Genomic DNA, 57,671 nt, shown 5'->3' with positions numbered 1-57,671 from the left:
CAGTTAAACCTATCATAAAAATAGGGGAGAGAGGCGAACTTTTTTCAAAAATTGTTCAGTCTCCCTCCCTTTTACGCTTGGAATTATGATAAAATAAGTACAATACATATTTTAGAGGAGACTGGTTTGGCACAACTTTATTTTCGCTACGGCACCATGAATTCTGGGAAATCCATTGAGATTCTTAAGGTTGCCTATAATTACGAAGAACAAGGAAAACCAGTAGTATTGTTGACCAGTCGTTTGGATAATCGAGATGGGGTCGGCTATATCTCTAGTCGTATTGGCATGAAGCGGAAGGCCTATCCTATTGGTGATGATACGGATATTTTTGGTTACATTGCTCATATGGATCCACGACCTTACTGTGTTTTAGTTGATGAGGCTCAGTTTTTGACCCGTGCGAATGTCTATGATTTGGCACGAATTGTTGATGAGTTAGATATCCCAGTGATGGCTTTTGGTCTCAAAAATGATTTTCAGAACAATCTCTTTGAAGGTTCTAAATATCTTTTGCTATTGTCTGATAAGATTGATGAAATCAAGACTATTTGTCATTATTGCTCGAGAAAGGCAACCATGGTTCTTCGTATGGAAGATGGTAAGCCAGTTTATGAGGGAGCACAAGTTCAAATTGGAGGACACGAGAGTTATATCTCTGTTTGCCGAAAGCACTGGTTTAATCCACCTCAAGAAAACATAATCCCTTTGAATAAGGCCTAAAAACGACTATTAGTTATATAAGGAGTAAAGATAACAAATGAATATTTATGATCAGTTACAAGCGGTTGAAGACCGTTATGAGGAATTGGGTGAATTGCTTAGTGACCCTGAAGTCGTTTCAGACACTAAACGTTTCATGGAGTTGTCGCGTGAAGAAGCAAATACTCGTGAAACGGTGACAGCTTACCGAGAGTACAAGCAAGTCATCCAAAGTATCTCAGATGCTGAAGAGATGATTAAGGAAGCAAGCGGTGATCCTGACTTGGAAGAAATGGCTAAGGAAGAACTCAAAGAATCTAAAGCCGCTAAAGAAGAGTATGAAGAACGTTTGAAAATTCTTCTCTTGCCAAAAGACCCTAATGATGACAAGAATATTATCCTCGAAATCCGTGGAGCCGCAGGTGGTGATGAAGCTGCCTTGTTTGCAGGTGACCTTTTAGCTATGTACCAAAAATACGCAGAAACACAAGGTTGGCGCTTCGAGGTCATGGAAGCTTCTTACAATGGTGTCGGTGGTATCAAAGAAGTGGTTGCCATGGTTTCAGGACAATCAGTCTACTCTAAACTCAAATATGAATCTGGAGCACACCGTGTGCAACGTGTGCCTGTGACTGAGAGTCAAGGTCGTGTTCATACCTCGACAGCAACTGTTTTGGTCATGCCAGAAGTTGAAGAAGTAGAGTACGAAATTGATCCTAAGGACCTTCGTGTCGATATCTATCACGCTTCTGGTGCCGGTGGTCAGAACGTCAATAAGGTTGCGACTGCGGTTCGTATGGTTCACATTCCTACTGGAATCAAAGTAGAGATGCAAGAAGAACGTACACAACAGAAGAACCGTGATAAAGCCATGAAGATTATCCTTGCGCGTGTTGCGGACCACTTTGCACAGATTGCTCAAGATGAACAAGATGCTGAGCGTAAATCTACTGTTGGTACAGGGGATCGTTCAGAGCGTATCCGTACTTACAACTTCCCACAAAACCGTGTAACGGATCACCGTATTGGTTTGACCCTTCAAAAATTAGATACGATTTTGGCTGGGAAAATGGATGAAGTCATTGATGCTCTTGTTCTTTACGATCAAACTCAAAAATTGGAAGAGCTTAACAAATGATTTTAGCGGATGTTCTGGCTGACTATGAAAAGCAGCTTGAGGCTGTTGGAGAAGAGCCAGAGGCCCTTTCCTTTGTTTATCGTGGTTTGAAGCAATGGGACTTGACTCATTTTGTTCTTCAATTGCGTCAGGAAGTTTCAGAGGAGGATGCTGAGCTATTAGCTCATGCATTTAGCCAACTAAAGAATCACCATCCTGCCCAGTATATCTTGGGCTATGAAGACTTTCATGGTTTACGTTTTCAGGTTGATGAGCGTGTCTTGATTCCACGTCCTGAAACTGAAGAACTAGTGGACTTGATTTTAGCGGAAAATCCAAGCACAGAGCTTAAGGTTCTTGATATCGGAACTGGGAGTGGTGCTATTTCGGTATCCCTGAAAAAGAGTCGCCCCCTTTGGCAAGTAACAGCTAGTGACTTATCAGTGGATGCCTTAGTACTTGCTAAGGAGAATGCCAAGCTAAATCAGGTAGCCATCAGCTTTGTTCAATCAGATGTTTTCGAAAATATTTCTGGTAGTTTTGATATCATTGTGTCAAACCCTCCCTATATTTCTAAAAATGATAAGAACGAAGTTGGGGTCAATGTCTTGGCTAGCGAGCCAAAGATGGCCTTGTTTGCTGATGAAGAAGGGCTTGCCATTTATAGACAGATTATTGAGGAGGCATATAAGTATTTGACTCCTAGTGGAAAGCTCTACTTTGAAATTGGCTATAAGCAGGGAATGGATTTGAAAAAGCTCTTGTCTCTACATTTTCCTGATAAGCGAGTGCGTGTCCTTAAGGACCAATTTGGACAAGATAGAATGGTCGTGATGGATGATGAAAAGTAAGAAAGTATTAAGAGAAATCTTGGCTGACGGTGGTGCAGTCGTTCTTCCTACAGAGACTGTCTATGGTCTATTTGCTAAGGCTATGGATGAGAGTGCTGTAAACCATGTCTATGAGCTGAAAAATCGTCCTAGAGATAAAGCTATGAATTTGAATGTCGCTTCTTATGAAGATATCCTGTCCTACTCAAAAGAGCAACCCAAGTATTTAAAACAATTGTATGATGCTTTTTTGCCTGGACCTCTGACCATCATCTTAAAAGCTAATGATCAAGTACCTAGATGGATTAATTCAGGTTTGGCGACAGTTGGCTTCCGTTTGCCAAATCATCCTGTCACTAGAGAACTGATTCAATCTGAGGGCCCTTTGATTGGTCCATCTGCTAATAAGTCTGGGAAGGCTAGTGGTCGTTATTTTGACCAAATAAGAGCGCAATTTGATTTTCAGGTGACAGGCTATCAAGATGATGATGCCTTGTTAGGTGTAGATTCGACAATATTGGATTTGTCGGTCTCACCTGCTAAGATTCTCAGACAAGGAAAAATTACAAAAGAAGACCTATTGGCGGCTCTACCCGAGTTGACCATAGAATAAATGACTAACAGAGACCTATGGAAGTGTGAGATAATTTCCGATTGTATGTGGGTGAGTTGATTGAACCCCATTAGACCTCAAAGGAGACCTCTATGATTTTTGATAAAGAAGATTACAAAGCATTTGACCCTGAACTATGGAATGCCATCGATGCTGAGGCAGAACGTCAGCAAAACAATATTGAGTTGATTGCCTCTGAGAACGTGGTATCTAAAGCAGTAATGGCTGCTCAAGGAACTCTCTTGACTAACAAGTACGCAGAAGGCTATCCAGGTAAACGTTACTATGGTGGTACAGACGTGATTGATGTAGTTGAGTCTCTTGCTATTGAGCGTGCCAAAGAACTTTTTGGAGCAAAATTTGCCAACGTGCAACCTCACTCAGGTAGTCAAGCCAATGCAGCAGTTTACATGTCTTTGATCCAACCAGGTGATACGGTTATGGGAATGGATTTGTCAGCGGGTGGTCACTTGACACATGGTGCACCAGTTAGCTTCTCTGGTAAGACCTATAACTTTGTGGCTTACAACGTTGATAAAGAAACTGAACTTCTTGATTACGATGCTATTCTGGCTCAAGCTAAAGAAGTACAACCAAAACTCATCGTGGCTGGGGCTTCAGCTTACTCACGTATCATTGATTTTGCTAAATTCCGTGAAATTGCTGATGCTGTAGGTGCTTACCTCATGGTAGATATGGCTCACATTGCTGGTCTTGTAGCCTCTGGTCATCATCCAAGTCCAGTTCCTCATGCACATGTGACCACTACAACAACTCACAAGACACTTCGTGGTCCTCGTGGTGGTTTGATTTTGACTGATGATGAAGATATCGCTAAGAAATTGAATTCTGCGGTCTTCCCTGGTTTGCAAGGTGGTCCATTGGAACACGTTATTGCTGCTAAGGCTGTTGCTCTTAAAGAAGCACTTGACCCTGCCTTTAAGGAATATGGGGAAAATGTTATCAAGAACGCAGCTGCCATGGCTGACGTTTTCAATCAACATCCAGATTTCCGTGTTATCTCAGGTGGAACTAACAATCACCTCTTCTTGGTTGATGTGACTAAGGTTGTTGAAAATGGTAAGGTTGCGCAAAATGTTCTTGAAGAAGTTAATATTACTTTGAACAAGAATGGTATTCCATATGAGCAATTGTCTCCATTCAAGACATCTGGTATCCGTGTTGGTAGTCCAGCTATTACGAGTCGTGGTATGGGTGAAGCTGAGAGCCGTAAAATTGCTGAATTGATGGTTCAAGCTTTGGAAAATCACGATAAACCTGAAGTTTTGGAAGAGATTCGTGGAGAAGTTAAAGCTCTTACAGATGCCTTCCCACTCTATTAAAAACTATGTTAGATTTATATATTAAACGCATTGTCATTCACCAGTTTTCGCCAAATGATACGGAGCTGGTTTTAGCAGAAGGGCCTCTTGAAATAACGCCTCGCTTAGATGAGTATTTTCGAAAGAAACTCACTAAGGTTTTCTCTGATGAGGCTAAACGTGGCTATTTCGATGCGGAAAATGTTTTTATCAGTCATCTAGGAGATGATTTGATGGAAAGTTCTGTTAAAATTTCCCAACTTTGGAAGGAAGAATTTGTCATTTCTGAAGATCAAAAGACCAATGATTTGGTCTTTATTCAGTTTGATAAAGAAGGGCAAGAATATTTTGCTTTCTTGCGTATTGCTCTCAAGGACAGTTTGATTCATTCTTTGGGAGATAGTCAGCATCCTATTCAATTGTCACAAAATAATTTGCCATCTGCGGCCCAGACACCTGATGAAGCTTTGGTAATCAATCGTAGTAGTAAGCAGTATTATTTGATTGAAAAGCGAATCAAGCATAATGGAAGCTTTGCCAATTATTTCTCTGAAAATTTGTTACAGGTTCAGCCTGAACAATCTGTCAAAAAATCGATTAAGATGGTTGAAGATACTGCCCAGAAGATTGCCGAGAATTTTAATCAGGATGACTTTAACTTCCAAGGAAAAATGAAATCTGCTATTTTCAATAATTTGGAAGAAGACCAAGAGTTATCACCTGAAAAATTGGCAGACCAGCTCTTTGATAATAATTTGACAGCTCGTTTGACTTTCGTTGATGAGCTCAAAGAGGCTATACCTGAGCCTATTTCGGTATCAGATATTGACCATTCACGTCAAATTAAGAAATTGGAGAATCAAAAATTATCGTTATCGAACGGAATTGAGTTAATCGTGCCTAATAATGTGTATCAGGATGCTGATAGTGTTGAATTTATTCAAAATCCTGATGGCACCTACTCTATTCTCATCAAAAATATCGAGGATATCATCAATAAATAATATGTTTAAATGGATAAGACGTCTGGCGGTTTTTGTCGTAGTCCTCATCATAGGTATCCAATGTTATCGAATCCATGCCAATATTCAACATGTCTTAACCTATGAATCCATGGTTAAGGAGGTTTTGGCTGAAGACGACATTGATAATACAACCAATGTTGATTTGGTGTTGGCTATGATCTACACAGAAACCAAGGGGAAGACAGATGACGTGATGCAGTCCAGTGAAAGTTCTACAGGGGTGACTAACTCCATCACAGATCGAAAAGAAAGTATTCGTCAAGGGGTGACGGTGCTGTCAGAAAATCTGGAAGAAGCTGCCCACCATAAGGTGGATCCTTGGACAGCAGTACAAGCTTATAATTTTGGTAAGGCCTATATCGATTATGTGGCTGATAATGGTGGAGTTAACACCGTTGAATTAGCAAAAGCTTATTCAAAAAATGTCGTTGCTCCGAGTCTAGGAAATACTAGTGGGGAAACCTATACTTATTATCAACCTGTTGCCATGTATTATGGTGGGGGTAAGCTTTATACAAATGGCGGAAATATTTATTACGCCAAAGAAGTGCAGTTTAACCTCTTTTTGATGCGTATGTTCTCTCGTCTCTAAGAGGATACACTTCATTCTTAAGGAAAGACAAATGAAAGCATTATTAGTTTATTTTAAAGGATATGTCAAAGACAGTATCCTGGGTCCCGTTTTTAAATTAATCGAAGCCAGTTTCGAACTTTTGGTCCCACTAGTCATTGCTGGAATTGTCGACACAACTATTCCAAATAAAGACAAAAATCATCTCTTTTTGATGATTTTTGTCTTGTTTGGACTTGCCGTTATTGGTGTTGTCGTTGCTATTTCAGCACAGTATTTTTCATCAAGAGCAGCAGTTGGTTATGCGCGAGTGTTGACCAATGACCTCTATGCGAAAATCATGCGTTTATCAAAGGAAAAGCGGGATGAGATTGGAACTTCAAGTTTGGTAACACGCTTGACTGGTGATACCTTTCAAATCCAAACGGGGATAAATCAATTTTTGAGGCTCTTTTTGAGGGCACCAATTATTGTGACAGGAGCCATTATTATGGCATTCCGAATCAGTCCACGCTTGACCCTCTGGTTTCTTGGTATGGTCTTGGTATTGACCCTTATTATTGTACTAGCTAGTCGCATCGTCAATCCTTTATATGCCAAGATACGAGTGATTAATGAGTCAATTGTTACTAATACGCGCCAACAACTTGAAGGTATGAGGGTTATTCGTGCCTTTGGTCAGAGTGAGCGTGAATTAGATAACTTCACGACTGTAAATAAAGACCTGAAGAAGTGGCAACTCAAAACAGGCGTGATAGCAAGTCTCATTAGTCCTTTGACTTTCCTAGTTGTTAATATGACTTTGATTGCTGTCCTTTGGCAAGGAAATCTGCAAATTCAAGGTGGGCTCTTGTCTCAAGGGATGCTGATTGCTCTGGTCAATTATCTCTTGCAAATTTTGACGGAGCTTCTTAAATTGGCTATGATGTTGACCAATCTTAACCAGAGCTTTATTTCGGCGAAAAGGGTACAAGCTATTTTTGAACTCCAAGATGAGGATATTGAGGCACCTTTAACACTAAGAAAACCAGATCAGTCGGAAACAGGACTTGCTATTGGCCACATGACCTTTACCTATCCGACTGCTAGTCAACCGTCACTACAAGAGATTGATTTAAAGATTGCTAGAGGTGAGTCACTGGGTATTATTGGTGGTACTGGTTCGGGTAAATCGACCTTGGTAAACTTAATCATGAACTTATATCAACCTCAGATTGGTTCTTTAGCTATTTTCAAGGATCAAAAATCACCAAGAAATCTTAAAGAGTGGCGTTCTTGGGTTGCCTATGTCCCACAAAAAGCTGAGCTATTTAGGGGAACCATTCGTTCAAACTTGTCACTAGGACTTGATCACGAACCAAGTGATAAGGAATTGTGGCATGCTCTTGACATGGCTCAGGCTGCTGACTTTGTAAAAGACAAAGACCTTGGTTTAGATGAGCCAGTTGAGTCGTTTGGCCGTAATTTTTCGGGAGGGCAACGTCAGCGTTTAACCATTGCGCGTGCGCTGATGCGTCCAGCGCCGTTCTTGATTTTGGATGACTCAACCTCAGCCCTAGATTACCTGACTGAAAGTCGCCTACTAGCGGCTATTAGAGATAATCTTAAATCAACTAGTTTGATTATTATTTCGCAAAGAACAAATAGCCTAAAAGCAGTTGATCAAATTTTGGTGCTTGATATGGGGCATCAAGTTGGCTTGGGAAATCATGAAGCGTTGCTTAACACTAATAAACTCTATCAAGACATTCATTATTCTCAACACCAAAAGGAGGTCGCTGATGAAGGCTAGAAATAATAAATCGACGCTTAAACGTTTAAGCAGAGATATCTTAAGCCAGCGTTACCTCTTTGCCTTAGCAACTATTGGGACCATTGTTCAAGTTGCCTTAACGGTTTACTTACCTATCTTAATTGGTGATGCAGTGGATGCTGTTCTTAAGATGAATGCTGTTCTTTTGATGTCGCGTTTAATATGGCAGATGCTTGTAGTTATCATAGCCAATAGTGCAATCCAGTGGCTAAATCCTTTAATTTATAACCGTTTGATTTACTCTTATAGTGAAAGTTTACGAGAGAGAGTCATGGTGAAAATTCATGCCATGCCTCTCAGTTACCTTGACCGTCAAGGAACTGGAGATATGGTTAGCCGTGTGACTACAGATAGTGACCAATTAAATAACGGACTTCTCATGGTCTTTAACCAATTTTTCGTCGGGCTTTTGACTATATTTGTTATTATCATTACCATGGCTCGTTTGGACTGGTTCATGATGCTCTTAGTTCTAGTGATGACACCCCTGTCAATGCTTGTGGCACGTTTTATCGCCAAGAAGAGCTATCAACTCTATCGCAATCAAACTAAATGGCGAGGCATGCAGACTCAGTTGATTGAGGAAAGTTTGACTCAAGAAGCCTTAGTACAGAGTTTAAATGCTCAAGACCAGATGGTTAGGAGTTTTAAAGACGTCAATGGTAAGTATGCTGATTATTCACAGGGAGCCATCTTTTATTCGTCAGCGGTTAACCCAGCTACACGCTTTGTTAATAGTCTGATTTATGCTCTCATTGCAGGTGTTGGAGCCTATCGTATCATGTCAGGTGGCGCATTTACAGTGGGACAATTGACTACCTTCCTAAACTATGTCACCCAGTATACGAAGCCTTTCAATGACATTTCGTCTGTTCTTTCAGAACTTCAAAGTGCCTTGGCTTGTGCCGACCGCCTTTATATAATTTTAGATGAAGATGAAATACCAGAAACAGGCAATGTGGTTTTGGAAGAAGCAGATGTGCAAGGACGTTTTAAATTTGATCATGTTCAATTTGGTTATTTGCCTAATAAACCTCTTATCAAGGATTTGAGCATTGATATACCTGCGGCAAGTACTGTTGCCATTGTTGGCCCTACAGGAGCAGGCAAATCTACCTTGATTAACCTGCTCATGCGTTTCTATGATTTGGACAAGGGTCAAATTTTACTAGACGGTAGACCTATTACAGATTATACCCGTGAGAGTCTTCGCAAGCAGATTGGGATGGTCTTACAGGAAACTTGGCTAGAGGTCGGCACTATCCATGATAATATTGCTTACAGTAATCCAGAAGCCAGTCGTGAAGAAGTTATAGCAGCAGCCAAGGCTGCCAATGCAGATTTCTTTATTCAGCAGTTACCCCAAGGCTATGACACCTACTTGAATGATGCTGGGCAATCCCTTTCTCAGGGACAACGTCAGCTTTTGACCATTGCTCGCATATTTGTCAATGTGCCTAAAATCTTAATCTTAGATGAAGCCACTTCTAGTATCGATACACGTACAGAGCTTCTCATTCAAGACGCCTTCGCTAAATTAATGAAAGGTCGAACAAGTTTCATCATTGCCCATCGATTGTCTACCATCGAAAATGCGGACCTTATTTTGGTCATGAATAATGGGGATATCGTTGAACACGGAACCCATGAACAACTGATGCAAGCTAAGGGAATGTACTATCGTATGCAGACGGCCCAAAAGACACAAAATAGTTAAATCCGACAGAGCTTTTAAGCTCTGTTTTTTTTATGATTTTAGCCAATCATTTATCACGGAAGCTTATTAATGAAAAAGAAATGAAATTTAGTTATTTTTTCTTTTTTATTGGAAAAAATACTGATAAGATGGTAAACTAAAGAGGATATTATATAAAAAAAGGTATCGAAAATTAGAATGTTAAAACATAAAAACGTCCTGGTATTTTTAGGACAAACCTTGCTTTATTTCGCCATTTTTATGGCCCTAATTTATCTCTACAATTACCTAGGACAAGGTCAAGGTAATTTTATCTATAACGAATTTTAGGAAGAATAATGACGAATACAAAAATTAAAGATATGATCGAAACGATTGAGCAGTTTGCCCAATCACAACCTGACTTTCCTGTTTACAATATTTTAGGGGAAGTTCACACTTACGGTGACTTAAAAGCTGACTCGGATAGCCTAGCTGCCAAGATTGATAGTCTTGATATTCCAGAAAAATCACCTGTTGTGGTTTATGGCGGTCAAGAGTATGAAATGTTGGCAACTTTTGTCGCTTTGACTAAATCTGGTCACGCTTATATTCCAATTGATAGTCACTCAGCTCTTGAGCGCGTGACGGCTATCGTTGAAGTAGCAGAGCCTAGTCTGATTATTGCTATCAATGACTTCCCACTTGAGGAAGTCCAAGCTCCAATTCTAACATTGGATCAAGTGACAACAGCTTTTGAAAGCAAGACTAGCTACGAAGTGACTCATCCTGTTAAGGGGGATGATACTTATTACATCATCTTCACATCAGGAACTACAGGTAAGCCTAAAGGGGTACAAATTTCACACAATAATCTCCTTAGTTTCACCAACTGGATGATTACGGATAAGGAATTTGCGACTCCAAAACGTCCACAAATGCTGGCTCAACCGCCTTATTCATTTGACCTATCGGTAATGTACTGGGCACCTACATTGGCACTTGGAGGAACACTCTATGCACTTCCTTCAGCCATTACGCAGGACTTCAAGAAGCTCTTTGAAACGATCTTCTCACTTCCAATTGCTATTTGGACATCGACCCCATCATTTGCAGATATGGCAATGTTGTCTGAAGACTTCAATGCAGAGAAGATGCCGGAAATTACGCATTTCTATTTTGATGGAGAAGAGTTGACTGTCAAGACTGCTCAAAAGCTTCGCCAACGTTTCCCAGAGGCACGTATTATCAATGCTTACGGGCCAACTGAGGCAACAGTAGCCTTATCAGCAGTAGCAGTAACTGATGAGATGCTGGCAAACCTTAAGCGTTTGCCGATTGGTTATACCAAGGAAGATTCACCAACTTATATTATCGATGAGGATGGGAATATCCTTCCAAATGGTCAACAGGGTGAGATCATCGTATCAGGACCAGCAGTGTCCAAAGGCTACATGAATAATCCTGAAAAGACTGCTGAAGCCTTCTTCGAGTTTAATGGCCTTCCTGCTTACCATACTGGTGATGTAGGAACGATGACTGATGAAGGTCTCCTTCTTTACGGTGGCCGTATGGACTTCCAGATTAAGTTTAATGGTTTCCGTATTGAGTTAGAGGATGTTTCACAAAACCTTAATAAGTCTAAGTACATTGATTCAGCAGTAGCTGTACCACGTTACAATAAAGACCATAAGGTTCAGAACCTCTTGGCTTATGTGATTCTTAAGGATGGCGTTCGTGAGCAGTTTGAACGTGATATCGATATTACTAAGGCTATCAAGGCTGACTTAGAAGATATCATGATGTCTTACATGATGCCAACCAAGTTCCTCTATCGTGAGAGTTTGCCTTTGACACCAAATGGGAAGATTGATATCAAGGGCCTTATCAGTGAGGTTAACAACCGATGATAGACTTCTTGAAACAGCTACCTCATTTAGAAGCCTACGGTAATCCCTTCTATTTCATCTACCTTGGATTAGCTCTATTGCCAATCTTTGTGGGTCTCTTCTTTAAAAAGCGTTTTGCGATTTATGAATGTTTGGTAAGTCTAGCCTTTATTGTTCTTGCTCTGACAGGAACACATGCTAGTCAATTACTAGCCTTACTCTTTTATATTATTTGGCAAATCATCTGGGTTTATTCATACAAACATTACCGCAGTCAAAAGGATAATAAATGGGTTTTCTATTTACACTCGTTTCTTGTAGTCCTTCCCTTGATTTTTGTTAAGGTAGAGCCTGCGATAAATGGTACTCAGTCGCTTTTAAACTTTCTTGGTATTTCTTACTTGACCTTCCGATCAGTTGGAATGATTATCGAGATGCGGGATGGTGTCCTTAAAGAGTTTACACTTGGAGAGTTCCTCCGATTCATGCTCTTTATGCCAACCTTTACGAGTGGTCCCATTGATCGCTTCAGACGCTTTAACGAAGACTATCAAGCAATTCCTGAGCGAGACGAGCTGATGAATATGTTGGAGCAAGCTGTAAAATATATCATGCTTGGTTTCCTCTATAAGTTTGTTTTGGCGCAGATTTTCGGAAGTATGCTCTTGCCTTCACTGAAAGCACAAGCTTTGGCTCAAGGTGGTATCTTTAATTTACCAACACTTGGTGTCATGTATGTTTTCGGTTTTGATCTCTTCTTTGACTTTGCGGGTTACTCAATGTTTGCCTTGGCAGCATCTAACCTTATGGGGATTAAGAGCCCAATCAACTTTGACAAACCTTTTATCTCACGAGACTTGAAAGAATTTTGGAATCGTTGGCATATGAGCTTGTCTTTCTGGTTCCGTGACTTTATCTTTATGCGTTTGGTTATGGTTTTGATGCGAAATAAAGTTTTCAAAAATCGTAACACGACTTCAAATGTGGCCTATGTCATTAATATGATGGTTATGGGATTCTGGCATGGGGTTACTTGGTACTACATTGCATACGGTATTTTCCATGGTATTGGTCTAGGACTTAATGATGCCTGGTTGCGCAAGAAGAAGACCATTAATAAAGAACGTAAGAAAGCTGGTCTTGAGCCACTTCCTGAAAATAGATGGACGAAGGCTTTGGGAATCTTTATTACATTTAACACTGTTATGTTGTCATTCTTGATTTTCTCTGGATTCTTGAATGACCTCTGGTTCACTAAAAATAAGTAAAGGAATTATAAAAATGGATGTAAAATCAGAAGTTATTGAAATTATTGATGAACTCTTCATGGAAGATGTTTCTGACATGATGGACGAAGATCTTTTCGATGCTGGTGTTCTCGATTCAATGGGAACAGTTGAGCTAATCGTTGAATTGGAATCACGTTTCGATATTCGTGTACCAGTTTCAGAATTTGGTCGTGATGACTGGAACACAGCTAATAAGATTGTTGAAGGGGTAACGGAGCTTCGCAATGCTTAAGCGTTTATGGCAGATTTTTGGTCCAGTAATTTGTGCCTTGGTCTTGGTAGTGGTAGTTATATATGCCTACCCACAAGGCAGAAAACATAGTTATGTGGCTGAAAAACGTAGTGCAGTAACACTGACAAATGAAAACTTTAAGAGTCGGATTAACAAAACTACAGCTCTTTCAGATAAGAAGCATCGATTTGTCCCTTTCTTTGGGTCAAGTGAGTGGTTGCGTTTTGATGCTCTTCATCCAGCTGTTTTAGCTGAGAAGTACGACCGTAACTATCGCCCATACTTTATTGGACAACGTGGTGCTGCATCTCTAAACCAATATTTGGGAATGCAACAAATGCTTCCAGAATTACAAAACGGTACAGCTGTGTACGTCTTGTCTCCACAATGGTTTACTAAAAAGGGGTATAATTCTGCAGCTTTTCAGCAGTTCTACAATAACGACCAACTTAGTAGTTTCTTAAGTGAAATTCAGACGGATGCAAATTCTCAGTATGCAGCTCAACGTATCTTAGAGATGAAGCCTGAGATTACTATGAAATCTCAACTTTCTAAAGTGGCTAAGGGGCAAGAGTTAAATTCACTTGATAAGACTTATATTCAATTTATGGCAGAGCTTAATAAGCGAGAAGATGCCTTGTTTAGTCCTTTAGCAGCATCAAATAACGCTAATTACGAGAAGAAAGTTCTTCCTTATCTTAAAGAGTTGCCAGACAAGCTCTCTTATGAGGCACTTGATCAGGTTGCTGTAAGAGATGCAGAAGCCCATACTAAGTCAAACGACTTTGGTATCGATGACCGTTTCTATAAGAAACGTTTGTCTAAGAAGATTGGTAAACTTAAAGGTTTCCAGAAAAATCTTTCTTATGAAGTTTCACAAGAATACGGTGACCTACAGTTGGTGCTAAATCAATTTGCTAAGTCAAATACTAATGTCATTTTTGTCATCCCACCTGTTAATAGCAAGTGGATGGCTTATACGGGACTTAGTCAAGAAATGTATGATGCTACGGTTTCTAAAATCCGTTATCAATTGGAAAGTCAAGGCTTTACCAATATTGCAGACTTCTCAAAAGATGGAGATCAACCTTACTTTATGCAAGACACCATTCATATGGGATGGAAAGGATGGGTAGCCTTTGACAAGGCTGTTGATCCATTTGTAAGTAATCCAACACCTGCACCTAGCTATAACTTGAACGACCGCTTTTATAGTAAGGATTGGGCAGGTTATACAGGGGCTCCTAGTCAGTTTAAGTAGTGTTACTTAATAAATCAGGATATAACAAATAGGCTTTAATAAGCCTTTTTGTTATAGAGTAATAGGAGAATAATATTGCTCTTATTATTTTTTATAGGTACCTTCAGAATTTATTAAAAAGGATTGGGGATTAACCCAATCCTTTTTGTCACTTTGAAGTTTTGTATTGCCTTAAACAGATCTTATTTGTTTTTAGTTAGAGCTTTTCGAATTAAATCTGCAGGGATAATCAAAACCGCGATAAGAAGAGCAACGATATAGTGTTCAACATCCATTGGAACGGTACTAAATACTTTACCACCGAATTGAATAATCAAGGTTTGAACGACAGCAATAGAAATCATTACAATTGAGAATTTCTTGTTTTCGCTGATATGTTCAAAAACATTAAATCCATTACTACGTGTGTTAAGTGAGTTGAAGATGACAGCATAGATAAATACTGTAAATGTGAATGTTGTGACCATTTCAAAGTTACCAGTTCCATTTGTGATAAAGTCTTGGATACCACCAACATTTTTAAGAATGGCTAAACATACGACAGTAATGAAGACACTTGCAACTCCGATAGCGGATTTCATATAACCAGTAAGAATATTTGCTTTCTTAGCAACTGGTTTTTCGTTCATATAACGATCTAGCGTAGGCTCTTCACCAAAGGCAAGGGCAGCAAGTGTGTCCATGATAAGGTTAATCCAAAGAATTTGGATGATTGTAAATGGCTCTTTGAGACCCAAAAGTGGTGATAGAAGTGACATGGCAATAGTCGTTACGTTAACAGTTAATTGGAAGATGATAAATTTACTTACTGACTTACTCATAGTACGTCCATAGAGGACGGCTTTTTCAATCGAAGTCAATGAGTTATTCAAGATAACGATATCTGAAGCTTCACGTGCAACTTCAGTACCATCACCCATTGAGAAACCGACATCAGCTGATTTTAAGGCAGGTGAGTCATTGACCCCATCACCTGTCATACCAGCGACCATTTCAAGGTCTTGAGCTGCCTCAATAAGACGTTTTTTATCCATTGGAAGGGCACGACTTACCACTTTTAAGTGAGGCAATTGTTGTTTAAGTTCTTGATCTGAGAGGGCAGAGAGTTCATCGTGAGTAAGGACAAGGTCATTTTCTCCAGTGACGATACCGGCTTCTTTAGCGATAGCAACAGCGGTTTCTTTACGGTCACCAGTTACCATAACTACTTGAACACCCGCACGGTTCATTGTTTCAACAGTTTGTTTAATTGAAGAACGAACGTTATCACGGATACATACGATACCAATCAAGACTTTATCATTACCATCTGTATTTAGGATAGCAAGCAAACGCATTGAACGGTTAGCTTGTTCCAATGACAATTCTTGGAAACGAGCTTTAATATCATCTGTAAAGTTTTGTTTATTACCATCTTTATCAAGATAGTAGTAGCAGTCATTTAGGATGAATTCTGGGGCACCTTTGATGTAAGTTTTTCCGTCCTTAGTTGTTACACTTGCGAATTTTGTTGCTGAGTTGAATTGTTGCTTCTCAGTAATTGTGTTCGTATCGAAATCAAGTTGAGAACGGCCAATAAGGAAATCAAGAAGTGCACGGTCAGTGGCATTACTACCAACAGCACTGCCATCAGCTACCATGGCATCGTTGTTAAGACCGATACCATTAATCATTTCAGCTTTAAGGCTATCTGACATTGTGTCAAAATCAGGAGCATCAGTTTCACCAGTAGCCGCATAAAGTGTTCCATCAGCAAGGAAGAAGTCAACTACAGATAGTTTACCTTCTGTGATGGTACCAGTCTTATCACTGAAGAGGATATTCATGTATCCGGCTGTTTCAATGGTATCAGGATGGCGAACTAAGATATTTTGAGCTAAAAGTCGTCCTGAGTTCATTGAGGAAACGAGTGCCAACATCATTGGCAGACCTTCTGGAACGGCCATGATGATGATTGTAACCGTAAAGAGAATTGTTTCAATGATAAGGAGGAAGATTGAACCACCATTGAGGTTATTAGCCTTATTAAGGGCAATAAAGCCTAATACAAGGTTGATTACTGAGTATGCAGCACCTGCACTATAACCGAGGACACCGATATTACCAGCAAGCTTGTTAAGTTTCTCTTTAGATGGTGAATCTTTACTATCTTCTTGAAGAGAAGTATTGATGCTTCCAAGAACGGTGTTATCACCAATTTGTGTAGCTTCCATAACAGCTTCACCCGAAGTAACAACTGTACCACGGAAGACTTTGAGCTCTGTAAAGAGATCCGAAGAGTCTGGCTCTTTTTGATCACCAAGAGGAAGTTTTTTAGCATCTTCACTTTCACCATTAAGGACAGCTTGGTTGACTTTTAACTCACCTTCCAAGATGATACCATCAACTGGAATCTTGTCCCCTGATTGAAGGAGAATCTGATCACCTTTTACAATATCATCAACGAGAACCTCTTTAAGTTTACCATCACGATAAACTTTAGCATTAGTTTTCGAAGCCTCTTCTTGAAGAGTGTTGAACTTTTGCTCATTGCGGTATTGTGAGACTGCTGAGAATCCAGTAGACATCAAAATGGCGAAAATTAGTGAGATAGCCTCATACCAATTAGCTTCACCAATAGCAGGGAAAATCATTCCAACAAAGTTGAAAATGATTTTTAATCCTAAGGCAGCCAAGAGGATAAGAATCCATTGATCTTGGAAGGCTTCGATAAAGATTGAGAGGAGCGAGTTAGCCTCTTTACTAGAGAGCCTATTATCGCCATGAGCGTTTTTACTTGCTTGAACTTCAGCAGAAGTCAAGCCTTTAAATTTTTTCATTTAAGGTTTGTATCCTTTCTAAATTGTTACTCAGTTTTAAGTCTAATAAATTTAAAGCCAAATAGTTCGTCATTTCAGTCAAGATAACTGGAATAACTATCAGTAAGTATTATACTTTATTTTACTACTAAATGGTTGATTTTTTTACCAATAGAATATTGAAGTTTCTTTAGTAAGAGTAGGAGAGAACAAAGAACTCGCTTTTTTTGTTTAGATATAATTATCTCCCTCCACCTTCAATTCATACAACCCTCTTACCGCATTACATCCGTAGATGGCCTGAGCCTGTTTCAGATCTTTTACAGTCAGGACTTTTTCTTTCAGCTTATTCTCAGCTATAAGACTTTGTCTGTAGATGCCATTTAAGAGGCCGAGGTGAACTGGTGGTGTGTAGAGTTGGTCTTCGATTTTAAGAACGATGTTACCGATAGAGGTTTCTAGGAGTTGTCCCTCGTGATTATAATAGATTTGTTCGTGAGGTTCGATACTAAGGTGAGGACGGTAACTTGTTTTAAAGAAGGTATAGGGGCTATCCAACGGATGTCTTTGCTCAACTAATCTTGCTTGGCAAAAGTCATCAGATAAGTTTGTTAATTGGCTATGTTCAAACTTCAGTTCACCATCTTTTTTAAGGGACAATTTAAGACGGTAGTCTGTGTTAAGGTCTAGTGATTGGCACAGAGCTGTGGCTTGATTGTGCGCTTTTTCTGCATTGAAAGGATAGTCAAAGTATCGGCTACTCTCTTGTAAACGTTTTATATGCTCCTCCAGAAAGAGGAGTTTTCCTTGATGAATACGACCGGTAGAAATGAGATCAAATTTTGGGTTCTGACGGTATAGAACAGCAGCTTTTTGCTTGGTTTCTTCGTATTCGGATTCCCAGTTACTGTCCCAGGTAATCCCCCCTCCGACACCATAGATAGCCTTGGTTTCTTCCATTTGTAGTGTCCGAATGGCTACGTTGAAAATACTAGGTCCCTGTGGCACCAAGATTCCAATAGCTCCACAATAAACACCTCGAGGCTGTTTTTCAACCTTCTTAATAATCTCCATGGTTGCTATTTTTGGGGCACCTGTAATCGATCCGCATGGAAAAAGGGCTTGGAAGACATCGCATAAACTTCTATTTGTCAGGAGTTGCGTTTCAATTGTCGAAGTCATTTGCCAAACTGTAGAGTATTGTTCAACTTGGCAAAGGCTCTTAACATCTTCACTTCCTATTTTAGAAATACGATTCATGTCATTTCTAAGAAGATCAACAATCATCATATTTTCAGAGCGATTTTTTTGGTCCTGAGCTAGCCATCTTGCTTGTGCAAGGTCAGTTTCAGTTGTTAAACCTCGATTGGTAGTACCTTTCATAGGACGAGTAGTCAACTTATCTCCATCTTTTTTAAAGAAGAGTTCTGGACTTATAGAAATGATAGAAACATCATCGTGCTGAATAAAGGCATTGTAATGGGCATTTTGCTCAACAACCAATCGATTGTAGATGACAAAGGGATCAGCTGTCAGGTTCTGTTGAAGTTGAACAGTATAATTGACCTGATAAGTATCACCTTGTCGAATATGGTGGTGTATATGCTCAATAGCAGCCTTGTATTCCTCAGCAGAAGTTAGCTCTTGCCAAGATTTTGGTAAGGTAATAGGGTCATAAGTAAGTGGAATAGGCTCTGTTTGAACAGTTTCATGAACAGTGAAGTAGAGGAGATACTCAGACATTAATGGACCATCAATAACCTGAAATTTTGTCTCGAAGGCAGGGGCTGCTTCATAGGAAACATAACCTACTGCATAATAACCTTCATTTTGATAGGCTTCGAGTTCATCTAAAAGGGGTTTGACTTCCTTAATGTCCTTTGTTTTTAGTTCTTTAATGGCGTCTGTAAAGATTTGTCTGACACCAAGTTCTTTAAAATCAATAACAGTTTTCTTATGCATACTTAGAGTATAACATAAGAAGTTTCCCTCTGGTTCTTTTTCATGTTTTAATTATCTTTCTCAAAATTTTAACCAAAAATGAACTTTTCAGATAGTTTTACATATGTTATAATGATAGGGACTAAAAGAAGATTTTAGAGGGAAATATGACTGAAAAAAATAACTTTGAGAAAGGCAACAGCAGCCTTTCAAACAATAAAATGAAAAAAGGCACTTCTAAGAATTCATGGAAGCACCAGATGTACGAGCTAGAAATAGCTATTGCTAAAGAGTCAAGTAACAAAAAAAGAAATGAACTCATTAAACTTCATAATGGCTATATGAGTGAGTATGATAGCTTAAAGAAACAAATCATATGGTTAGCCGTCTTGGGAATTTGTTTCTTATTAGTATTGGCAATTTTTGGTTATTTTATTTGGAATAGTTACAATAGTGAGAATATGTCTTATACATCATCTTGGCTTCAAGAGAGGGTACTGAGCACTTATAGAGCTTAGTGTTCTGATCCTAGTAAATAATAGAGTCTCTAGACAAAAGTCTAGGGATTTTTTGATATAAAAAGGGATTTAGTAAGTCAATATATAGTTATTAGCTATAACGATATCTAAGTAAAAGGAGATAACAGAAGTCGATAACCCTTTATTTTATAGGGTATAGTCTAAAACTATATATAGAGAAAACTAATAGCAATTATACAGCTACCCATTTCTTTGGTAAGATAAGTTCAACAACAAAGAGGAGGACACAAGATGTCAACTACTATCATTGGTTTCCCACGTTTGGGTGAATTCCGCGAATTAAAATTTACAACAGAAAAATACTTTAGAAATGAAATTACTGCAGATGAACTTTTAGCAGCAGCCAAAGACTTGCGTGCAAAACACTGGAATATTGTTAAAGAGAAGGGTATCACTGAAATTCCTTCAAATGATTTTTCACATTACGATAACTTCCTTGATGCAGCTTTCCTTTTCAACGTCGTACCTGAATCTGTTCAAAACTTGGATTTGACAGATCTTGAACGTTACTTTGCTTTGGCGCGTGGTTACCAAGGTGAAAAAGGGGATGTTCGTGCCCTTCCTATGAAAAAATGGTTTAATACTAACTACCATTACATCGTTCCTAAATTTGAAAAAACAACAGAAGTTAAACTTGCTGGTCACAAGATTTTTGATGAGTACCAAGAAGCAAAAGAATTGGGTCTTAATACACGTCCAGTTGTGGTTGGACCATTCACTTTCCTTCAATTGTCTGACTTTGAAGATGGTGTAAAAGCTGAAGACTTCGTAGATAGCTTTGTTTCTGCATACCAAGATGTTTTTGCAAAATTGGCAGAGCTTGGTGCGACTCGTATCCAACTCGATGAGCCAGCCCTTGTTAAAGATTTGACAGCTGAAGAAAAAGCTCTCTTCTTGAATCTCTACAACAAACTCTTGGCTGATAAAAAAGGTCTTGAAGTCTTGATCCAAACTTACTTTGGTGATGTTCGTGATGTCTACAATGATCTTGTGAACTTGCCAGTTGATGGTATTGGTCTTGACTTTGTTGAAGGTAAGAAAACACTTGAATTGGTTAAAGGTGGTTTCCCAGCTGATAAGACTCTCTATGCCGGTATCGTCAATGGTAAAAACATCTGGCGTAACAACTACGAGAAGAGTCTTGCAATTCTTGAACAAGTGCCAGCTGAAAATGTTGTTTTGACAACATCTTGCTCACTTCTTCATGTGCCATTTACAACTGCTAATGAAGAATTTGAACCAGCTATTTTGAACCACTTTGCTTTTGCAGTTGAAAAATTGGACGAATTGCGTGATTTGGATGCTATCCGCAATGGTCAAGGTGAAGAAGCCCTTGCTGCTAACAAAGAACTCTTTGCGACTGAGCGTGTTGGTGAAAATGCTGAACTTCGTGCTCGTATTGCAGGGTTGACTGAAGCTGATTATACTCGTTTGCCAGCATTTGCAGAACGTGAAGCGATTCAAAAAGATGCTTTCAAACTTCCATTGCTTCCAACAACAACTATCGGTTCATTCCCTCAAACTAAGGAAGTTCGTGCGAAACGTTTGGCTTTCCGTAAGAATGAATTGTCACAAGAAGAATACGATGCTTTCCTTGCTGAAATCACTGATGAATGGATTAAATGGCAAGAAGAAGTTGGATTTGATGTGCTTGTACACGGTGAATTCGAACGTAACGACATGGTTGAATACTTTGGTCAAAACTTGTCAGGTTACCTCTTCTCTAAAAATGGTTGGGTTCAATCATACGGTATGCGTGGGGTTAAACCACCAATCATCTGGGGTGATGTGACTCGTCTTAACCCAATCACTGTGAAATGGTCTAGCTACGCACAAAGCCGTACAGACAAACCTGTTAAAGGTATGTTGACTGGACCTGTTACTATCCTTAACTGGTCATTCCCACGTGAAGATATCTCTATCAAGGATTCAACTCTTCAAATTGCTCTTGCAATCAAAGATGAAGTTCTTGACCTTGAAGCTGCAGGCGTGAAAATTATCCAAATTGACGAAGCTGCTCTTCGCGAAAAATTGCCGCTCCGTCGTAGTGACTGGTATGAAGACTACCTCGACTGGGCAATTCCAGCCTTCCGTTTGGTACACTCAACTGTAGCACCAGACACACAAATCCACACTCACATGTGTTACTCAGAATTTACAGATATCATCCCAGCTATCGATAACTTAGATGCTGACGTTATCTCATTTGAAGCTAGCCGTTCAAATCTTGAAATCTTGGATGAACTTAAAGCTCAAAACTTCCAAACAGAAGTTGGACCTGGGGTTTACGATATCCACTCACCACGTGTCCCACAAGACGGTGAAATTGACCACACTATCGAAGCAATCTTGGCTAAAGTACCAAGCGGTAAAGTATGGATCAACCCTGACTGTGGTTTGAAGACTCGCGGAATCAAAGAAACTAAAGAAAGCTTGATCAAGCTTGTAGAAGCTGCAAAAGCAGCTCGCGAAAACTTGTAAGCAGAAGTTATCATACGTTGAAGACCTTCTTCCTTAAGTGTAGAAGGTTTTCAATAGCAAATAATTTTCTAAAGATTTTTGCAAGCAGGCTATGATTAACACGTGTTTAACTGTACTTATGAAGTCAATAGGCACTTAAAACAGCTTTTGTCTTAACAAAAATCTAAAAAGAAGAAGGTATAAAATATGACAAGCCAAACACCATCACTCTCTTTTGAAGTCTTTCCACCTAACCCTGCAGTAGGTAACGAAAAAATTCTACGTGCCCTTGAGGATATGCAAGGATTGGCTCCACACTTTATCAGTGTGACAGCTAGTAATAACAAATATAATATCAAAGAGACGACGGTTCCTTTGGCAGATCATATTCAAAATGACCTAGCCATCCCAACGATTGCCCACCTTCCGGCTATCTATTTGAGTAAAGAAAAGGTTGCTGATACCTTACGTGACTTGGATGCTGTTGGTGTACACCGTATCTTAGCCCTACGTGGTGATATCATTCCTGGTGTGGAACCTCTTAAAGACTTTAGATATGCCACTGATTTGATTGAGTTTATTAAGGAAGAAGCTCCTCAATTTGATATCATCGGTGCCTGCTATCCTGAAGGGCATCCAGATTCGCCAAATCAAATCTCTGATATCCAAAACCTTAAGAAAAAGGTTGATGCAGGTTGTTCTAGCCTTGTAACTCAACTCTTCTTTGACAATGAACGTTTCTATGATTTTCAAGATAAATGTACCTTGGCTGGAATTGATGTACCAATTCATGCGGGTATTATGCCTATTTTGAATCGTAACCAAGCCCTACGTTTGCTTAAGACTTGTGAGAATATCCATTTACCACGTAAGTTCCGTGCCATTTTGGATAAGTATGAGCATGATCCTGAGTCACTTAGAGCGGCAGGTCTTGCCTATGCTATTGACCAGATTGTCGATCTTGTTACGCAAGATGTTGCAGGCGTTCACCTCTACACCATGAATAATGCAGAGACCGCTCGTCATATTCATGGAGCTACTCATTCCTTGTTTAAGCATCATTCACAAGTTAGCGCTCTATAATTAAATCATAAAACTACCACCTATAGATTAGTCTATAGGTGGTTGCTTGTTTCGAGTAGTAAAATGGGTGACTTGCTTACAATCCTAGTATTGTCGTGTATAAAAAAGACTTAGAGCTTAGCTCTAAGTCTTAAATATTATTCGCCTACGAAAGCATTGATTTCTGCTTCGATATTAGCAATTTTTTCTTTAGCATCTGCTTCAGATTCACCAACTGTAGCGATGTAGAATTTGATTTTTGGTTCTGTACCTGAAGGACGAACGGCAAACCATGAATCATCAGCCAAGATGTATTTAAGCACGTTACTTGGAGGAGTTGTCAATTTTTCAACGCCGTCAGCAGTAGTAGCTGTTTGTTCCAAGAAGTCTTCTGTCTTAGCAATGTCTGTGTTGTTGAATTGTTTAGGAGCATTACCACGGAATTTATCCATGATTTTCTTGATTTCAGCAGCTCCGTCAACACCTGAGAGGGTAACAGAGATTGTTTTTTCTGCGAAGTAGCCGTATTGTTTGTAGATTTCTTCGATACCATCTGCCAAAGTCATGCCACGTGAGCGGTAGTAAGCTGCGATTTCAGCAACGATAAGAACAGCTTGGATAGCGTCTTTGTCACGTACGAATGGTTTGATGAGGTAACCGAAGCTTTCTTCGAAACCAAGCATGTAAGTGTGGTTGTGTTGTGTTTCAAATTCATGGATTTTCTCACCGATAAATTTGAAACCAGTCAAGACGTTAAACATAGTTGCGCCGTAGCTTTCTGCAATCTTAGTCACCAACTCAGTTGATACGATTGATTTACAGAGGGCAGCATTTGCAGGAAGTGTACCAGCTGTTTTGTGAGCTTCAAGAATATATTTAGCAATGATAGCTCCGATTTGGTTACCAGAAAGGTTGAGGTAAGATCCATCTGGTTGGCGGATTTCAACACCAAGGCGGTCAGCATCTGGGTCAGTTGCAACCAATACATCAGCGTCTACTTTGCGACCAAGTTCTTCAGCAAGAGCAAAGGCAGCTTGGTTTTCAGGGTTTGGAGATTTAACAGTTGAGAAGTCAGCATCTGGAACAGCTTGAGCTTCAACAACTTGAACAGCTTCAAATCCAGCTTGTGCAAGAGCACGACGAGCCAACATTTCACCAGTACCATGAAGTGGAGTGTAGACAATCTTCATGTCACGACCGTATTCATTGATCAAGTCTTGGTTAATGTTAACGCCTTTCACTTCTTTCAAGTATTCAGCGTCGACGTTTTCACCGATAACTTCAATCAAGCCGCTAGCTTTGCTTTCTTCAAGGTCAGCCAATTGCACAGTGAAAGGATTTTCGATAGCACGGATGTAATCTGTCAAAGCATCAGCATCTGCAGGTGGCATTTGTCCACCGTCTTCACCATAAACCTTGTATCCATTAAATGGAGCAGGGTTGTGGCTAGCTGTTACCATGATACCAGCAAATGTGTGGAGATGACGAACAGCAAATGACAATTCAGGTGTTGGACGTAGGCTTTCAAATACATAAGATTTGATACCGTGAGCAGCCAAAACTTGAGCAGATTCAAAAGCAAACTCAGGAGAGAAGTGACGGCTATCGTAAGCAATAGCAACACCACGTTTTTTAGCTTCTTCCCCTTTTGAGTCAATCAATTGGGCCAAACCTTCAGTTGCTTGGCGAACAACGTAAATGTTAATGCGGTTAGTACCGGCACCAATCAATCCACGCATACCAGCTGTACCGAATTCAAGGTTGGTATAGAAGGCATCTTCTTTCGTTTTTTCATCCATTGCGACCAACTCATCACGAAGGTAAGCAGGCAATTCAGCAAAGTCGAGCCATTTTTGATAATTTTCAGTGTAAGACATAGCAATCTCCTTTATATTTTTAAACGCTTACATTATACCATAATTAAAGAAAAAAAACATGGTAATTACCATGTTTTTTCTTTATTTTTTCAATCGCAGTAACACTGGTGTGATACTTAGAGTTAACAGACCGGCGATAATCATTTCAGCAATCGAATTTGTTGTGAAAATGGTTGCCATCAGTGTTTTGCCACCTGCTGTGTAGAAGTTAGGGATTAGGAAATAGATGCCGAGAAGTACGAAAAATGTATTTGTGAAAGCACCTAAAACCCCAGATAGCATCAGACCTAGACGGTTTTGAAGTAATTTGTAGACAAAGTAAGGGAAAATACCGATCAGGATACGAGGAACGATGGCAATGACTGCAGATGCCCAAGTTCCCCCTTCAACAAAAGGACTAAAGAGATAGCTACTAACCGTATAGATAACAGTGTTTCGAATAATACTCATAATTCCCATGAAGCCACCCAAATAAGCTCCAATTTTAGGACCGTAGACGATGCTAGCGATAATAACTGGGATATGGGTTAGGGTTGGTTTGATTGGAAGTACAAAAGCAGCAAAGATGGTTTGACTGAGTACTTCGATTACAACCATTGTAGCTATCAAGAGGGATAACTGAGCCGTTTGGTTTGCTTTATTTTTCTTATTCATCATAAACTCCTTTTTATTCTCTGCAAGGCTATTTTGTTAAAGCATTGTCAATGGATTCAATAATGTCATCAATATCAGCTAAGGCACCACGTCCTGTATCTCCACAAGCCAGTAAACCTGATTTTGGAAGAATTTCTTGGTAGCCAAGGTCATGCAAAGTATTTAGATTCTTCTTAGTCAGTGGATTTTCATACATTTTCGTATTCATTGCAGGGGCAATTAGTTTTGGGGTGGTGCTAGGTAAAGCTAAAGCAGTAGCAGTAAGCATATTATCGGCTAGACCATATGCTAATTTGGCAATGGTATTTGCTGAAGCTGGAGCTACAACAAAGAGGTCAGCTTCTTTACCTAAGTCAATATGATTAATACGTTCAGCCAATTTTTCTTCCATGACATCAGTGTGAACAGGGTTCTTCGAAAGGACTTGAAGTGTCAGAGGGGTGATAAAGGCTTGAGCAGCTTCAGTCATAATGACGTGAACGTCATAACCTTTTTTCTTTAACCTACTTGTTAGATCAGCTGCTTTATAGGCAGATATTGATCCTGAAACAGCAAGGATGATACGTTTAGTCATGGCATATCCTTTCAAATAAGGCTCGAGCAATCGCAGATTTAGTCGTAACTTTCTCCTCGTTTTTTTCGTCAACAAGATAGGCAATATGCTGATTTGGAGTAATGTCACTCAAGTCGTTGGCAACAATAATATCAGCTTTGTTGTGTTTCAGACTTGCACGAGCAACCTCAAAAAGCTCTTCTTTACTTACATTAACCAAAAGTTTGAAGCCAATCAATTGAATATCAGGATTCCATTGTTTGACGAGGCTAATGACCTTCGGTGTTTTTTTAAGAAAAAGAACCTGATAATCAGAAGCCGATGATATCTTGCTTTCAGTGTTAGATTTATGCAAGAATTGAGCGAGATCTTCGGTGTCCTCCAGTTCAGCAAAATCCGTCATATAAATAGGCGTATAATCAGAGACTGCCATACTATGTATAAGAACATCGTGCTCTTTGACGAGTGGCTCCATCTTTTTGAGAAGACTTTCTACGTTCGTAATTTCTGTAATCTTTAGATTTTCTTTCGGTTCTGGTTTAACCGCTGTCTTGGTCGTTACTAAGGTTACTTGGTGACCCTTAGCCAAGAAAAGTTCAGCGATTTCCTTTCCTAGATAACCTGTTGAATGGTTTGTGATTCCACGTACAGCATCAATCTTTTCAGTGGTACCACCCGATGTAATCAAAATTTTCATAGTAGTATTGTACTAAAAATTGGGTCTTTAGTAAATAAAAAGTAAGTATTTTTGAGGCGTACCCCTATAAATTAAAGTTATAACGATTTATAACAAAACAAAAACCGAACATTGAAAAGTAATTAACCAAAAATAATGCGTTTTTTATCAAACTCTGATATAATAGATTCTAGAAAAATATAGAGGAGTGTCTCATGAAAACAGATATCGAAATTGCTCAAAGTGTAGAATTAAAACCAATCACAGAAGTAGTTGAAAAAGTTGGAATCGGCTTTGACGATTTGGAACTCTACGGAAAATATAAGGCAAAATTGTCATTTGATAAAATCAATGCTGTCAAAGACAATAAGCCAGGAAAATTGATTTTGGTGACAGCTATCAACCCAACACCAGCTGGTGAAGGGAAATCAACCATGTCAATTGGTCTTGCAGATGCTCTTAACAAAATTGGTAAGAAAACAATGATTGCCCTTCGTGAACCATCACTTGGTCCGGTTATGGGAATCAAAGGTGGTGCTGCAGGTGGTGGTTACGCTCAAGTGCTTCCGATGGAAGATATCAACCTCCACTTCACAGGGGATATGCACGCTATTACTACAGCGAATAATGCTTTGTCAGCCCTTCTTGACAACCATATTCATCAAGGAAATGCTCTCGGCATTGACCAACGCCGTATCATTTGGAAACGTGTGGTTGACCTTAATGACCGTGCGCTTCGTCATGTAAACGTTGGTCTTGGCGGACCACTTAATGGTATTCCACGTGAAGATGGTTTTGATATTACTGTTGCGTCTGAAATCATGGCGATTCTTTGCTTGGCTACTGATATTAATGACCTTAAAGAACGTTTGGCAAATATTGTAGTTGCCTACCGTTATGATCGTACACCAGTTTATGTACGTGATCTTGAAATTGAAGGTGCGCTTACCCTTATTCTTAAAGATGCCATCAAACCAAACTTGGTACAGACAATTTATGGGACACCAGCCTTGGTACACGGTGGTCCATTTGCCAACATCGCTCACGGATGTAACTCAGTTCTAGCTACAGCTACAGCTCTTCGTTTGGCTGATTATACGATTACTGAAGCAGGTTTCGGTGCTGACCTTGGTGCTGAAAAATTCCTTGATATCAAGACTCCAAACCTCCCAACAACTCCTGATGCCGTTGTTATTGTTGCAACACTTCGTGCTCTCAAAATGCACGGTGGGGTAGCCAAAACTGACCTCTCTGAAGAAAATGTTCAGGCCGTTCGTGATGGCTTCGCAAACTTGAAACGTCATGTAGAAAACGTTCGTAAATTTGGTCTTCCAGCAGTCGTTGCTATTAACGAGTTTGTTGCTGATACAGAAGCTGAAATTGCAGCCCTTAAAGAACTTTGTGCAGAAATCGATGTTCCTGTTGAATTGGCTAGCGTTTGGGCTAATGGTGCTGATGGTGGTATTGACCTTGCCAACGCAGTAGTTGATGCTGTTGAAAATGGTAATGCCGACTATAAACGTCTTTATTCTGATGATGATAGCTTGGAAGAAAAAATCACTAAGATTGTTACTGAAATCTATGGTGGTAAATCAGTTGTCTTCGAGAAAAAAGCTAAGAACCAACTCAAACAATTTGCAGAATTCGGTTGGGATAAATTGCCAGTATGTATGGCTAAAACACAATATAGCTTCTCAGATAACCAATTCTTACTTGGAGCACCAGAAGGTTTTGATATCACTATCCGTGAATTTGTTCCTAAAACAGGTGCTGGATTTATCGTAGCTCTTACAGGAGACGTCATGACAATGCCTGGTCTTCCAAAAGCACCAGCAGCCCTCAAGATGGACGTAGCTGAAGACGGAACAGCTGTTGGTTTGTTCTAAGAAGAAATATCGATATAAACAGTACCTATTGGTGCTGTTTTTTTGTTAGAGTTATGAAAAACTTAAGGAAAGTTTAGTAGACTAAATCTAAATAAAATAAGATCAAAGCACTAGATGATTACGTCTATTTTAGATATAATGATAAAACTTAGTCAAAGTGTTATTTGTATCTTTGACACCTAACAAGGGAGATAACTATGATTAAAATACTACTAGTAGAAGATGATTTGAGTTTGTCGAACTCAGTTTTTGATTTTTTAGATGACTTTGCTGATGTGATGCAAGTCTTTGATGGAGATGAAGGTCTCTACGAAGCTGAAAGTGGCGTCTATGATTTGATTCTTTTAGACCTTATGTTACCTGAAAAAGATGGTTTCACGGTTCTTAGAGAATTACGTGAAAAAGGTGTAACAACTCCTGTACTTATCATGACGGCTAAGGAAAGTCTAGATGATAAGGGTCATGGCTTTGAACTGGGTGCAGACGACTATCTAACCAAACCTTTCTATTTAGAAGAGTTGAAGATGCGTATTCAAGCACTTTTGAAACGATCTGGTAAATTTGACCAAAACACACTTTCTTTTGGTGATGTTCGTGTCAATCTTGCTACAAATTCAACCTTTGTGGGGGATAAAGAAGTAGAACTTCTTGGTAAAGAGTTTGATTTATTAGTTTACTTCTTACAAAATCAAAACGTAATTTTGCCTAAGTCACAAATTTTTGACCGTCTTTGGGGATTTGATAGTGATACCACAGTATCAGTTGTTGAGGTTTATGTTTCTAAAATTCGTAAGAAACTTAAAGGAACAGACTTTGCTGCCAATCTCCAAACCTTGAGAAGTGTGGGGTATATTTTGAAGAATGCTGACTAAATTTTTCAATTATCTCTTTAGGAGAATCAAGTCAGACGGATTTAAGTCGTTCATTCATTTCTTTGCCACTTTTTCTGGTATTTTCCTTATCATGACTGTCATGATTTTGCAGATTCTGAGTTACGGCGTTTATTCCAATGTGGACTCTAGTCTGAAAATGGCAGCCACTAAAACCAATTCTTATTTAGAAATGGAAATGCTAAAACGGGAACTTTTTCTGACTTCTGAGGTAGATCAAAATAATACGACAACCATTTACCAAGCCTATGATACTAAAGAGTCGACAGCTGAAACACCTGACTCGAGTGGCTCTAAGAAAGAGCCTAAGAAGAAATCAAAAATTGAAGATACCCCTCACGATTTATCTGTTGCGGCAAATACTAGTGTCTTGGTACTTGATAAGAATGGAAAAGTCCTTAATGTTGTTGATAAATTTTCAAGCTTATCCAATTTACCAATAGACAAAAATAACATTGATGTTATCAGCAAGGGAAGTGCTCAGAATTATTTCGATCAAACGGAAAAGTACCGTCTGATTACTGAAAAAGTAGATAATAGCCTCTATCCTGATGCTAAGTACCTTGTTATTGCGATTAATACAACTCAATTGGAAGAAGCCACTGAACGTTATGTTAAGCTAATTGTCATCATGATGAGTTTCTTCTGGCTTTTATCTGTTGCGGCTAGTATGTATTTGGCTAAGTGGTCAAGACGTCCTATCCAGGAAAGCTTGGAGAAGCAGAAGGCTTTTGTTGAGAATGCTAGCCATGAGTTACGGACACCGCTTGCTGTGATTCAAAACAGGTTAGAAGTTCTTTTCCGCAAGCCTGAGAGTACTATTTTAGATAATTCAGAGAATATTGCATCAAGTCTTGATGAAGTACGTAATATGCGTCTGTTGACGACTAATCTCTTGAACTTGGCTCGTCGTGACGATGGTATTAAACCAGAAATCGAAACCTTAGAACCTGCTTTCTTTGATACAGTATTTACCAACTATGCCATGATTGCAGAAGAAAATGAGAAAGGTTTCACGGCTCAAAACCAAGTTGGTCGTCCAATCCAGACTGATAAAACGTTATTGAAACAGTTAATGACCATCTTATTTGATAATGCTATTAAATATACGGAAGATGACGGACATGTTACCTTTACTGTTCGCACTAATGACCGCCATCTTTATATTTCTGTAGCTGATAATGGTCCTGGGATATCAGATAGTGATAAGAAAAAAATCTTTGATCGATTTTATCGCGTAGATAAGGCTAGAACCAGACAAAAAGGTGGGTTTGGACTTGGCTTATCCCTAGCGCAACAAATTGTTTTAGCTCTTAAAGGAACAATTGTTGTTAAAGATAATCAACCAAAGGGAACGATTTTTGAAGTTAAGATTACCGGAGTTTAATCAATAAAGAAAACCTGCTAGGCGATAAGCTAGCAGGTTTTTTAGGTAATAAAAAAACTCCTAAATGGAGCTTTCAATTAGTTAGCCAATTTAGCTGCAAGACGTGATTTATCGCGGCTTGCTTTGTTTTTATGAATCAAACCTTTAGAAGCGGCTTTATCGATGCTAGCTGATGCAGCACGGTAAGCTTCTTCAGTTGGGTTAGCGTTGAATGCTTTAATAGCAGTACGCAAAGCTGATTTTTGAGCTGAGTTTTTTTCGTTTTGTTTAACGTTAAGTTCAGCGCGTTTGATAGCTGATTTAATATTTGCCAATGTTTTCACCTCCAAAATTTATCTAACTATGTCATTATACGTTATTTTAGGCCCCTTGGCAAGCTTTTTCTATTTTTTTAAGTGGATGAAGTCGATTTTATGATTGTCTCCCTTGTGAAGAATCAGTTCAGCTCGACTTCGTGTAGGTTCGATATAATTTTCCAGGTTAACCAAATTGATATCACGCCAGGTTTTTTGTGCTAAAGATAAAGCTTCATCCTTACTAAATTTAGTGAAACGATGGTAGTAGTTATTTTCATCTTTTTTGGCGAGCTCAAGAAGGGTTTGAAAACGTTCGAGATACCAGGATTCGATATTATTAACTTCAGCGTCAATGTAGAGAGAAAAATCAAAATAGTCACTCATGTAAAGTCGTTGGTTAATAGGGTTCTGGAAAACATTAATCCCTTCGACAATTAGAAAATTGGGCTGTCTGATTTCTTGGGTAAGTCCTGGTACAATATCATAAATTTCATGAGAGTAAACAGGAATATTGACATCACCACCATTTTTTATAGTATCTAAAAAGTTGAGAAGAAGTGGCATATCGTAGGACTCAGGGAAGCCCTTACGATTAAGGATGCCTTTTTCTTTCAAGGTTTGGTTAGGATAGAGAAAGCCATCAGTTGTCACAAGTTCAACATTAGATTGGGGAAAGGTACGCTGCAACAAGAGTTGAAGCAAACGACTGGTAGTGGATTTGCCAACAGCAACTGAACCAGATACCCCAATAATAAATGGACGGTTAGTCTGTGATTTTTGTAAAAAGATACTCTTAGAAAAGGTTAGATCGTTGGCAGTTTTCTGATAGATACGAATGAGATTGATAAGGGGAAGATAAATGTCACTAACTTCTTGCACATCAATCTTATCATTAAGGCTTCGAATGGAATCCAGTTCTTCTGCAGTCAATGGGGCATTGTCCTCTTTATGAAGGCGTTGCCATTCCTTGCGTGATATCGTTTCGAAATTGATAAATTCATTTAGCATAAATAACATTATAGCAGAAAAAAAGGTCGAATGTAAGCCTTGTCATTTCACTAGCCTTACTTTAGTATTTATGATACGATAAAGAAAAAGTACTATCTAGAAGGAAAAAATAATGTCAAAAATGTATTATGCTGAGACGCCAGATGCGGCTCATGATATTCATGATTTAAAGGTTAATTTATTAGGAGAAAGTTTTCAGTTTTATACAGATGCTGGGGTTTTCTCTAAAAAAATGATTGATTTTGGGAGTCAAGTGCTTTTGAGTGCATTAGATTTGGAAGCTGGCAAAACGCTTTTAGATGTGGGTTGTGGCTATGGTCCTCTCGGTATCAGTTTAGCCAAGGTCCAAGGAGTTAAAGTCACTATGATTGACATCAATAGTAGGGCGATTGATTTAGCTAGACAAAATGCTCAACGAAATAAGGTTGAAGCTACTATCTTCCAATCAAATATCTATGAAAATGTCACTGGAAGTTTTGACTATATTATTTCTAATCCACCTATCCGTGCGGGCAAGAAGGTGGTTCATCAAGTGATCGCGGAGGCATATGATTATCTCAATCAAGGTGGTAACCTAACTATTGTTATTCAGAAAAAACAAGGTGCTCCGTCAGCTAAGGCTAAGATGGAGGATGTGTTTGGTAATGCTGAAGTCGTTAAAAAGGATAAAGGATATTATATCCTTAGAAGTGAGAAAATATGAGAACAGTTGATTTAATTGAAAAGAAAAGAGATGGTGGGGAGTTAAGCACAGCGGAAATTTCATATCTCATTAATGGCTATGTGTCTGGGGAAATACCTGACTATCAGATAGCTGCTCTGGCGATGGCGATTTATTATCAAGGTATGTCTATTCGTGAAATCCATGATTTGACCACTGATATGGTTGCTTCAGGCGAACAATATGATTTGTCAGAAATTCCAGGTGTTAAGGTAGATAAACATTCGACCGGAGGCGTTGGTGATAAGGTAACCATCATTCTGATGCCGCTTGTAGCTAGCTTTGGTGTTCCAGTGGCTAAGATGAGTGGTCGTGGTCTCGGACACACAGGTGGAACGATTGACAAATTAGAGTCTATCAAAGGCTATCAGGTTGAGCGTAGTAAGGAAGAATTCATTCAGCAAGTTAAAGACATTGGGATTTCCCTTATTGGTCAGTCTGAGCATTTGGTTAAGGCTGATAAACTTCTTTATGCCTTGCGTGATGTCACTGCAACAGTAGATTCCATTCCTCTAATCGCAAGCTCTGTTATGTCCAAAAAGATAGCAGCAGGCGCTGATAAGATTTTACTGGATGTTACTGTTGGTCAAGGCGCTTTCATGAAAAATATGTCTGACGCTGAGAAGTTGTCTGAGACCATGGTTGCACTAGGTCATGAGGTCAATCGTGAAACCATTGCAGTTATTACAGATATGAGTCAGCCACTAGGTAAGGCTATTGGTAACCGTTTAGAAATCACAGAGGCTATTGAAATTATGCAAGGTAAGGGACGTGAAGATATCACTGACTTTATCTGTGAGTTGGCTGAGATTCTATTAGATTTAGCTCAGGTTGAAGCTAGCCAGGAAGAGATTCGTCAGCACTTAGTGGGTGGAAAAGCCCTTGCTAAGTTTGAAGAACTCATTCAAGCTCAAGGTGGTGATTTGACCGATCTTTATCGTTATAGCAGTGCGCCTGTCGTGACAGATATTCATGCTCATGAAACAGGTTACATTAAAGAGTTACCTGCTATGGCATTTGGAAAATTTGCTATGCAATTAGGAGCAGGTCGAGCTACGAAGTCAGATAGTCTTAATTATGAAACAGGAATTGTATTTGAAAAGAAAGTTGGCGATTCTGTGACTCAGGGAGACCTTATTGCCAAGGTCTATAGCCAAGAAATTTTATCTGAAAAAATGCTGACTGAATTCGAAAAAAATGTTATTATGGGTAGTGAATGTAAAGAAACGACAGAAATATTAAAGATAATTCGCTAACCCTTAATTTAATTCTAATCAAGGAGTTTGTTTATGTCTGTTAATAGCTATATTGACCATACCTTACTAAAAGCTGATGCTAATAAAGAACAGATTCTTTCCTTAATTGATGAGGCTAAGAAGTATGAGTTTGCCAGCGTCTGTGTTAATCCAACTTGGGTCAAAACGGCATCTGAATTGCTTAAAGATAGTTCTGTTAAAGTTTGTACAGTTATTGGTTTTCCTTTGGGAGCATCGACTTCTGCAGTTAAGGCATTTGAAGCCAAGGATGCTATTGCCAATGGGGCGGATGAAATTGATATGGTAATCAATATCGGTGCTCTTAAATCTAGAAATCTAAAATTAGTTGAAGATGATATTAAAGCTGTTGTTGAAGCTAGTGGAAGTAAACTTGTAAAGGTTATTATTGAAACTTGTCTATTGACTGATGAAGAAAAGGTCGAAGCTTGCCAATTAGCAAAACTGGCAGGTGCAGATTTTGTGAAGACATCGACAGGGTTTTCTACTGGTGGTGCTACCATTGAAGATATTGAGCTTATGCGAGAAGCTGTTGGTCCTATTATGGGAGTCAAGGCATCTGGTGGAGCACGTACACTTGAGGCGGCTAAAGCCTTTATCAAAGCTGGTGCAACCCGTATTGGTACTTCGTCAGGAGTGGCCATTATGAAAGGGCAAGAAAGTCATGATAGCTACTAAAAAAGAGAAAGTAATAAAAGCAGCACAAGAGGCAGCTGAAAATGCCTATGTTCCTTATTCTCAGTTTAGAGTCGGAGCTGCATTGCTTACAAAGAATGGGCGCATTTTTCAAGGATGTAACATTGAGAATGCCTCATTCGGATTGACCAATTGTGCAGAAAGAACAGCCATTTTTAAGGCGGTATCTGAAGGGTATAGAGACTTTGAATGTCTCGCAGTATACGGAGATACCAAAGAGCCTATCTCACCGTGTGGTGCTTGTCGCCAAGTGATGGTCGAATTTTTAAAATCTGATTCTAAAGTGATTCTTATCGCTGAAGATAAATCGACAGTCGAGATGACAGTCGGAGAGTTGTTACCATACTCTTTTACGGACTTACAATAGTCTAGTTGTTTTATTCTTTATTAAGCAAGTTTTCTTGCAAGTTATAGGAGGAGTGTTCAAGATGAAATTGAACAAGAAAATTATCGGTCTTGGCCTTGTTGCTGTTGCAGCACTTGGTCTTGCAGCATGTGCACGTGGCGGACGCGGCGGATCATCAGCTGATTCAAAAGTTAAAGCTGCTATCGTTACAGATACTGGTGGGGTAGATGATAAATCATTTAACCAATCAGCATGGGAAGGTCTTCAAGCTTGGGGTAAAGCTAACAAACTTGAAAAAGATTCTGGCTACAATTACTTCCAATCTGGTTCAGAGTCTGACTTTGCAACAAACTTGTCTTCAGCACAAAGTCAAGGATACAATCTCATCTTTGGTGTTGGTTTTGCTCTTCATGATGCAGTAGCAGACGCAGCTAAAGAACACGAAGATGTGAACTATGTAATTATTGACGATGTTATTAAAGATCAAAAGAACGTTGAGAGTGTTTTGTTTGCCGATAATGAAGGTGCTTACCTTGCAGGTATCGCAGCAGCTATGCAATCAAAAACAAATAAAGTTGGTTTCATCGGTGGTCAAACATCAGACACAATTACACGTTTTGAAGCTGGTTTCACAGCTGGTGCTAAGTCAGTAAAACCTGACATCGATGTACAAGTTCAATATGCTGAATCATTCTCTGATGCAGCTAAAGGGACAACAATCGCTTCAACAATGTACGCTTCAGGCGTTGACGTAATCTACCAAGCTGCTGGTGGTACTGGTACTGGTGTCTTCACAGCTGCTAAAGAAGTTAACGAAAAGCTTGATGCTGAAAGCGATAAGAAAGTATGGGTAATCGGTGTTGACCGTGACCAAACAGCAGAAGGTAATTATACATCTTCAGACAAGAAAAAATCTAACTTTGTTTTGACTTCAACAATCAAACAAGTTGGTACAGTTGTTAAAGATATTGCTAACGGACAAGTCAAAGGCGATAAATTCGAAGGTGGTAAAACTAAGACTTACGGTATCAAAGACGGTGGTGTTGACATTGTAACGTCTAATCTTCCTTCAGATATCAAAGATGCAGTAGAAAAAGCTAAAGAACAAATCAAAAATGGTGAATTGAAACCAACTGATGGTCTTAGCAAATAATAGTTAAGTATAAGTCTTTATAGAACTTAGACTGAGACAAATTTTTGTCTCAGCAAAGGGAAGCAGTTAATGATCCCCTTTGCTGAAATAAAAATTATTCTTGGAAGGAGATTGTATGACGAAGCCAAATGTCATTGAGATGCACAATATTACCAAAAAATTTGGTGAATTCGTGGCAAATGACCATATCAATCTTGATGTGAGACAAGGAGAGATCCATGCCCTCCTCGGTGAAAATGGTGCAGGTAAGTCAACTTTAATGAATATGCTTTCAGGTCTTTTGCAACCTACGAGCGGTACCATTAAGGTTAAAGGACAAGAGGTGACGATTGATTCACCATCTAAAGCAACGAAACTGGGGATTGGGATGGTTCACCAACACTTTATGTTGGTTGAAGCTTTTACAGTTGCTGAAAATATCATCCTGGGTAGCGAGGTAACTAAAGCTGGTGGTGTCCTTGATATGAAGAAGGCTATCAAGGAAATTACTGAACTCTCTGAAAGATACGGTCTTGCGGTAGATCCAACTGCCAAAGTTGCAGATATCTCTGTTGGTGCTCAACAGCGTGTTGAAATCCTTAAGACTTTGTATCGTGGGGCTGATATTTTGATCTTCGATGAGCCGACTGCGGTATTGACTCCGTCTGAAATTACTGAACTTCTAAACATTATGAAGACCTTGGTTAAGGAAGGCAAGTCGATTATTCTGATTACCCATAAGTTGGATGAAATTCGAGCAGTTTCTGACCGTGTCACTGTCATTAGACGTGGTAAATCAATTGATACGGTAACGATTGAAGGGTCAACAAATGCTGACTTGGCCGAAATGATGGTTGGTCATCAGGTTTCCTTCAAAACAGAGAAAATTCCTTCAAATCCAAAAGAAGTTGTTCTTTCTATTAAAGATTTGGTGGTTAACGAGAACCGCGGAATTCCTGCTGTTAAAAATCTGTCTTTAGATGTTCGTGCTGGTGAGATCATCGGTATTGCCGGTATCGATGGCAATGGTCAGACAGAACTTGTCCAAGCGATTACAGGGCTTCGTAAAGTTAAGTCAGGTGATATTACTATCAAGGGTGAATCGATTATTCATAAGACAACTCGTCAGATTACTGAAATGAGTGTTGGGCATATTCCTGAAGATCGTCACCGTGATGGTATGGTCCTTGAAATGACAGTTGCTGAAAATATCGCTCTTCAAACCTACTACAAAGAACCAAATTCTAAGAATGGTATCTTAAACTATAATGTCATCAATGCTAAAGCGCGTGAATTGATGGAAGAATTTGATGTTCGTGGTGCAGGAGAGTTAATTGCTGGTGGTGAATTGTCAGGTGGTAACCAACAAAAAGCTGTTATCGCTCGTGAGATTGACCGTGACCCAGAACTTCTTATTGTAAGTCAACCAACTCGAGGTCTTGACGTTGGTGCCATTGAGTACATCCGTAAACGTATTATCGCAGAACGTGATAATGGTAAGGCTGTGATTGTTGTCAGCTTTGAATTGGATGAAATTCTTGATATGTCAGACAGAATTGCGGTTATCTATGATGGTGCAATTCAGGGAATTCTAGATCCTGCTGAAACGAATAAGCAAGATCTTGGTATTCTTATGGCTGGTGGACAATTGAATAAGGAGGAAGCAAATGTCTAAAAAAGTACAAAATTGGGCAGTTCCTTTAATTGCTGTCCTCTTGGGAATGCTGATTGGAGCCGTTTTGATGTTGATTTTCGGTTACGATCCATTCTGGGCTTACTATGATCTTTTCACAACGGCCTTCGGCTCATTGAAAAATATTGGTGAAATTCTTCGTGCCATGAGTCCGCTGATTCTGATTGCACTAGGATTCTCTGTTGCATCTAAGGCAGGTTTCTTTAACGTTGGTTTGCCAGGACAAGCCTTGGCAGGATGGGTTTCTGCCGTATGGTTTGCTTTGTCATTCCCTGACTTACCAAAGGTGATTTCAGTTATCTGTACAGTCATTATCGGTCTGGTTGCAGGTGGTATCGCTGGGGCTATTCCAGGTATTCTCCGTGCTTACTTGGGAACTAGTGAGGTCATTGTTACCATCATGATGAACTACATCATTTTGTATGTAGCAAACAATATTATTCGCTTTGGATTTACATCTGATATGTTGCGTTCTTCAGAAGCTTCTAACAAGGTTGTAGCCTCAGCTAGTTATCAAACAGAGTACTTATCTCAAATAACTGGTGGTTCGCGTTTCAATATTGGTTTCTTCCTGGCACTTGCGGCTGCCTTCTTAGTTTGGTTCTTGCTTAAGAAAACAACAACTGGTTTTGAAATTACATCTGTAGGTCTTAATCCTCATGCTTCAGAGTATGCAGGGATGTCATCTAAACGTGTTATTATCATGTCAATGATTATCTCAGGTGCTCTATGTGGTCTTGGAGGAACAGTAGAAGGACTTGGTACATTCCAAAATGTCTTCGTTCAAAACGCTTCATTGGCTATCGGTTGGAACGGTATGGCGGTTGCGCTTTTAGCGTCTAACTCACCTATCGGTATCCCATTTGCCGCCCTTCTTTATGGTGTTTTGTCTATTGGTAAGAGTGGTATGATTGGTGTTCCACCTGAAATTATCGATGTTGTTTCAGCCTTGATCATCTTCTTTGTTGGTGCTAATTACATCATTAGATATTGGGTTCGCCCTCGTCATAAATCAGTGAAAGCTAAAGGAGGACAAAACTAATATGGACTTTATTACAATTATAGCCTTGATTGTTGCCTCTATGTTGAAGTATTCAGCACCATTGATTTTTACAAGTATTGGTGGAACTTTCTCTGAACGAGGCGGTATCGTAAATGTCGGCCTTGAAGGAATTATGGTAATTGGTGCTTTCGCAGGTGTTCTCTTTAACTTGACTTTTGCAGAAAGTTTTGGAGATGCGACACCTTGGATTGCTGCGATTGTAGCAGGTCTGGTTGGTGTTCTCTACTCATTACTCCATGCTGTTGCGACAATTAACTTCCGAGCTGACCATGTTGTCTCTGGTACAGTGTTGAACCTTATCGCACCATCTTTGGCAGTGTTCTTGACACGTGTTATCTATGGTGCTGGTCAAACACCTGCTATCAGTCATAACTTTAAGACTGTATCCTTCCCAATCTTGGATCAAGTCCCTTTCTTGGGTAAAGTTTTCTTCACTAATGTTTCTTTGGTAGCATATGTTGCTATCTTGGTTTCAGTAGCATCATGGTGGCTCATCTTTAAGACACGCTTTGGTTTGCGACTTCGCTCAGTTGGTGAACACCCACAGGCAGCAGATACACTTGGAATTAACGTCTATCGTATGCGTTACTATGGCGTCATGATTTCGGGCTTCCTTGGTGGTGTTGGTGGTGCGGTTTATGCACAATCAATCTCAAACAACTTTGCCGTTACAACAATTGCAGGTCCTGGTTTCATCGCCTTGGCTGCTATGATTTTCGGTCGTTGGAGTCCAATTGGAGCTATGCTCTCAAGTTTGTTCTTTGGATTGTCACAATCATTGGCAATCATTGGAAAACAGCTTCCACTCATTTCACATGTACCAAATGTGTATTTGCAAATTGCACCATATATCTTGACAATTATTGTCTTGGCTGCTTTCTTCGGTAAAGCCGTTGCACCTAAAGCAGATGGTGTTAACTATATCAAATCTAAATAGGCACTCTACAGTGTCTCAGATAAGAAGGTCTATCGGCCTTCTTTTTTATTCGAATAAAAAAGCTTGTCAATACTCACTAAAGTAGGTATGACAAGCTTTTGTTTTTATGAAAAATATGGGTTAAAGACCTTCTCGTGACCAATAGTGGTATCCCATCCATGTCCTGGGAAAACTTTGTAGTGGTTAGGAAGTGTAAAAAGTTGCTCTTGAATACTAGTGAGTAATTGTTCGTGGTTCCCTGTTGGAAGATCCCAGCGTCCAATTGTTTCTTTAAAGAGGGCATCACCAGAAAATACAGTTTCTTCTCTATCAAAGATAAAAGAAACACCTCCAATAGAGTGTCCTGGAGTTGGAACAACTTTAAACTGAAAGTTCTTGATGTTATAATCTTCAGTAAAATCGAAGTAGTGTTCTGCAGGATTGACAATAACGTCTTCCATATCGTCGTGACGTGGGAGTCCAGATAAATTATCAATAGGACTCATCAACCAGTCTTTTTCAGCTTCAGTAACATAAACAGGAGGATTATAAGCCTGACGGACTGCCTCAACACTCATAATGTGGTCGTAGTGTGTATGTGTCAAAAGGATAGCAGCAACTGGTTTGTCGATTGCTTTAAGTTCAGCTAAGATAGCAGAAGTATCACTTCCTGGATCAATGACTAGACAGGCTGTATCGTTTTCTAAAATATAGGTGTTTTCCTGAGCAACAGGATTTAAAATTCGTCTTATTTTCATAGTTCTAGTGTAGCACGAATTTCAGGCTTTTTCCAATATCAGAATGATGGCTTTGTCTTTTTTTGGTGCTTTGTATATGCTATAATAAGGTCACTATGAGTGAAAAAAACACGAATAAATATGCCATTGTTGATTTGGAAGCAACCTCCGCTTCGTCAACGGCTAGTATTATACAGGTGGGAATTGTTATCATGCAAAATGGTCAGGTGGTTGACGAATTTGCGAGTGATGTTAACCCACACCAAGAACTCGATGAGCACATTGTTCATTTAACAGGAATTACCGATCAGCAGTTGGCCCAAGCACCAGATTTTTCAGAAATTGCTAGAACAATTTTTGAACTGATTGAGGACTGTATTTTTGTTGCCCATAATGTTAAATTTGATGCCAATTTGCTTGCAGAGGCACTTTTTATGGAAGGTTTCGAATTAAGGACGCCTCGTGTTGATACGGTCGAATTGGCTCAGGTCTTTTATCCAACGTTCGAACAATATAAGTTATCTCATTTATCCAAGGTTCTTAATCTTGACTTAGCTCAAGCCCATACCGCTATTGAAGATGCGAGAGCGACCGGACAGCTTTTGTTTCATTTGATGGATAAGATTGCCAGCTTACCTAGACAGACCATTGAGATGCTTTTGACTTTTTCAGATAATCTTCTTTTTGAGACTGAGTTGGTTATTCGTGATGCTATAAGAGGTCAAAATTTAGGTCTTTCAAAGGAATATGTCATGCTTGAAGAATCTGGAATTGTTCTTCGTAGACCTGTGGCTTATAAGGCGGAACGAAAACTGTCTCAAGATTTTGCTACCAATATTGCTCTCTTGGATTTAGAGTCAAGACCTAAACAAAGAGAGTTTGCTGAGGTAGTAAGGAAGGAGCTTGATAATTCTGCTATTTCCATGATTCAGGCTCAGACTGGAATTGGGAAAACCTATGGTTATTTGCTTCCCTTGTTAGCACAATCTGATGTCGATAAAGTAGTAGTAGCTGTTCCAACCAAGCTTCTTCAAAATCAGATTATGAATCAGGAAGCTAAAGCATTATCGGATGTCTTTAATATTAACTTTCATAGTCTCAAAGGACCTCAGAATTATATCAAGTTAGATGCCTTTTACCAGACCTTACTTCGTCAGGACAGTAACCGTTTGATTAATCGTTACAAAATGCAACTCTTAGTTTGGTTGACTGAAACGAAGACAGGGGATCTCGATGAAATCAGACAAAAACAGCGCTATATGGCCTATTTTGATGAGATTAAGCACGATGGTAAGTTAAAGGTGGATAGTCTTTTTGCTGAATATGATTTTTGGCAACAGTCCTACCAAAAAGCCCAAGAAGCTAGGGTAGTTGTGACCAATCATGCTTATCTTTTGACGCGTATGGAAGATGATCATGATTTTGTTCGAGGAAAAAATCTTGTGATTGATGAGGGACAAAAGATGGTTCTGGCTTTGGAACAATTTTCACGTCATCAAGTCAATCTTACAGTGCTTTTGCAACATATCCATCGTATTCTTGATAGTGGTAATCAAACCTTACTTCAACAACGCTTGCTCGAAAATTTGCAGTTTGAAGTTAGCCATCTAATCCAAGAACACCAACAATTTCCTCAGAAGCAGTATAATCGCCAGCAATTAGATCGTTTGCTACAAACCATTTCTGAACTGGAAGGTGAAAGTGATTTGATGGAGATGTTGTCTCCACTGAAGACACCCCTTTACAGCCATTTTTGGCTTGAAACAGACTATTATCAGGAACATCGTGTGACTTATTTAAAGGCGTCACGTCAAGAACTCTTAGAACTTTCAGCTTATCTACCAAGTGCTCAAAAAGTGATAATTGTTTCAGCAACTATTGATGTAGGACCTGATGTTGATGTGGCTGATTTGTTGGGCTTAAAACAGGTACGTAAGGTTAACCTTCCAATGGACACTTTACCCAATCAAGCTATTTGGATTGATCAAAGCATGCCTATGATTGGAGTTTCTTCTGAGGAGGAGTATGAAGTTGCTCTTGCAAAGCGTCTCCAGAAGCTATCTGAAATGGAATATCCAATTTTAGTACTATTCACGTCTCGAAAGAGTATGATGGCTGTTTCGGATTTATTGGATCATAGGGAAGTGCGTCACCTAACTCAAGAGAAAAATGGGACAGCTTTTAATGTCAAAAAACGTTTTGATAGAGGTGAGACCAATCTCCTTCTTGGTATGGGGTCATTCTGGGAAGGCGTTGACTTTGCTCAACAAGATAGGGTAATTGAGGTTATTGCACGTCTGCCGTTTGACAATCCTAAGGATCCTTTCTATCAAAAGATTGAATCTTGGTTTTCTAAGCAAGGAAAGAGTACCTTTGAGAGTTACAGTCTTCCAATGACGGTTTTACGTTTCAAACAAGCTATCGGACGTGCCCAAAGACGCCCAGAACAGCGTTCAGCTATTCTTCTTATGGACAATCGCCCACTCGTTAAGAGCTATGGAAAACTATTTCTAAAAGAAGTCACACAAGAAGTGGCGCTTAAGTATGCTAAGTTTGAGCAAGTCAAAGAGGATATTAAGGATTTCTTAGAAAAAGAAAGTTAACTTTTTAAAACAAACCTTTTCTAAGATTACTCAGGCTTTATGAATTTTACTGAGTTATAAAAAAGATAGACTTAATTGCTCAATACTAGCTATATTGCTATGTAAAGATTTATCATTTTCTGATATAATAAATTCAGAAACTTTTTTAGGAGGCATTATGCGTAAACAACGTTCACCTTGGACAAAAAAGCAACAGCTCATTTTTGGAATAATTGTAATCGTTGTGACCTTAATTGCCTCTGTGACTGCTATTCTTATTGTAGCGACTAAGCCTTACGTAGACGCTGAAAAGAAGGTTATTGCCATAGCAGAGAGCAAAGCAGACATAAGGACCGTTACTGAATTTGATATTTACCATGGTGAGTCTACCTATTACGGACTTCTTGGAAAGTCTAGTCAAGGTGAGAAGCTGGCTGTTATCATGAGTCCTGATTCAGGTGTGGTTGATATCTACAAGCAATCTGATGGTATTAGTAAGTCAGTCGCTAAGAAAGCTGCTAAGGCCTATGGTGCTAAGGAGATATCCTATGTCCACCTAGGAAAATATGGCAAAACTCCTATTTGGGAAGTGAAGTCAGGAACCCAGTATTATCTGGTTGATTTTATCTCAGGTCAGGTTATTAAAGTGGAAGGACTATAATGAAATGACAAAATTATCAAATCGTGTATTACAAATGGAAGAAAGTGTTACTTTAGCTGCCAGTGCGCGTGCTAAAGCTCTTAAAGCTCAAGGACGTGATATCTTGAGTTTGACACTTGGTGAACCAGATTTTGTAACACCTAAGAACATTCAAGATGCGGCCATTGCTTCTATTGAAAATGGTAAAGCAAGTTTTTATACCGTGGCTTCTGGACTTCCGGAACTCAAGGATGCGATCAGCACTTACATGGAAAATTTCTATGGTTATGCTGTGAAACCAAATGAGGTTGTTGTCGGCACTGGTGCTAAGTTTATCTTATATGCTTTCTTTGCTACGGTCATTAATCCTGGTGATGAAGTCATTATTCCAACACCTTGCTGGGTTTCTTACGTAGACCAAGTTAAAATGGTTGAGGGTGTTCCGGTTACTTTCCAAACGACTGAAGCTAATCACTTTAAAGCAACGGTTGAACAGCTTGAAGCTGCTCGAACTGAAAAAACTAAGGTTGTCTTGCTTAATTCTCCATCAAATCCAACAGGAATGATTTACAGCAAGGAAGAATTGCAAGCAATCGGTGACTGGGCGGTTGAGCACGATATCTTGATTTTAGCAGATGATATCTATGGACGTTTGGTCTATAATGGCAATACTTTCACCCCAATTTCAAGCTTGTCAGATGCGATTCGTAAGCAAACAATTGTGATTAATGGTGTTTCTAAGACCTATGCTATGACAGGTTGGCGCGTGGGATTTGCTGTAGGAGATCCAGAAATTATTTCAGGAATGGCGAAGATTATTAGCCAAACAACATCAAATCTTACAGCAGTTTCTCAATACGCTGCTATTGAAGCCTTAACTGGTGATCAGTCTTCTATCGAAGAAATGCGTCAGGCCTTTGAAGAACGTTTGAATACAATTTATCCACTCCTAGCTGAAGTACCTGGTTTTGAAGTCATCAAACCTCAGGGTGCCTTTTACCTCTTCCCTAATGTTAAAAAAGCGATGGAAATCAAGGGTTATACAGATGTCAATGATTTTACAAACGCTATTCTTGAAGAGGCTGAAGTGGCTTTGGTAACAGGTGCAGGATTCGGGGCACCTGAAAATATTCGTCTTAGCTATGCAACAGACTTGGATACTTTGAAAGAAGCAGTCCGCCGAATCAAAGCCTTTATGGAAAAATAGAATTAAAATAGATCAAAAGAAAAGAGAAGTAATTACATGTCTAAACAATTAGTTTCAATTATTGATGTGCCTAAATACGTGGGTGAAGAAATCACTATCGGTGCATGGGTAGCTAACAAATCAGGTAAAGGGAAATTGGCCTTTCTTCAATTGCGTGATGGGACTGCCTTCTTCCAAGCTGTAGCTTTCAAACCTAACTTCATCGAAAAATACGGTGAAGAAGAAGGTACTGAAAAATTTGATACTGTTAAACGCCTTAGCCAAGAAACATCAGTTTATGTGACTGGTGTGGTCAAAGAAGATGAACGTTCAAAATTTGGTTACGAGTTGGATGTGACAGCAGTAGAAGTCATCGGTGAGTCACATGATTACCCAATCACACCAAAAGAACACGGAACTGACTTCTTGATGGATAATCGTCACCTTTGGTTGCGTTCGCGTAAACAAATGGCTGTCCAACAAATTCGTAATGCGATTATTTACGCAACATACGAATTCTTTGATAAAAATGGTTTCATCAAATTTGATAGTCCAATTTTGTCAGGAAATGCTGCTGAAGATTCAACAGAATTGTTTGAAACAGATTACTTTGGTACTCCTGCTTACCTAAGCCAATCTGGTCAGCTTTACCTTGAAGCTGGTGCAATGGCTCTTGGTCGTGTCTTTGATTTTGGTCCTGTTTTCCGTGCTGAAAAATCAAAAACACGTCGTCACTTGACTGAGTTCTGGATGATGGATGCTGAGTATTCATTCCTGACACATGATGAGTCACTTGACTTGCAAGAAGCTTATGTTAAAGCACTTATTCAAGGTGTGATTGATCGTGCGCCACAAGCTCTTGAAATCCTTGAACGTGATGTGGATCTTCTTAAGAAATACATTGCTGAGCCATTCAAGCGTGTGTCTTATGATGAAGCTATCGACCTTCTTCAAGCACATGAAAATGATGAAGATACAGATTACGAGCACCTCGAACATGGGGATGACTTCGGTTCACCGCACGAAACTTGGATTTCAAACTATTTTGGTGTTCCAACATTCGTTGTTAATTATCCAGCAAGCTTTAAGGCCTTCTACATGAAACCTGTTCCTGGTAATCCAGAGCGCGTTCTTTGTGCAGACCTTTTGGCTCCAGAAGGTTATGGTGAAATCATCGGTGGTTCAATGCGTGAAGATGACTATGATGCCCTTGTAGCTAAAATGGATGAACTCGGAATGGACCGTTCAGAATACGAATTCTACCTTGACCTTCGTAAATATGGTTCAGTACCACATGGTGGTTTTGGTATCGGTATTGAACGTATGGTTACTTTCGTAGCTGGCACAAAACACATTCGTGAAGCTATTCCATTCCCACGTATGTTGCACCGTATCAAACCATAAGTAAAATTCTCTAGGAGTGCAAAAGTATGAAAAGATGGTTTCTTGGTCTATTGGCCTTACTTTGTATGGTTTCGATGGTAGCTTGTAGCAAGTCTGCTCCCTCACTAGAGGGTGAATGGCAGGCACAAGATGCCTTAAAGAAGGATTATACTATTGTCTTCAAGAAAGATAAGGTCAAGATTGGTGATCAGGATTATAACTATACAGTGGATGGTCCCAAGTCTAAAGATGACTTTACCTATTATTCGCTAAAAGTAAAAGATCAGGGGAAAGAGACGTTTTATACGGTATTTTTCCCAACTAAATCCAAAGAGGTTGCTCTTTTTCTACAACCAAATGATGAGAAAGAACCTATTAAGGGTCAAATGCTCTTTGCACTTAATAAAAAAGAAAAACCAGACTACTATAGCTATGTCAAAAAGTATCTGAAATAGTAGGAGAAGGATTAGCCTAGTGCTGATTCTTTTCTTTTTGGAATTATATGTTTCAATTTTCAGAATATTTTGTTATAATAGCAACATATTAGTCAAAGGAGAACTATCATGGCAAAAACTATTCATACTGATAAAGCACCAGCAGCAATCGGACCTTATGTTCAAGGTAAAATTGTTGGCAATCTTTTGTTTGCTTCTGGTCAAGTACCATTGTCACCAGAAACAGGTGAAATCATTGGCGAAACAATTCAAGAACAAACAGAACAAGTTCTTAAAAATGTTGGGGCTATTTTGGCAGAAGCTGGTACAGACTTTGACCACGTTGTCAAAACAACTTGCTTCCTAAGTGATATTAACGATTTCGTTCCATTTAACGAAGTGTATGCAACTGCCTTTACATCTGATTTTCCAGCACGTTCTGCAGTAGAAGTGGCACGCTTACCAAAAGATGTTAAAATTGAAATCGAAGTTATTGCTGAGATTGATTAAGGAAGGGAGCCTTGGCTCTTTTCTTTTTTTCTCAACTATGATAAACTATTAATGATAAATCATTTTCGATGTTTGGGAGACACCATCGCTAAAAAAAACCATTACTGGCGTTTTTTTTGGCTCCCTCAAGGAGCCTTTTTATGTGTCTCAAACATCACGAATAAAGAGGAATATTATGAAACGTCAATCAGCTTTGGTCGTCTTTAGTGGCGGTCAAGATTCTACTACTTGCCTATTTTGGGCTCTAAAACATTATGAAACAGTTGAATTAGTTACTTTTGCTTACGGGCAACGTCATAGCTTGGAAATTGAAGTAGCTAAAGAGATTGCACGAGAACAAGGGCTTAAACACCATGTTTTAGATATGTCTTTGCTTGGTCAAATTACTGAAAATGCTTTAACATCTGATATTGAGATTGAGGCAGAAGAAGGTGAAGTTCCTAATACTTTTGTGGACGGGCGTAATCATCTTTTCCTTTCTTTTGCAGCTGTTCTGGCTAAGCAACGTGGTATCACTGACATTGTTACGGGTGTTTGTGAGACAGACTTTTCTGGTTATCCAGACTGTCGTGATGTTTTTGTCAAATCGCTTAATGTCACACTTAATCTAGCCATGGCCTATGATTTTGTTATCCAAACTCCTCTCATGTGGTTAGATAAGGCTGAGACTTGGGCTTTGGCTGACCAACTTGGAGCTTTCGACTATGTTCGTGAAAAAACGCTAACTTGCTATAACGGTATTATTGGGACTGGTTGTGGGGAATGTCCTGCCTGCCATTTGCGTCAAAAAGGACTTGAAAAATATCTAGCAGAAAGAGGAGAAGCTTAATGTTCTTTGCACCGAAAGAAATCAAAAAAGAAACAGGTGAGTCTTTGGTTTACAATCCTCACCGTACAATGGTTTCTAAAGAGTTTACTTTTGATGCTGCCCACCATCTCTTTCATTATGAAGGCAAATGCAAATCGCTTCATGGTCATACCTACCATCTTCAAATAGCAGTGAGTGGTTACTTGGATGAACGTGGCATGACCTACGATTTTGGTGACCTCAAGAGCATTTATAAGGACCATTTGGAACCTCAGTTAGATCACCGTTATCTCAATGAGACTTTGCCTTATATGAACACAACTGCGGAAAATATGGTTTTCTGGATTTTCCAGACGACGAGTCAACATCTGCCAGAGGAGAGGGGACTTCGTTTGGAATATGTACGCCTTTATGAAACACCAACAGCCTTTGCAGAGTTTAGACGGGAGTGGTTGGATGACTAGAGAACGTGTACTCAAACTACCAGTACTTGAAATTTTTGGACCAACCTTTCAAGGGGAAGGGCGAGCAATTGGTCAAAAAACCATGTTTGTAAGGACAGCAGGATGTGATTACCACTGTGATTGGTGTGATTCTGCCTTCACTTGGGATGGTTCAGAAAAGCCAACTCGTATGACAGCTGACGAAGTCATTAAAGCTTTGGATGCGCTAGGAACTTACGACTATGTTACTCTATCTGGAGGAAACCCAGCTCTGCTAGCGGCTAATATGGCTGAACTCGTTTCAAAACTCAAGGCAAGAGGCGTAACCCTGGCCGTTGAAACACAGGGTTCTCGCTGGCAGGAGTGGCTAAAGGAAATTGACCAAGTAACCTTAAGTCCTAAACCGCCATCATCCAAGATGGAAGTCAATATGGAAACCCTTGACTTTATTGTTTCTCAGCTTGATCCTGATAAAGTTACCTTCAAGGTTCCTGTTTTCGATGATACAGATTTAGCCTTTGCTAAAATGATTCAGGAACGTTATCAGCCAGATGTCATGTTTCTTTCAGCTGGTAATCCTGAACCTAAAGCAGAGGGTAATATTGTCCAACATCAATTAAATCGCCTAAAAGAACTATGGGAGACTGTAGCTGCTGATAATTCGTGGGGCAATGTGCGTGTCCTCCCTCAGCTTCATACCCTACTCTATGATAATGAGCGTGGTGTCTAATCTTCACAGTCTTTAAGATTAGAATTGATAGTATTTTGACTTTTTTGATGATTAACATTAGAAATTTGGATTAAAAATCGACTATATAAAGGTCTAGAAAAATTAACAACGAAGGAAGAAAAATGTCACAACAAGAAGAAATGAAAAACCTCACTCTCCTTGGTAATAAGGAGACACCTTATATTTTTGAATACTCTCCACAAGTCTTGGAGTCTTTTGATAATCGTCACACTGATAATGATTACTTTATCAAATTCAACTGTCCAGAATTTACGTCACTTTGTCCTATTACTGGCCAACCTGATTTTGCAAGTATCTATATTTCTTATATTCCAGACCAGCTCTGCGTTGAGTCTAAATCTCTAAAGCTTTACCTCTTTAGTTACCGTAATCACGGAGACTTCCATGAAAACTGTATTAATACTATTGGTAAAGATTTGGTGGAGCTTTTGAACCCTCGTTACTTAGAAGTTTGGGGTAAATTTACACCTCGTGGTGGTATTTCTATTGACCCTTATTATAATTATGGTCGTCCAGAAACTAAGTATGAAAAGATGGCAGAACAACGTCTTTTTAATCACGATCTTTACCCAGAAAATATTGATAATCGTTAATATCATGCTAAAAGTCCTTATGTTAAGGGCTTTTTTTATTTTGTTAAACACCAGTCTTTAGGGTGTAAAAGAAAGCTAATCAATAATTTTTTACAAGTAAAAGTAAGGTCATTGTTAGTTTTTTATTGGTCTGTTCTTAGAAAGTTCTATTATTAAAATAATTTGACAATAGAAGTATTATCTCCTACAATTAAAGTAAAACAGAAGCGTAAGCGCTTGCTTATAAAAGGTATATTTGTTTTTAAAAAAGGGGATGAAGACAATGAGAAAAAGTTTACGTCTATTTTCGTGCGCTGTTTTAGGGGCAGCAATATTAGCACCAACGGTAGTTGGTAATGATCATGCACAGGCCGATAGTTATTATGGCCGAGGTTACTATAATAACTATTCTTATAATCCATGGTATAGCAACTATTATCCAAACTATGGTTATAACTACGGATACAATGGTTATTATCCAGGCTATAATTACAATTATGGCTATAACTACGGTTACAATAATTACTATCCAAACTATAACTATGGCTATAATTATGGCTATAACAACTATAATCCTGGTTACAACAACTATAACGAATCAGGTACTTACCGCTATAGTAATGGTTACTTGTACTACATCTTGAGTGATGGTAGCTACTATGTTAACTATAACGGTCGTTGGGTTCGTGGTGGTGACTATAATAACAACAATAGTGGTTCTAATAATACACCAACGACAGGATATGAGGTTTTGAGAAATGACCCTCACTACCGTTACGAAAATGGTACTCACTATTATTTGAAAGATAATGGCGATTACTACTATTATTCAAATGGTAAGTGGGTGCTTGTTAAGGCTTCAAGCACAGATTCTGAAGCTCCAACAACTTCAACTGTGGATTCAACGTCATCAGCAAGTTCAGAAGTAGCCTCAACTGTGGATTCAACTTCATCAGCAAGTTCAGAAGTAGCCTCAACCGTGGATTCAACTTCGTCTGCAAGTTCAGAAGCAGCGTCAACTGTAGATTCAACTTCATCAGCAAGTTCAGAAGTAGCCTCAACCGTGGATTCAACTTCGTCTGCAAGCTCAGAAGTAGCTTCAACTGCCGACTCAACTTCGTCTGCAAGTTCAGAAGTAGCTTCAACTGTTGACTCAACGTCATCAGCAAGTTCAGAAGTAGCCTCAACTGTAGATTCAACTTCAGAAGCGGCTTCAACTGGTAACTCAAGTTCGACTGTAACTTCTGAATCTTCTTCAACAGCAACTTCAGAGACAGGTTCAACATCAGAAACAAGTTCTGAAGCTCCTGAACTTGAAAACCCACCATATGCGCCTGAAATAAACATTGACTATGATAAGTTGCCAAAACCAACATTGCCACCAACAGATTATCGCATGCAGTCAGACCCACGATTTGTAGATGACAACGGTACGTATTACTACCGTGTCGCTATGACTGATGAGGAAAATGCGCGTGGTATCGATGGTTACTACAAATGGGTTGATGGTAAGTGGAAACTCTACAATGGTACTGCCAATGATGACCCTGAGCTTGATCCAGATTTCCATAAACCAGCAGGAAACGACGAATACATGTACGATGACAACGCATCAAGTGTTAAGTTGTATTCTGAAAATGTAGTTGGTACTGGTAAAGCGGGAGAAGCTCTTCCATTCCAAAATGTTGATGAATTCAAAGACTATGTCATTAATAATCTTGCTCCAAAATTCATAGACAATGCTGGCTGGGATTGTAATGTAACTTGGGAAATTGAAGATGTTGATAACTTCAATGCTTCTAAAGGCAGTGCTTGGGCACGTGATTATGTGATTACAGCTAATCTCAAGAGTGGTGTTGACGACAAAAAATATAGTGATGTTGAATTTGGATATGTTAAATTTATTTATCATGTAGAACCAACTGAAAACTCTGATTATGTTGAAGTTGATTCAGCTAAGGCTGCCTTTAATGAAATCAATGCTCAACGTACAGCTGCCGGTTTACCAGCGCTTACATGGTCTGATGATCTTTACAATAGCACAACTCTTCCACACGCCAAAGATATTTCACATACTTACAACAGTGACGGTATTGTTTACCGTCGTGAATCTGATGGTTCAGTTGTTGCAAATAAATGGTTGAGCAGTGGTATTCGTGAACTTCTCATGAGTCCAGATGCTACTCAAGCTGCAGTGGCTTGTGTTGTCGCAGGTGATGGTACTTACTACTGGACTTTGAATTACCAATAAGAAGATGTTAAATTAATTGTCCCAATAATGAGGAGTCTGAGGTTAGTCTTGGACTCTTTTCCTTTATCTATTGAACGTTTAAGCTTTCAATATGGTATAATAGAGCCTAGAAAGAAGGCGAAAATATGCAGGTTAAGAGAGTTCAGGATTATATCTCTAAAGAGTGGTTCGATGAAACCGATGGCTCCTATTTCGAACGACTAAATAGTCGTTTGCAGGTGCTTTTGAAAAAAGATTATCCTGATTTACAAGGACATGATTTCATTAGTAATATTAGCCTTTTGGATTATAGGTTAGTTTTTCTCGACGAGATTATTGCAAATGCTAATGAGAAAAATGAGCACGTGCGTGAAACAGTTCATGATGTGACCAAGAGTTTGCTCTACGAGGACCAGGATGTCCAGGAACAATTGGATAGTCGAATTACTTTTGGTCAAAAAGTGGCGGATGAAGTGGCCCGATTTGGTGGATCTTGGACTTTTATCTTGTCATTTGTTGCTTTTATGGCTATTTGGATGGGGCTGAATGTTGTTCAACCCTTTGGGATTGCCTTTGATAAGTATCCTTTTATTCTGTTGAATCTGGCCTTGTCCACTCTAGCTGCCGTTCAGGCACCATTGATTATGATGAGTCAGAATCGGGCATCGGATTACGATCGATTGCAAGCACGAAATGACTATAACGTCAATAAACAATCAAAGGAAGAAATCCGACTTTTACATGAAAAAATTGATCACTTGGTGCAACAAGACCAATCAGATTTGCTTACTATTCAAAAATTGCAGACAGAAATGATTATGGGGGTTAGCCAACAAGTTGAAAAAATGTCAGACGATATTCGTGTCTTGAAAGAAGAAAGACTAGAAAGGGAGTCTCATGGGAACGAAAAAAATTAATTTAGTTGTTGTAACAGGGATGAGCGGAGCAGGTAAGACTGTAGCGATTCAATCCTTTGAGGATATTGGATACTTCACTATTGATAATATGCCACCTTCTTTGGTACCAAAGGTTATCGAATTGGTAAAACATAGTGAAGAGACAGATAAGATTGCTCTTGTCGTTGATATGCGAAGTCGCTTGTTCTTCGATGAAATCAACGATATTTTGGATAAATTAGAAAGCAATGAGGAACTTAATTTCAAGATTCTTTTCTTGGACGCTACGGATGGTGAATTGGTTTCTCGTTACAAAGAGACACGTCGTAGTCACCCACTGGCGGCAGATGGCCGTGTTTTGGATGGCATCAAGTTAGAGCGTGAGCTTTTGTCACCGCTTAAGAGTTTGAGTCAAAACGTAGTTGATACGACAGAATTGACTCCGCGTCAACTTCGTAAGGCTATTTCTGAACAGTTTTCATCTGAGCAAGACCAATCTTCTTTCCGTATTGAAGTTTTGAGTTTTGGTTTTAAATATGGACTGCCATTGGATGCAGATCTGGTTTTTGATGTCCGTTTTTTGCCAAACCCTTATTATGATCCTGCCCTTCGTAACCTCACAGGTTTGGATAAAGAGGTTTTTGATTACGTCATGAAGCATACGGAATCAGAAGACTTTTACAATCATTTGACACAGCTTATTAAACCAATCTTACCTGGCTACAAAAGAGAAGGTAAGTCTGTTCTTACTATTGCTGTTGGGTGTACGGGTGGTCAACACCGTAGTGTAGCTTTTGCACATCGTCTAGCCCAAGATCTAAAAAATGATTGGACAGTCAATGAAACACATCGTGATAAGGATCGACGTAAGGAGACGGTGAATCGTTCATGAAAAAACCAAGAATTACAGTAATAGGTGGGGGAACTGGTATTCCAGTCATTCTTCGTAGTTTACGTCATAAGGATGTTGATATCACTGCTGTGGTAACTGTAGCTGATGATGGCGGTTCTTCAGGAGATTTGCGTGATATCATGCAACTGACACCTCCAGGGGATTTGCGTAATGTTTTGGTAGCTATGAGTGATATGCCTAAACTTTATGAAAGAGTTTTCCAATATCGTTTTGATAAAACCGATGGCGCTTTGGCCGGTCATCCACTCGGAAATCTAATCATCGCTGGAATTTCTGAAATGCAGGGATCTACCTATAATGCCATGCAGCTTCTGACGAAGTTTTTCCACGTCACAGGTAAGATTTATCCTGCCAGTGAGACTGCCTTGACGCTTCATGCTGTTTTTCAAGATGGTCATGAAGTAGCAGGTGAGAGTAGTATTGCCCAGTACGATGGCATGATTGAGCGCGTTTATGTGACCAATACCTATAATGATGAAGAGCCTAAGGCCAGTCGTAAGGTTGTTGATGCTATTATGAATAGTGATATGATTGTTTTAGGTCCTGGGTCTCTCTATACATCGATTTTGCCCAACCTGGTGATACCAGAGATTCGTCAGGCTCTTATTGAGACCAAGGCTGATGTCACATACATTTGTAATATTATGACGCAGTACGGAGAAACTGAGCAATTTTCAGATGCCGACCATGTGGCTGTTCTTAATCGTCATCTTGGCTCCGATGTGATTGACAATGTCTTAGTTAATATCAAGAAAGTGCCTAAGGAATACATGGCAAGTAATAAATTTGATGAATACCTTGTTCAGGTTGAGCATGATTTTGAGGGCTTACGTCGTGAAGCAAAAACAGTTGTTTCTTCTAATTTTTTGCGACTTGAAAATGGTGGTGCCTTCCACCATGGCGACTTGGTAGTGGATGAGCTCATGCATCTAGTGAGGAATAAGTCATGAGTTTCACAATTAAGGTTAAAGAAGAGATAATTGCAGCTTCAAGCAAAGACAAGGCTGAATTGTCGGCATTGATTAAGATGTCTGGTTCTGTTGGATTGACCAACCAAGGATTGACTCTTTCTATCTCAACAGAAAACGCAAAGATTGCGCGACATATCTACCAATTAATGGAAAGTCGTTATCAGAGTAATCCTGAATTGAGACATCATAACAAGACTAATCTCAAGAAAAATCGTGTTTACACGGTTTTTGTAGCTGACCATGTCAATGATATTTTGTCCGATTTACAATTGGCGGATTCTTTCTTTGGCTTTGAAACAGGCATTGAAACATCAGTAATGGAAGATGATGAAGCTGGAAGATCCTATTTACGAGGTGCTTTTTTGGCGACTGGAACAGTTCGTGATCCTGAAAAAGGCCGTTATCAATTAGAGATTTTTTCCGTTTACCAAGACCACGCAGAGGACTTGGCTTCTCTCATGAAAAAATTTATGCTCGATGCCAAGGTTTTGAGTCATAAAAATGGTTTTGTGACCTATCTTCAAAAAGCTGAGGATATTATGGATTTCCTCCTTGTTATTGGTGCAATGAACTCTAAGGATACCTTCGAAGAGGTCAAAATTATGCGAGAGACCAGAAATGATCTGAATCGTGCCAATAATGCGGAAACAGCTAATATTGCTAGAACGATTAGTGCTAGTATGAAAACAATTAATAATATTATCAAGATTATGGATACGGTTGGCTTGGAGATTTTACCTGTGGAGCTGCGCCAAATTGCCCAACTCCGTATTGCCAATCCAGATTACTCTATCCAGCAAATCGCAGATAGTATAGAACCTCCTCTGACCAAGAGTGGTGTCAATCATCGTCTCAGAAAAATTAATAAAATTGCGGACGATTTGTAAGTAGAAAGGAAGCTTTTATGGCTTGTACAACGATTTTAGTAGGTAAGAAAGCCTCATATGATGGCTCTACCATGATTGCACGTACTGAGGATTCTCAATCTGGCGTTTTTACGCCCAAAGAATTTCTCGTCGTGACCCCTGAAGACCAACCGCGTCATTATCAGTCTTTGCTTAGCAAGTTTTCAATTGATTTGCCAGATAATCCTCTACGTTATACTTCTGTTCCAGATGCACTTGGTAAAGACGGTATCTGGGGTGAAGCTGGTATTAACTCATCTAATGTTGCCATGAGTGCAACAGAAACAATCACCACCAATGCGCGTGTACTCGGTGCAGACCCTCTTGTTAAAGATGGTTTTGGAGAAGAGGATATGTTAACATTGGTCTTGCCATATATCAAGACGGCGCGTGAAGGTGTCCTTCGTTTGGGGCAACTTCTTGAAACTTACGGAACTTACGAATCTAATGGTATTGCTTTCTCAGATACTGAAGAAATTTGGTGGCTAGAGACCATTGGTGGTCACCATTGGATTGCAAGACGTGTTCCAGATGATGCCTATGTCACTAACCCAAACCAACTTGGCATCGATCACTATGAGTTTGAAAATCCAGACGACTATTTAGCCTCACCAGACATTCGAGATTTTATTAATAAACATCATTTGGATCTGACTTATTCTAATGAACACTTTAATCCACGTTATGCTTTTGGTAGCCAACGAGATAAGGATCGTCATTATAATACACCACGTGCCTGGGCAATGCAGAAATTCTTGAACCCAGAAAAAGATTATGATCCAAAATCATTCTTTATTCCATGGTGTCAAAAACCATACCGCAAAATTACAGTTGAAGATGTTAAATATGTCTTGAGTCTTCATTACCAAGATACACCTTACGATCCTTATGGACCTCAAGGAGATGCGGTGAGTCAACGCCAATTCCGTCCAATCGGTATCAACCGTACTAGTCAAACAGCTCTCTTGCAAATGCGTCCTAACAAACCGTCAGAAACGACTGGTATTCAGTGGTTAGCCTATGGATCAATGCCATTTAGTACAATGGTGCCATTCTGGACTCAAGTCGGAACAACACCTGCTTATTTCCGTCAAACAACTGATAAAGTGGATACAGGTAATTTCTACTGGAGTAATCGCTTGATTGCTGCTATCTGTGATCCTCATTTCCAACAGCATGAAGCTGATTTGGATGCTTATGTAGAAACAACTATGGCTCTTGGCCATGCTATGATTAATCATGTAGATACTGCTTTAGCAAATGGTGAGAGTATTGATTTTGAAGCTGAAAATCAAAAAATTAGTGATAAGATTCAGTCAGAAACAGATAAACTATTGGCAAAAGTCTTAGATGATGCAAGTAATTTGATGACCAATCGTTTTTCTATGAGTGATTAAAGTCATCAAAAAAGCCTTTCCATAAAATTGGAAAGGTTTTTTAGTATTGTAAACATTACTTGTTTTCTTTATCCAGTTTCGAGAGGAGCTGATAAAGCGTAATAAA

At 39.3% G+C, this 57,671-nt stretch carries 53 protein-coding genes; 44 read left to right on the top strand and 9 right to left on the bottom strand.

The features are described 5' to 3' along the window. The first annotated feature begins 126 nt into the window (after nucleotides 1-126). The 14 genes from HMPREF1517_RS07745 to dltD all read left to right on the top strand — a co-directional run bounded on the left by HMPREF1517_RS07745 (nucleotide 127) and on the right by dltD (nucleotide 14,339). Nucleotides 127-723 (top strand): thymidine kinase, encoded by a 597-nt coding sequence (locus tag HMPREF1517_RS07745; protein ID WP_037600810.1) that lies wholly within the window; start codon nucleotides 127-129, stop codon nucleotides 721-723. A gap of 37 nt (nucleotides 724-760) precedes the next feature. After that, a complete protein-coding gene (gene prfA / locus HMPREF1517_RS07740) occupies nucleotides 761-1,840 on the top strand; it encodes a peptide chain release factor 1 (RefSeq protein ID WP_037600808.1) in 1,080 nt (359 codons plus the stop codon). Continuing rightward, complete coding sequence (prmC, locus tag HMPREF1517_RS07735) at nucleotides 1,837-2,670, top strand: peptide chain release factor N(5)-glutamine methyltransferase (protein ID WP_037600804.1); 834 nt, start codon at nucleotides 1,837-1,839, stop codon at nucleotides 2,668-2,670. The genes prfA and prmC overlap by 4 nt, the downstream gene beginning before the upstream one ends. Further along, a complete protein-coding gene (locus HMPREF1517_RS07730; protein WP_037600801.1) occupies nucleotides 2,657-3,262 on the top strand; it encodes an L-threonylcarbamoyladenylate synthase in 606 nt (201 codons plus the stop codon). Before prmC ends, HMPREF1517_RS07730 begins: the two co-directional genes overlap by 14 nt. 92 nt (nucleotides 3,263-3,354) lie before the next feature. Then, a complete protein-coding gene (glyA, locus tag HMPREF1517_RS07725) occupies nucleotides 3,355-4,605 on the top strand; it encodes a serine hydroxymethyltransferase (protein WP_037600798.1) in 1,251 nt (416 codons plus the stop codon). 5 nt (nucleotides 4,606-4,610) lie between these two features. Beyond that, a complete protein-coding gene (locus HMPREF1517_RS07720; protein ID WP_037600795.1) occupies nucleotides 4,611-5,588 on the top strand; it encodes a nucleoid-associated protein in 978 nt (325 codons plus the stop codon). A 1-nt stretch (nucleotide 5,589) separates the two neighbouring features. Further along, nucleotides 5,590-6,201: a lysozyme family protein gene (locus HMPREF1517_RS07715; protein WP_037600791.1), complete on the top strand. Its 612-nt coding sequence runs from the start codon at nucleotides 5,590-5,592 to the stop codon at nucleotides 6,199-6,201. A gap of 31 nt (nucleotides 6,202-6,232) precedes the next feature. Beyond that, nucleotides 6,233-7,972: an ABC transporter ATP-binding protein gene (locus HMPREF1517_RS07710; RefSeq protein WP_037600788.1), complete on the top strand. Its 1,740-nt coding sequence runs from the start codon at nucleotides 6,233-6,235 to the stop codon at nucleotides 7,970-7,972. Beyond that, nucleotides 7,962-9,710: an ABC transporter ATP-binding protein gene (locus HMPREF1517_RS07705; protein WP_037600785.1), complete on the top strand. Its 1,749-nt coding sequence runs from the start codon at nucleotides 7,962-7,964 to the stop codon at nucleotides 9,708-9,710. The genes HMPREF1517_RS07710 and HMPREF1517_RS07705 overlap by 11 nt, the downstream gene beginning before the upstream one ends. Before the next feature lie 177 nt (nucleotides 9,711-9,887). Continuing rightward, complete coding sequence (locus tag HMPREF1517_RS07700; RefSeq protein ID WP_002885174.1) at nucleotides 9,888-10,019, top strand: teichoic acid D-Ala incorporation-associated protein DltX; 132 nt, start codon at nucleotides 9,888-9,890, stop codon at nucleotides 10,017-10,019. A gap of 8 nt (nucleotides 10,020-10,027) precedes the next feature. After that, nucleotides 10,028-11,578, top strand: a complete 1,551-nt coding sequence (gene dltA / locus HMPREF1517_RS07695; RefSeq protein WP_037600782.1) for a D-alanine--poly(phosphoribitol) ligase subunit DltA — start codon at nucleotides 10,028-10,030, stop codon at nucleotides 11,576-11,578. Next, on the top strand, nucleotides 11,575-12,825 hold the full coding sequence (gene dltB, locus HMPREF1517_RS07690) for a D-alanyl-lipoteichoic acid biosynthesis protein DltB (protein WP_037600779.1): 1,251 nt from the start codon (nucleotides 11,575-11,577) through the stop codon (nucleotides 12,823-12,825). The genes dltA and dltB overlap by 4 nt, the downstream gene beginning before the upstream one ends. A gap of 13 nt (nucleotides 12,826-12,838) precedes the next feature. Further along, complete coding sequence (gene dltC / locus HMPREF1517_RS07685) at nucleotides 12,839-13,078, top strand: D-alanine--poly(phosphoribitol) ligase subunit DltC (RefSeq protein ID WP_002891149.1); 240 nt, start codon at nucleotides 12,839-12,841, stop codon at nucleotides 13,076-13,078. After that, nucleotides 13,071-14,339: a D-alanyl-lipoteichoic acid biosynthesis protein DltD gene (gene dltD, locus HMPREF1517_RS07680; RefSeq protein ID WP_037600776.1), complete on the top strand. Its 1,269-nt coding sequence runs from the start codon at nucleotides 13,071-13,073 to the stop codon at nucleotides 14,337-14,339. Before dltC ends, dltD begins: the two co-directional genes overlap by 8 nt. A 182-nt stretch (nucleotides 14,340-14,521) precedes the next feature. Here the strand turns inward: dltD and HMPREF1517_RS07675 are convergent, their stop codons facing one another. Next, nucleotides 14,522-17,158: a calcium-translocating P-type ATPase, PMCA-type gene (locus HMPREF1517_RS07675; RefSeq protein WP_037600773.1), complete on the bottom strand. Its 2,637-nt coding sequence runs from the start codon at nucleotides 17,156-17,158 to the stop codon at nucleotides 14,522-14,524. 210 nt (nucleotides 17,159-17,368) lie between these two features. Then, nucleotides 17,369-19,099: an aminodeoxychorismate synthase component I gene (gene pabB, locus HMPREF1517_RS07670; RefSeq protein ID WP_037600770.1), complete on the bottom strand. Its 1,731-nt coding sequence runs from the start codon at nucleotides 19,097-19,099 to the stop codon at nucleotides 17,369-17,371. A 146-nt stretch (nucleotides 19,100-19,245) separates the two neighbouring features. Here pabB and HMPREF1517_RS07665 point away from each other — a divergent pair, with 146 nt between their 5' ends. The 3 genes from HMPREF1517_RS07665 (at nucleotide 19,246) to metF (ending at nucleotide 23,160) form a co-directional block, all read left to right on the top strand. Then, on the top strand, nucleotides 19,246-19,596 hold the full coding sequence (locus HMPREF1517_RS07665; protein WP_037600767.1) for a hypothetical protein: 351 nt from the start codon (nucleotides 19,246-19,248) through the stop codon (nucleotides 19,594-19,596). Nucleotides 19,597-19,848: 252 nt separating this feature from the next. Next, nucleotides 19,849-22,098, top strand: coding sequence for a 5-methyltetrahydropteroyltriglutamate--homocysteine S-methyltransferase (metE, locus tag HMPREF1517_RS07660; RefSeq protein ID WP_037600764.1), 2,250 nt, complete (start codon nucleotides 19,849-19,851; stop codon nucleotides 22,096-22,098). A gap of 186 nt (nucleotides 22,099-22,284) precedes the next feature. Then, nucleotides 22,285-23,160 carry a methylenetetrahydrofolate reductase [NAD(P)H] gene (gene metF / locus HMPREF1517_RS07655; protein WP_013990458.1) on the top strand — a complete coding sequence of 292 codons (876 nt, stop codon included), beginning with the start codon at nucleotides 22,285-22,287 and terminating at the stop codon, nucleotides 23,158-23,160. A gap of 137 nt (nucleotides 23,161-23,297) precedes the next feature. On the opposite strand, the gene HMPREF1517_RS07650 is transcribed toward metF, so the two are convergent. The 4 genes from HMPREF1517_RS07650 to HMPREF1517_RS07635 all read right to left on the bottom strand — a co-directional run bounded on the left by HMPREF1517_RS07650 (nucleotide 23,298) and on the right by HMPREF1517_RS07635 (nucleotide 26,920). Beyond that, a complete protein-coding gene (locus HMPREF1517_RS07650) occupies nucleotides 23,298-25,016 on the bottom strand; it encodes a phospho-sugar mutase (RefSeq protein WP_037600760.1) in 1,719 nt (572 codons plus the stop codon). Nucleotides 25,017-25,097: 81 nt separating this feature from the next. Beyond that, nucleotides 25,098-25,670, bottom strand: a complete 573-nt coding sequence (locus HMPREF1517_RS07645; protein WP_022496698.1) for an ECF transporter S component — start codon at nucleotides 25,668-25,670, stop codon at nucleotides 25,098-25,100. A gap of 28 nt (nucleotides 25,671-25,698) precedes the next feature. Then, nucleotides 25,699-26,244, bottom strand: a complete 546-nt coding sequence (coaC, locus tag HMPREF1517_RS07640; RefSeq protein WP_022496697.1) for a phosphopantothenoylcysteine decarboxylase — start codon at nucleotides 26,242-26,244, stop codon at nucleotides 25,699-25,701. After that, a complete protein-coding gene (locus tag HMPREF1517_RS07635; RefSeq protein ID WP_022496696.1) occupies nucleotides 26,237-26,920 on the bottom strand; it encodes a phosphopantothenate--cysteine ligase in 684 nt (227 codons plus the stop codon). Before HMPREF1517_RS07635 ends, coaC begins: the two co-directional genes overlap by 8 nt. 194 nt (nucleotides 26,921-27,114) lie before the next feature. Here HMPREF1517_RS07635 and HMPREF1517_RS07630 point away from each other — a divergent pair, with 194 nt between their 5' ends. From HMPREF1517_RS07630 to HMPREF1517_RS07620, 3 genes are all read left to right on the top strand, one after another. Then, nucleotides 27,115-28,785 carry a formate--tetrahydrofolate ligase gene (locus tag HMPREF1517_RS07630; protein WP_004182072.1) on the top strand — a complete coding sequence of 557 codons (1,671 nt, stop codon included), beginning with the start codon at nucleotides 27,115-27,117 and terminating at the stop codon, nucleotides 28,783-28,785. A gap of 197 nt (nucleotides 28,786-28,982) precedes the next feature. Then, nucleotides 28,983-29,657, top strand: coding sequence for a response regulator transcription factor (locus tag HMPREF1517_RS07625; RefSeq protein ID WP_002891134.1), 675 nt, complete (start codon nucleotides 28,983-28,985; stop codon nucleotides 29,655-29,657). Continuing rightward, nucleotides 29,647-31,062, top strand: a complete 1,416-nt coding sequence (locus HMPREF1517_RS07620) for a sensor histidine kinase (protein ID WP_004182392.1) — start codon at nucleotides 29,647-29,649, stop codon at nucleotides 31,060-31,062. The genes HMPREF1517_RS07625 and HMPREF1517_RS07620 overlap by 11 nt, the downstream gene beginning before the upstream one ends. A gap of 77 nt (nucleotides 31,063-31,139) precedes the next feature. Here the strand turns inward: HMPREF1517_RS07620 and rpsT are convergent, their stop codons facing one another. After that, a complete protein-coding gene (gene rpsT, locus HMPREF1517_RS07615; RefSeq protein WP_004182129.1) occupies nucleotides 31,140-31,376 on the bottom strand; it encodes a 30S ribosomal protein S20 in 237 nt (78 codons plus the stop codon). A gap of 69 nt (nucleotides 31,377-31,445) precedes the next feature. Continuing rightward, a complete protein-coding gene (gene coaA, locus HMPREF1517_RS07610) occupies nucleotides 31,446-32,366 on the bottom strand; it encodes a type I pantothenate kinase (protein ID WP_013990467.1) in 921 nt (306 codons plus the stop codon). Between the two features lie 112 nt (nucleotides 32,367-32,478). Between coaA and HMPREF1517_RS07605 the strand changes: the two genes are divergently transcribed. The 8 genes from HMPREF1517_RS07605 to HMPREF1517_RS07570 all read left to right on the top strand — a co-directional run bounded on the left by HMPREF1517_RS07605 (nucleotide 32,479) and on the right by HMPREF1517_RS07570 (nucleotide 40,228). Beyond that, on the top strand, nucleotides 32,479-33,069 hold the full coding sequence (locus tag HMPREF1517_RS07605) for a class I SAM-dependent methyltransferase (protein WP_013990468.1): 591 nt from the start codon (nucleotides 32,479-32,481) through the stop codon (nucleotides 33,067-33,069). After that, the gene (locus HMPREF1517_RS07600) at nucleotides 33,066-34,343 is read left to right on the top strand and encodes a pyrimidine-nucleoside phosphorylase (RefSeq protein WP_013990469.1); all 1,278 of its coding nucleotides are present in this window, start codon (nucleotides 33,066-33,068) and stop codon (nucleotides 34,341-34,343) included. The genes HMPREF1517_RS07605 and HMPREF1517_RS07600 overlap by 4 nt, the downstream gene beginning before the upstream one ends. Before the next feature lie 33 nt (nucleotides 34,344-34,376). Next, entirely contained in the window at nucleotides 34,377-35,039 is a 663-nt protein-coding gene (deoC, locus tag HMPREF1517_RS07595) for a deoxyribose-phosphate aldolase (protein WP_013990470.1), read from the top strand. Then, a complete protein-coding gene (locus HMPREF1517_RS07590) occupies nucleotides 35,026-35,424 on the top strand; it encodes a cytidine deaminase (protein ID WP_037600754.1) in 399 nt (132 codons plus the stop codon). The genes deoC and HMPREF1517_RS07590 overlap by 14 nt, the downstream gene beginning before the upstream one ends. Before the next feature lie 67 nt (nucleotides 35,425-35,491). Further along, the gene (locus HMPREF1517_RS07585; protein WP_277619197.1) at nucleotides 35,492-36,556 is read left to right on the top strand and encodes a BMP family lipoprotein; all 1,065 of its coding nucleotides are present in this window, start codon (nucleotides 35,492-35,494) and stop codon (nucleotides 36,554-36,556) included. Between the two features lie 115 nt (nucleotides 36,557-36,671). Further along, the gene (locus tag HMPREF1517_RS07580; RefSeq protein WP_037600751.1) at nucleotides 36,672-38,210 is read left to right on the top strand and encodes an ABC transporter ATP-binding protein; all 1,539 of its coding nucleotides are present in this window, start codon (nucleotides 36,672-36,674) and stop codon (nucleotides 38,208-38,210) included. Then, nucleotides 38,203-39,270, top strand: a complete 1,068-nt coding sequence (locus HMPREF1517_RS07575; RefSeq protein ID WP_037600749.1) for an ABC transporter permease — start codon at nucleotides 38,203-38,205, stop codon at nucleotides 39,268-39,270. Before HMPREF1517_RS07580 ends, HMPREF1517_RS07575 begins: the two co-directional genes overlap by 8 nt. A 1-nt stretch (nucleotide 39,271) precedes the next feature. Further along, nucleotides 39,272-40,228: an ABC transporter permease gene (locus HMPREF1517_RS07570; RefSeq protein ID WP_037600746.1), complete on the top strand. Its 957-nt coding sequence runs from the start codon at nucleotides 39,272-39,274 to the stop codon at nucleotides 40,226-40,228. Between the two features lie 104 nt (nucleotides 40,229-40,332). Here HMPREF1517_RS07570 and HMPREF1517_RS07565 read toward each other — a convergent pair whose 3' ends face one another. Beyond that, on the bottom strand, nucleotides 40,333-40,965 hold the full coding sequence (locus tag HMPREF1517_RS07565; RefSeq protein ID WP_037600743.1) for an MBL fold metallo-hydrolase: 633 nt from the start codon (nucleotides 40,963-40,965) through the stop codon (nucleotides 40,333-40,335). 95 nt (nucleotides 40,966-41,060) lie between these two features. Here HMPREF1517_RS07565 and HMPREF1517_RS07560 point away from each other — a divergent pair, with 95 nt between their 5' ends. The 16 genes from HMPREF1517_RS07560 to HMPREF1517_RS07485 all read left to right on the top strand — a co-directional run bounded on the left by HMPREF1517_RS07560 (nucleotide 41,061) and on the right by HMPREF1517_RS07485 (nucleotide 57,565). Beyond that, complete coding sequence (locus tag HMPREF1517_RS07560) at nucleotides 41,061-43,547, top strand: bifunctional DnaQ family exonuclease/ATP-dependent helicase (RefSeq protein ID WP_037600740.1); 2,487 nt, start codon at nucleotides 41,061-41,063, stop codon at nucleotides 43,545-43,547. A 157-nt stretch (nucleotides 43,548-43,704) separates the two neighbouring features. Then, nucleotides 43,705-44,187 carry a cell wall elongation regulator TseB-like domain-containing protein gene (locus HMPREF1517_RS07555; protein ID WP_037600738.1) on the top strand — a complete coding sequence of 161 codons (483 nt, stop codon included), beginning with the start codon at nucleotides 43,705-43,707 and terminating at the stop codon, nucleotides 44,185-44,187. A 4-nt stretch (nucleotides 44,188-44,191) separates the two neighbouring features. Continuing rightward, a complete protein-coding gene (locus HMPREF1517_RS07550; protein ID WP_037600734.1) occupies nucleotides 44,192-45,373 on the top strand; it encodes a pyridoxal phosphate-dependent aminotransferase in 1,182 nt (393 codons plus the stop codon). A gap of 36 nt (nucleotides 45,374-45,409) precedes the next feature. Then, a complete protein-coding gene (gene asnS, locus HMPREF1517_RS07545; protein ID WP_037600731.1) occupies nucleotides 45,410-46,756 on the top strand; it encodes an asparagine--tRNA ligase in 1,347 nt (448 codons plus the stop codon). A 26-nt stretch (nucleotides 46,757-46,782) separates the two neighbouring features. Next, nucleotides 46,783-47,190, top strand: coding sequence for a hypothetical protein (locus HMPREF1517_RS07540; protein ID WP_037600729.1), 408 nt, complete (start codon nucleotides 46,783-46,785; stop codon nucleotides 47,188-47,190). A gap of 108 nt (nucleotides 47,191-47,298) precedes the next feature. Further along, nucleotides 47,299-47,679, top strand: coding sequence for a RidA family protein (locus tag HMPREF1517_RS07535; RefSeq protein ID WP_002891112.1), 381 nt, complete (start codon nucleotides 47,299-47,301; stop codon nucleotides 47,677-47,679). Between the two features lie 175 nt (nucleotides 47,680-47,854). Beyond that, on the top strand, nucleotides 47,855-48,508 hold the full coding sequence (gene queC / locus HMPREF1517_RS07530) for a 7-cyano-7-deazaguanine synthase QueC (RefSeq protein WP_037597875.1): 654 nt from the start codon (nucleotides 47,855-47,857) through the stop codon (nucleotides 48,506-48,508). Beyond that, complete coding sequence (queD, locus tag HMPREF1517_RS07525; RefSeq protein WP_037600727.1) at nucleotides 48,508-48,951, top strand: 6-carboxytetrahydropterin synthase QueD; 444 nt, start codon at nucleotides 48,508-48,510, stop codon at nucleotides 48,949-48,951. The genes queC and queD overlap by 1 nt, the downstream gene beginning before the upstream one ends. Then, the gene (queE, locus tag HMPREF1517_RS07520) at nucleotides 48,944-49,660 is read left to right on the top strand and encodes a 7-carboxy-7-deazaguanine synthase QueE (protein WP_022496683.1); all 717 of its coding nucleotides are present in this window, start codon (nucleotides 48,944-48,946) and stop codon (nucleotides 49,658-49,660) included. Before queD ends, queE begins: the two co-directional genes overlap by 8 nt. A gap of 122 nt (nucleotides 49,661-49,782) precedes the next feature. Beyond that, nucleotides 49,783-50,274, top strand: coding sequence for a preQ(1) synthase (gene queF, locus HMPREF1517_RS07515; protein WP_003097375.1), 492 nt, complete (start codon nucleotides 49,783-49,785; stop codon nucleotides 50,272-50,274). 262 nt (nucleotides 50,275-50,536) lie between these two features. Further along, complete coding sequence (locus HMPREF1517_RS07510; protein ID WP_037600720.1) at nucleotides 50,537-52,504, top strand: CAP domain-containing protein; 1,968 nt, start codon at nucleotides 50,537-50,539, stop codon at nucleotides 52,502-52,504. Between the two features lie 125 nt (nucleotides 52,505-52,629). After that, nucleotides 52,630-53,400, top strand: a complete 771-nt coding sequence (locus HMPREF1517_RS07505; RefSeq protein ID WP_037600718.1) for a DUF1003 domain-containing protein — start codon at nucleotides 52,630-52,632, stop codon at nucleotides 53,398-53,400. Next, a complete protein-coding gene (gene rapZ, locus HMPREF1517_RS07500; protein ID WP_037600714.1) occupies nucleotides 53,381-54,271 on the top strand; it encodes an RNase adapter RapZ in 891 nt (296 codons plus the stop codon). Before HMPREF1517_RS07505 ends, rapZ begins: the two co-directional genes overlap by 20 nt. Next, on the top strand, nucleotides 54,268-55,242 hold the full coding sequence (locus HMPREF1517_RS07495; RefSeq protein WP_002891102.1) for a YvcK family protein: 975 nt from the start codon (nucleotides 54,268-54,270) through the stop codon (nucleotides 55,240-55,242). The genes rapZ and HMPREF1517_RS07495 overlap by 4 nt, the downstream gene beginning before the upstream one ends. Next, nucleotides 55,239-56,150: a DNA-binding protein WhiA gene (whiA, locus tag HMPREF1517_RS07490; protein WP_004182012.1), complete on the top strand. Its 912-nt coding sequence runs from the start codon at nucleotides 55,239-55,241 to the stop codon at nucleotides 56,148-56,150. Before HMPREF1517_RS07495 ends, whiA begins: the two co-directional genes overlap by 4 nt. A gap of 17 nt (nucleotides 56,151-56,167) precedes the next feature. Next, complete coding sequence (locus HMPREF1517_RS07485; protein WP_037600710.1) at nucleotides 56,168-57,565, top strand: C69 family dipeptidase; 1,398 nt, start codon at nucleotides 56,168-56,170, stop codon at nucleotides 57,563-57,565. The last annotated feature ends 106 nt before the right edge of the window (nucleotides 57,566-57,671 follow it).

This window comes from Streptococcus sp. ACS2 (genome assembly GCF_000525585.1).
GTDB lineage: Bacteria > Bacillota > Bacilli > Lactobacillales > Streptococcaceae > Streptococcus.
This window is presented reverse-complemented; position numbering and strand designations above follow the sequence as displayed.

What these genes read in the sequence shown, in the direction of transcription:
- HMPREF1517_RS07665 (WP_037600767.1), top strand. Translation starts at nt 19,246, where the DNA reads ATGACTGAAAAAAATAACTTTGAGAAAGGCAACAGCAGCCTTTCAAAC.
- HMPREF1517_RS07675 (WP_037600773.1), bottom strand. Translation starts at nt 17,158, where the DNA reads ATGAAAAAATTTAAAGGCTTGACTTCTGCTGAAGTTCAAGCAAGTAAA.
- HMPREF1517_RS07555 (WP_037600738.1), top strand. Translation starts at nt 43,705, where the DNA reads ATGCGTAAACAACGTTCACCTTGGACAAAAAAGCAACAGCTCATTTTT.
- HMPREF1517_RS07560 (WP_037600740.1), top strand. Translation starts at nt 41,061, where the DNA reads ATGAGTGAAAAAAACACGAATAAATATGCCATTGTTGATTTGGAAGCA.
- HMPREF1517_RS07720 (WP_037600795.1), top strand. Translation starts at nt 4,611, where the DNA reads ATGTTAGATTTATATATTAAACGCATTGTCATTCACCAGTTTTCGCCA.
- whiA (WP_004182012.1), top strand. Translation starts at nt 55,239, where the DNA reads ATGAGTTTCACAATTAAGGTTAAAGAAGAGATAATTGCAGCTTCAAGC.
- queD (WP_037600727.1), top strand. Translation starts at nt 48,508, where the DNA reads ATGTTCTTTGCACCGAAAGAAATCAAAAAAGAAACAGGTGAGTCTTTG.
- rapZ (WP_037600714.1), top strand. Translation starts at nt 53,381, where the DNA reads ATGGGAACGAAAAAAATTAATTTAGTTGTTGTAACAGGGATGAGCGGA.
- HMPREF1517_RS07575 (WP_037600749.1), top strand. Translation starts at nt 38,203, where the DNA reads ATGTCTAAAAAAGTACAAAATTGGGCAGTTCCTTTAATTGCTGTCCTC.
- HMPREF1517_RS07620 (WP_004182392.1), top strand. Translation starts at nt 29,647, where the DNA reads ATGCTGACTAAATTTTTCAATTATCTCTTTAGGAGAATCAAGTCAGAC.
- HMPREF1517_RS07730 (WP_037600801.1), top strand. Translation starts at nt 2,657, where the DNA reads ATGATGAAAAGTAAGAAAGTATTAAGAGAAATCTTGGCTGACGGTGGT.
- HMPREF1517_RS07600 (WP_013990469.1), top strand. Translation starts at nt 33,066, where the DNA reads ATGAGAACAGTTGATTTAATTGAAAAGAAAAGAGATGGTGGGGAGTTA.
- dltC (WP_002891149.1), top strand. Translation starts at nt 12,839, where the DNA reads ATGGATGTAAAATCAGAAGTTATTGAAATTATTGATGAACTCTTCATG.
- glyA (WP_037600798.1), top strand. Translation starts at nt 3,355, where the DNA reads ATGATTTTTGATAAAGAAGATTACAAAGCATTTGACCCTGAACTATGG.
- HMPREF1517_RS07715 (WP_037600791.1), top strand. Translation starts at nt 5,590, where the DNA reads ATGTTTAAATGGATAAGACGTCTGGCGGTTTTTGTCGTAGTCCTCATC.
- metF (WP_013990458.1), top strand. Translation starts at nt 22,285, where the DNA reads ATGACAAGCCAAACACCATCACTCTCTTTTGAAGTCTTTCCACCTAAC.
- HMPREF1517_RS07590 (WP_037600754.1), top strand. Translation starts at nt 35,026, where the DNA reads ATGATAGCTACTAAAAAAGAGAAAGTAATAAAAGCAGCACAAGAGGCA.
- HMPREF1517_RS07550 (WP_037600734.1), top strand. Translation starts at nt 44,192, where the DNA reads ATGACAAAATTATCAAATCGTGTATTACAAATGGAAGAAAGTGTTACT.
- HMPREF1517_RS07570 (WP_037600746.1), top strand. Translation starts at nt 39,272, where the DNA reads ATGGACTTTATTACAATTATAGCCTTGATTGTTGCCTCTATGTTGAAG.
- queF (WP_003097375.1), top strand. Translation starts at nt 49,783, where the DNA reads ATGTCACAACAAGAAGAAATGAAAAACCTCACTCTCCTTGGTAATAAG.
- coaA (WP_013990467.1), bottom strand. Translation starts at nt 32,366, where the DNA reads ATGCTAAATGAATTTATCAATTTCGAAACGATATCACGCAAGGAATGG.
- HMPREF1517_RS07605 (WP_013990468.1), top strand. Translation starts at nt 32,479, where the DNA reads ATGTCAAAAATGTATTATGCTGAGACGCCAGATGCGGCTCATGATATT.
- pabB (WP_037600770.1), bottom strand. Translation starts at nt 19,099, where the DNA reads ATGCATAAGAAAACTGTTATTGATTTTAAAGAACTTGGTGTCAGACAA.
- HMPREF1517_RS07705 (WP_037600785.1), top strand. Translation starts at nt 7,962, where the DNA reads ATGAAGGCTAGAAATAATAAATCGACGCTTAAACGTTTAAGCAGAGAT.
- dltB (WP_037600779.1), top strand. Translation starts at nt 11,575, where the DNA reads ATGATAGACTTCTTGAAACAGCTACCTCATTTAGAAGCCTACGGTAAT.
- HMPREF1517_RS07710 (WP_037600788.1), top strand. Translation starts at nt 6,233, where the DNA reads ATGAAAGCATTATTAGTTTATTTTAAAGGATATGTCAAAGACAGTATC.
- HMPREF1517_RS07635 (WP_022496696.1), bottom strand. Translation starts at nt 26,920, where the DNA reads ATGAAAATTTTGATTACATCGGGTGGTACCACTGAAAAGATTGATGCT.
- HMPREF1517_RS07495 (WP_002891102.1), top strand. Translation starts at nt 54,268, where the DNA reads ATGAAAAAACCAAGAATTACAGTAATAGGTGGGGGAACTGGTATTCCA.
- HMPREF1517_RS07510 (WP_037600720.1), top strand. Translation starts at nt 50,537, where the DNA reads ATGAGAAAAAGTTTACGTCTATTTTCGTGCGCTGTTTTAGGGGCAGCA.
- metE (WP_037600764.1), top strand. Translation starts at nt 19,849, where the DNA reads ATGTCAACTACTATCATTGGTTTCCCACGTTTGGGTGAATTCCGCGAA.
- HMPREF1517_RS07645 (WP_022496698.1), bottom strand. Translation starts at nt 25,670, where the DNA reads ATGAATAAGAAAAATAAAGCAAACCAAACGGCTCAGTTATCCCTCTTG.
- dltA (WP_037600782.1), top strand. Translation starts at nt 10,028, where the DNA reads ATGACGAATACAAAAATTAAAGATATGATCGAAACGATTGAGCAGTTT.
- asnS (WP_037600731.1), top strand. Translation starts at nt 45,410, where the DNA reads ATGTCTAAACAATTAGTTTCAATTATTGATGTGCCTAAATACGTGGGT.
- HMPREF1517_RS07580 (WP_037600751.1), top strand. Translation starts at nt 36,672, where the DNA reads ATGACGAAGCCAAATGTCATTGAGATGCACAATATTACCAAAAAATTT.
- deoC (WP_013990470.1), top strand. Translation starts at nt 34,377, where the DNA reads ATGTCTGTTAATAGCTATATTGACCATACCTTACTAAAAGCTGATGCT.
- HMPREF1517_RS07535 (WP_002891112.1), top strand. Translation starts at nt 47,299, where the DNA reads ATGGCAAAAACTATTCATACTGATAAAGCACCAGCAGCAATCGGACCT.
- HMPREF1517_RS07630 (WP_004182072.1), top strand. Translation starts at nt 27,115, where the DNA reads ATGAAAACAGATATCGAAATTGCTCAAAGTGTAGAATTAAAACCAATC.
- queE (WP_022496683.1), top strand. Translation starts at nt 48,944, where the DNA reads ATGACTAGAGAACGTGTACTCAAACTACCAGTACTTGAAATTTTTGGA.
- HMPREF1517_RS07540 (WP_037600729.1), top strand. Translation starts at nt 46,783, where the DNA reads ATGAAAAGATGGTTTCTTGGTCTATTGGCCTTACTTTGTATGGTTTCG.
- prfA (WP_037600808.1), top strand. Translation starts at nt 761, where the DNA reads ATGAATATTTATGATCAGTTACAAGCGGTTGAAGACCGTTATGAGGAA.
- HMPREF1517_RS07650 (WP_037600760.1), bottom strand. Translation starts at nt 25,016, where the DNA reads ATGTCTTACACTGAAAATTATCAAAAATGGCTCGACTTTGCTGAATTG.
- HMPREF1517_RS07505 (WP_037600718.1), top strand. Translation starts at nt 52,630, where the DNA reads ATGCAGGTTAAGAGAGTTCAGGATTATATCTCTAAAGAGTGGTTCGAT.
- prmC (WP_037600804.1), top strand. Translation starts at nt 1,837, where the DNA reads ATGATTTTAGCGGATGTTCTGGCTGACTATGAAAAGCAGCTTGAGGCT.
- HMPREF1517_RS07700 (WP_002885174.1), top strand. Translation starts at nt 9,888, where the DNA reads ATGTTAAAACATAAAAACGTCCTGGTATTTTTAGGACAAACCTTGCTT.
- HMPREF1517_RS07625 (WP_002891134.1), top strand. Translation starts at nt 28,983, where the DNA reads ATGATTAAAATACTACTAGTAGAAGATGATTTGAGTTTGTCGAACTCA.
- queC (WP_037597875.1), top strand. Translation starts at nt 47,855, where the DNA reads ATGAAACGTCAATCAGCTTTGGTCGTCTTTAGTGGCGGTCAAGATTCT.
- coaC (WP_022496697.1), bottom strand. Translation starts at nt 26,244, where the DNA reads ATGACTAAACGTATCATCCTTGCTGTTTCAGGATCAATATCTGCCTAT.
- dltD (WP_037600776.1), top strand. Translation starts at nt 13,071, where the DNA reads ATGCTTAAGCGTTTATGGCAGATTTTTGGTCCAGTAATTTGTGCCTTG.
- HMPREF1517_RS07485 (WP_037600710.1), top strand. Translation starts at nt 56,168, where the DNA reads ATGGCTTGTACAACGATTTTAGTAGGTAAGAAAGCCTCATATGATGGC.
- HMPREF1517_RS07565 (WP_037600743.1), bottom strand. Translation starts at nt 40,965, where the DNA reads ATGAAAATAAGACGAATTTTAAATCCTGTTGCTCAGGAAAACACCTAT.